Source organism: Janthinobacterium sp. UMAB-60, assembly GCF_900095235.1.
Lineage (GTDB): Bacteria > Pseudomonadota > Gammaproteobacteria > Burkholderiales > Burkholderiaceae_D > Janthinobacterium.
Genome location: NZ_LT607483.1, coordinates 497,751 through 554,603 on the forward strand (window position 1 = coordinate 497,751; position 56,853 = coordinate 554,603).

The 56,853-nt window shown below is 63.0% G+C and carries 52 protein-coding genes and 1 pseudogene (1 of these 53 cut by a window edge); 32 read left to right on the top strand and 21 right to left on the bottom strand.

Annotation, left to right across the window (positions count from 1 at the left end):
- The first annotated feature begins 194 nt into the window (after positions 1-194).
- Together K0F86_RS05575 and K0F86_RS05580 are read left to right on the top strand one after the other, a co-directional pair.
- Positions 195-1,613, top strand: coding sequence for a mannose-1-phosphate guanylyltransferase/mannose-6-phosphate isomerase (locus tag K0F86_RS05575; RefSeq protein WP_219133381.1), 1,419 nt, complete (start codon positions 195-197; stop codon positions 1,611-1,613).
- Positions 1,614-1,797: 184 nt separating this feature from the next.
- Positions 1,798-2,802, top strand: a complete 1,005-nt coding sequence (locus K0F86_RS05580; RefSeq protein WP_306823181.1) for a TIGR03790 family protein — start codon at positions 1,798-1,800, stop codon at positions 2,800-2,802.
- Positions 2,803-2,808: 6 nt separating this feature from the next.
- Here the strand turns inward: K0F86_RS05580 and K0F86_RS05585 are convergent, their stop codons facing one another.
- On the bottom strand, positions 2,809-3,459 hold the full coding sequence (locus K0F86_RS05585; protein WP_219133383.1) for a PEP-CTERM sorting domain-containing protein: 651 nt from the start codon (positions 3,457-3,459) through the stop codon (positions 2,809-2,811).
- A 543-nt stretch (positions 3,460-4,002) separates the two neighbouring features.
- Here K0F86_RS05585 and K0F86_RS05590 point away from each other — a divergent pair.
- Both K0F86_RS05590 and K0F86_RS05595 read left to right on the top strand, forming a co-directional pair.
- Positions 4,003-7,026 carry an ExeM/NucH family extracellular endonuclease gene (locus tag K0F86_RS05590; RefSeq protein ID WP_219133385.1) on the top strand — a complete coding sequence of 1,008 codons (3,024 nt, stop codon included), beginning with the start codon at positions 4,003-4,005 and terminating at the stop codon, positions 7,024-7,026.
- A 10-nt stretch (positions 7,027-7,036) separates the two neighbouring features.
- The gene (locus K0F86_RS05595; RefSeq protein WP_219133387.1) at positions 7,037-7,675 is read left to right on the top strand and encodes an NF038129 family PEP-CTERM protein; all 639 of its coding nucleotides are present in this window, start codon (positions 7,037-7,039) and stop codon (positions 7,673-7,675) included.
- Positions 7,676-7,704: 29 nt separating this feature from the next.
- Here the strand turns inward: K0F86_RS05595 and K0F86_RS05600 are convergent, their stop codons facing one another.
- On the bottom strand, positions 7,705-8,064 hold the full coding sequence (locus K0F86_RS05600; protein ID WP_219133389.1) for a protease inhibitor I9 family protein: 360 nt from the start codon (positions 8,062-8,064) through the stop codon (positions 7,705-7,707).
- Positions 8,065-8,331: 267 nt separating this feature from the next.
- On the opposite strand from K0F86_RS05600, the gene gspG reads away from it, so the two are divergent.
- The 12 genes from gspG to K0F86_RS05660 all read left to right on the top strand — a co-directional run bounded on the left by gspG (position 8,332) and on the right by K0F86_RS05660 (position 18,620).
- The gene (gene gspG, locus K0F86_RS05605; protein WP_219133391.1) at positions 8,332-8,775 is read left to right on the top strand and encodes a type II secretion system major pseudopilin GspG; all 444 of its coding nucleotides are present in this window, start codon (positions 8,332-8,334) and stop codon (positions 8,773-8,775) included.
- Positions 8,776-8,974: 199 nt separating this feature from the next.
- A complete protein-coding gene (locus K0F86_RS05610; protein ID WP_219133392.1) occupies positions 8,975-10,180 on the top strand; it encodes a type II secretion system F family protein in 1,206 nt (401 codons plus the stop codon).
- The gene (locus K0F86_RS05615) at positions 10,180-11,883 is read left to right on the top strand and encodes a GspE/PulE family protein (RefSeq protein WP_219133494.1); all 1,704 of its coding nucleotides are present in this window, start codon (positions 10,180-10,182) and stop codon (positions 11,881-11,883) included. Before K0F86_RS05610 ends, K0F86_RS05615 begins: the two co-directional genes overlap by 1 nt.
- A 19-nt stretch (positions 11,884-11,902) precedes the next feature.
- On the top strand, positions 11,903-12,715 hold the full coding sequence (locus K0F86_RS05620; protein WP_219133393.1) for a hypothetical protein: 813 nt from the start codon (positions 11,903-11,905) through the stop codon (positions 12,713-12,715).
- Positions 12,712-13,260 carry a hypothetical protein gene (locus tag K0F86_RS05625; protein ID WP_219133394.1) on the top strand — a complete coding sequence of 183 codons (549 nt, stop codon included), beginning with the start codon at positions 12,712-12,714 and terminating at the stop codon, positions 13,258-13,260. The genes K0F86_RS05620 and K0F86_RS05625 overlap by 4 nt, the downstream gene beginning before the upstream one ends.
- The gene (locus K0F86_RS05630) at positions 13,257-13,820 is read left to right on the top strand and encodes a DUF3352 domain-containing protein (RefSeq protein WP_219133395.1); all 564 of its coding nucleotides are present in this window, start codon (positions 13,257-13,259) and stop codon (positions 13,818-13,820) included. The genes K0F86_RS05625 and K0F86_RS05630 overlap by 4 nt, the downstream gene beginning before the upstream one ends.
- Positions 13,817-14,338 (top strand): hypothetical protein, encoded by a 522-nt coding sequence (locus K0F86_RS05635; RefSeq protein ID WP_219133396.1) that lies wholly within the window; start codon positions 13,817-13,819, stop codon positions 14,336-14,338. Before K0F86_RS05630 ends, K0F86_RS05635 begins: the two co-directional genes overlap by 4 nt.
- Positions 14,338-16,356, top strand: a complete 2,019-nt coding sequence (locus K0F86_RS05640; protein WP_219133496.1) for a secretin N-terminal domain-containing protein — start codon at positions 14,338-14,340, stop codon at positions 16,354-16,356. The genes K0F86_RS05635 and K0F86_RS05640 overlap by 1 nt, the downstream gene beginning before the upstream one ends.
- Positions 16,353-16,835 carry a type II secretion system protein gene (locus K0F86_RS05645; RefSeq protein ID WP_219133397.1) on the top strand — a complete coding sequence of 161 codons (483 nt, stop codon included), beginning with the start codon at positions 16,353-16,355 and terminating at the stop codon, positions 16,833-16,835. Before K0F86_RS05640 ends, K0F86_RS05645 begins: the two co-directional genes overlap by 4 nt.
- A gap of 3 nt (positions 16,836-16,838) precedes the next feature.
- Positions 16,839-17,231: a type II secretion system protein gene (locus K0F86_RS05650; protein WP_219133398.1), complete on the top strand. Its 393-nt coding sequence runs from the start codon at positions 16,839-16,841 to the stop codon at positions 17,229-17,231.
- A 5-nt stretch (positions 17,232-17,236) separates the two neighbouring features.
- Entirely contained in the window at positions 17,237-17,911 is a 675-nt protein-coding gene (locus tag K0F86_RS05655; RefSeq protein ID WP_219133399.1) for a type II secretion system protein, read from the top strand.
- A gap of 226 nt (positions 17,912-18,137) precedes the next feature.
- Positions 18,138-18,620: an FxDxF family PEP-CTERM protein gene (locus K0F86_RS05660; protein ID WP_219133400.1), complete on the top strand. Its 483-nt coding sequence runs from the start codon at positions 18,138-18,140 to the stop codon at positions 18,618-18,620.
- Between the two features lie 128 nt (positions 18,621-18,748).
- On the opposite strand, the gene murJ is transcribed toward K0F86_RS05660, so the two are convergent.
- Positions 18,749-20,296, bottom strand: a complete 1,548-nt coding sequence (gene murJ / locus K0F86_RS05665) for a murein biosynthesis integral membrane protein MurJ (protein WP_219133401.1) — start codon at positions 20,294-20,296, stop codon at positions 18,749-18,751.
- 308 nt (positions 20,297-20,604) lie between these two features.
- On the opposite strand from murJ, the gene rpsT reads away from it, so the two are divergent.
- Positions 20,605-20,871: a 30S ribosomal protein S20 gene (gene rpsT / locus K0F86_RS05670; protein ID WP_010395935.1), complete on the top strand. Its 267-nt coding sequence runs from the start codon at positions 20,605-20,607 to the stop codon at positions 20,869-20,871.
- A gap of 131 nt (positions 20,872-21,002) precedes the next feature.
- On the opposite strand, the gene K0F86_RS05675 is transcribed toward rpsT, so the two are convergent.
- From K0F86_RS05675 to K0F86_RS05685, 3 genes are all read right to left on the bottom strand, one after another.
- Entirely contained in the window at positions 21,003-21,455 is a 453-nt protein-coding gene (locus K0F86_RS05675) for a DUF192 domain-containing protein (protein ID WP_219133403.1), read from the bottom strand.
- A gap of 130 nt (positions 21,456-21,585) precedes the next feature.
- A complete protein-coding gene (locus K0F86_RS05680) occupies positions 21,586-21,855 on the bottom strand; it encodes a hypothetical protein (RefSeq protein ID WP_219133405.1) in 270 nt (89 codons plus the stop codon).
- A gap of 110 nt (positions 21,856-21,965) precedes the next feature.
- Positions 21,966-22,529, bottom strand: coding sequence for a pseudouridine synthase (locus K0F86_RS05685; protein ID WP_219133406.1), 564 nt, complete (start codon positions 22,527-22,529; stop codon positions 21,966-21,968).
- Positions 22,530-22,819: 290 nt separating this feature from the next.
- On the opposite strand from K0F86_RS05685, the gene icd reads away from it, so the two are divergent.
- On the top strand, positions 22,820-24,073 hold the full coding sequence (gene icd / locus K0F86_RS05690) for an NADP-dependent isocitrate dehydrogenase (protein WP_219133407.1): 1,254 nt from the start codon (positions 22,820-22,822) through the stop codon (positions 24,071-24,073).
- 95 nt (positions 24,074-24,168) lie between these two features.
- Here the strand turns inward: icd and K0F86_RS05695 are convergent, their stop codons facing one another.
- Positions 24,169-24,372, bottom strand: coding sequence for a cold-shock protein (locus K0F86_RS05695; RefSeq protein WP_010395943.1), 204 nt, complete (start codon positions 24,370-24,372; stop codon positions 24,169-24,171).
- Between the two features lie 321 nt (positions 24,373-24,693).
- Here K0F86_RS05695 and clpS point away from each other — a divergent pair, with 321 nt between their 5' ends.
- From clpS to K0F86_RS05710, 3 genes are all read left to right on the top strand, one after another.
- Positions 24,694-24,996, top strand: a complete 303-nt coding sequence (gene clpS, locus K0F86_RS05700) for an ATP-dependent Clp protease adapter ClpS (RefSeq protein WP_096234388.1) — start codon at positions 24,694-24,696, stop codon at positions 24,994-24,996.
- Positions 24,993-27,293, top strand: coding sequence for an ATP-dependent Clp protease ATP-binding subunit ClpA (gene clpA / locus K0F86_RS05705; protein WP_219133409.1), 2,301 nt, complete (start codon positions 24,993-24,995; stop codon positions 27,291-27,293). Before clpS ends, clpA begins: the two co-directional genes overlap by 4 nt.
- 161 nt (positions 27,294-27,454) lie before the next feature.
- Positions 27,455-30,805, top strand: coding sequence for a S41 family peptidase (locus K0F86_RS05710; RefSeq protein WP_257572000.1), 3,351 nt, complete (start codon positions 27,455-27,457; stop codon positions 30,803-30,805).
- 4 nt (positions 30,806-30,809) lie between these two features.
- On the opposite strand, the gene K0F86_RS05715 is transcribed toward K0F86_RS05710, so the two are convergent.
- From K0F86_RS05715 to prpR, 4 genes are all read right to left on the bottom strand, one after another.
- The gene (locus K0F86_RS05715) at positions 30,810-31,529 is read right to left on the bottom strand and encodes a LytTR family DNA-binding domain-containing protein (protein ID WP_219133411.1); all 720 of its coding nucleotides are present in this window, start codon (positions 31,527-31,529) and stop codon (positions 30,810-30,812) included.
- A complete protein-coding gene (locus tag K0F86_RS05720; protein WP_257572001.1) occupies positions 31,526-32,476 on the bottom strand; it encodes a sensor histidine kinase in 951 nt (316 codons plus the stop codon). Before K0F86_RS05720 ends, K0F86_RS05715 begins: the two co-directional genes overlap by 4 nt.
- Before the next feature lie 102 nt (positions 32,477-32,578).
- Positions 32,579-33,451: an alpha/beta fold hydrolase gene (locus K0F86_RS05725; protein ID WP_219133412.1), complete on the bottom strand. Its 873-nt coding sequence runs from the start codon at positions 33,449-33,451 to the stop codon at positions 32,579-32,581.
- A gap of 176 nt (positions 33,452-33,627) precedes the next feature.
- Positions 33,628-35,253: a propionate catabolism operon regulatory protein PrpR gene (gene prpR / locus K0F86_RS05730; RefSeq protein ID WP_219133414.1), complete on the bottom strand. Its 1,626-nt coding sequence runs from the start codon at positions 35,251-35,253 to the stop codon at positions 33,628-33,630.
- 209 nt (positions 35,254-35,462) lie between these two features.
- Between prpR and K0F86_RS05735 the strand changes: the two genes are divergently transcribed.
- The gene (locus K0F86_RS05735) at positions 35,463-39,122 is read left to right on the top strand and encodes a bifunctional diguanylate cyclase/phosphodiesterase (protein WP_219133416.1); all 3,660 of its coding nucleotides are present in this window, start codon (positions 35,463-35,465) and stop codon (positions 39,120-39,122) included.
- An 81-nt stretch (positions 39,123-39,203) separates the two neighbouring features.
- On the opposite strand, the gene xth is transcribed toward K0F86_RS05735, so the two are convergent.
- Positions 39,204-39,968 carry an exodeoxyribonuclease III gene (gene xth / locus K0F86_RS05740; RefSeq protein ID WP_219133418.1) on the bottom strand — a complete coding sequence of 255 codons (765 nt, stop codon included), beginning with the start codon at positions 39,966-39,968 and terminating at the stop codon, positions 39,204-39,206.
- Between the two features lie 570 nt (positions 39,969-40,538).
- Here xth and K0F86_RS05745 point away from each other — a divergent pair.
- Genes K0F86_RS05745 through K0F86_RS05760 form a run of 4 tightly spaced genes read left to right on the top strand, consistent with a single transcriptional unit; the run spans position 40,539 to position 42,152 of the window.
- Positions 40,539-40,910, top strand: coding sequence for a hypothetical protein (locus K0F86_RS05745; protein WP_096234395.1), 372 nt, complete (start codon positions 40,539-40,541; stop codon positions 40,908-40,910).
- Between the two features lie 10 nt (positions 40,911-40,920).
- Complete coding sequence (locus K0F86_RS05750; protein WP_034782199.1) at positions 40,921-41,109, top strand: DUF1653 domain-containing protein; 189 nt, start codon at positions 40,921-40,923, stop codon at positions 41,107-41,109.
- A gap of 33 nt (positions 41,110-41,142) precedes the next feature.
- Positions 41,143-41,613 (top strand): CreA family protein, encoded by a 471-nt coding sequence (locus tag K0F86_RS05755; protein ID WP_219133420.1) that lies wholly within the window; start codon positions 41,143-41,145, stop codon positions 41,611-41,613.
- 11 nt (positions 41,614-41,624) lie between these two features.
- Complete coding sequence (locus K0F86_RS05760; protein ID WP_219133421.1) at positions 41,625-42,152, top strand: hypothetical protein; 528 nt, start codon at positions 41,625-41,627, stop codon at positions 42,150-42,152.
- 92 nt (positions 42,153-42,244) lie between these two features.
- On the opposite strand, the gene K0F86_RS05765 is transcribed toward K0F86_RS05760, so the two are convergent.
- Positions 42,245-43,738: a leucyl aminopeptidase gene (locus K0F86_RS05765; RefSeq protein WP_219133423.1), complete on the bottom strand. Its 1,494-nt coding sequence runs from the start codon at positions 43,736-43,738 to the stop codon at positions 42,245-42,247.
- 67 nt (positions 43,739-43,805) lie between these two features.
- Here K0F86_RS05765 and lptF point away from each other — a divergent pair, with 67 nt between their 5' ends.
- From lptF to K0F86_RS05785, 4 genes are read left to right on the top strand one after another with little or no spacing between them, the layout of a single operon-like run.
- On the top strand, positions 43,806-44,951 hold the full coding sequence (gene lptF, locus K0F86_RS05770; protein WP_219133425.1) for an LPS export ABC transporter permease LptF: 1,146 nt from the start codon (positions 43,806-43,808) through the stop codon (positions 44,949-44,951).
- Positions 44,948-46,117, top strand: coding sequence for an LPS export ABC transporter permease LptG (gene lptG, locus K0F86_RS05775; RefSeq protein WP_219133427.1), 1,170 nt, complete (start codon positions 44,948-44,950; stop codon positions 46,115-46,117). The genes lptF and lptG overlap by 4 nt, the downstream gene beginning before the upstream one ends.
- Complete coding sequence (locus K0F86_RS05780; protein WP_219133429.1) at positions 46,117-46,524, top strand: sirohydrochlorin chelatase; 408 nt, start codon at positions 46,117-46,119, stop codon at positions 46,522-46,524. Before lptG ends, K0F86_RS05780 begins: the two co-directional genes overlap by 1 nt.
- Complete coding sequence (locus tag K0F86_RS05785) at positions 46,521-47,495, top strand: Stealth CR1 domain-containing protein (protein ID WP_219133431.1); 975 nt, start codon at positions 46,521-46,523, stop codon at positions 47,493-47,495. The genes K0F86_RS05780 and K0F86_RS05785 overlap by 4 nt, the downstream gene beginning before the upstream one ends.
- Here the strand turns inward: K0F86_RS05785 and K0F86_RS05790 are convergent.
- The 8 genes and pseudogenes from K0F86_RS05790 to K0F86_RS05825 form a co-directional block, all read right to left on the bottom strand.
- The gene (locus K0F86_RS05790; RefSeq protein ID WP_219133433.1) at positions 47,492-48,142 is read right to left on the bottom strand and encodes a hypothetical protein; all 651 of its coding nucleotides are present in this window, start codon (positions 48,140-48,142) and stop codon (positions 47,492-47,494) included. The two genes, K0F86_RS05785 and K0F86_RS05790, sit on opposite strands and share 4 nt — an antisense overlap.
- A 251-nt stretch (positions 48,143-48,393) precedes the next feature.
- On the bottom strand, positions 48,394-49,158 hold the full coding sequence (cobA, locus tag K0F86_RS05795; protein ID WP_219133435.1) for a uroporphyrinogen-III C-methyltransferase: 765 nt from the start codon (positions 49,156-49,158) through the stop codon (positions 48,394-48,396).
- 14 nt (positions 49,159-49,172) lie between these two features.
- Positions 49,173-50,492: a sulfate adenylyltransferase subunit 1 gene (locus K0F86_RS05800; protein ID WP_219133437.1), complete on the bottom strand. Its 1,320-nt coding sequence runs from the start codon at positions 50,490-50,492 to the stop codon at positions 49,173-49,175.
- Positions 50,492-51,406, bottom strand: a pseudogene (gene cysD / locus K0F86_RS05805) (sulfate adenylyltransferase subunit CysD); the annotation flags it as partial. The pseudogene cysD and the gene K0F86_RS05800, both read right to left, overlap by 1 nt.
- A 37-nt stretch (positions 51,407-51,443) precedes the next feature.
- The gene (locus K0F86_RS05810) at positions 51,444-52,160 is read right to left on the bottom strand and encodes a phosphoadenylyl-sulfate reductase (protein ID WP_219133439.1); all 717 of its coding nucleotides are present in this window, start codon (positions 52,158-52,160) and stop codon (positions 51,444-51,446) included.
- A gap of 9 nt (positions 52,161-52,169) precedes the next feature.
- Positions 52,170-52,730, bottom strand: coding sequence for a DUF934 domain-containing protein (locus K0F86_RS05815; protein WP_219133441.1), 561 nt, complete (start codon positions 52,728-52,730; stop codon positions 52,170-52,172).
- Positions 52,723-54,411, bottom strand: coding sequence for a nitrite/sulfite reductase (locus tag K0F86_RS05820; protein ID WP_219133443.1), 1,689 nt, complete (start codon positions 54,409-54,411; stop codon positions 52,723-52,725). Before K0F86_RS05820 ends, K0F86_RS05815 begins: the two co-directional genes overlap by 8 nt.
- Before the next feature lie 69 nt (positions 54,412-54,480).
- On the bottom strand, positions 54,481-55,254 hold the full coding sequence (locus tag K0F86_RS05825) for a sulfite exporter TauE/SafE family protein (protein ID WP_219133445.1): 774 nt from the start codon (positions 55,252-55,254) through the stop codon (positions 54,481-54,483).
- A gap of 160 nt (positions 55,255-55,414) precedes the next feature.
- Between K0F86_RS05825 and K0F86_RS05830 the strand changes: the two genes are divergently transcribed.
- Together K0F86_RS05830 and K0F86_RS05835 are read left to right on the top strand one after the other, a co-directional pair.
- A complete protein-coding gene (locus K0F86_RS05830; RefSeq protein ID WP_071078844.1) occupies positions 55,415-56,356 on the top strand; it encodes a CysB family HTH-type transcriptional regulator in 942 nt (313 codons plus the stop codon).
- 61 nt (positions 56,357-56,417) lie between these two features.
- Positions 56,418-56,853, top strand: the 5' portion of a protein-coding gene (locus K0F86_RS05835; protein WP_141172200.1) for a class I SAM-dependent methyltransferase. 215 nt of this gene lie beyond the right edge of the window; 436 of the gene's 651 nt are visible here — the first part of the coding sequence; it begins with the start codon at positions 56,418-56,420; its stop codon lies off the right edge, out of view.

Sequence of the window (56,853 nt, forward strand, 5' to 3'; positions counted from 1 at the left end):
ATATACGCGCGTGCTGCAGAACATTGCTCTGGAAGAAGTTATCGTCTTCAAGGAATACAGTGTCGACCGCAACGGAGACATGAAACACGTGTCCGAATGCCTGACCGATCAATGGTCGAACGCGCGCGACCGGCGCAGCAAGCGCCGCAGCCCCGTTGAACTTGCATTATTGAAATAAATAGAGGACGTCCACCATGAAGATTTATCCCGTCATCCTGTCCGGCGGCGCCGGCAGCCGCCTCTGGCCCCTGTCGCGCGCAGCGCTGCCCAAGCAGCTGTTGCCGCTGGTATCCGACAAAACCATGCTGCAGGAAACGGCGCTGCGCCTGGCTGGCTGGCCGGAGATGATGGCACCGCTGCTGATCTGTGGCGACGAGCACCGTTTCCTGGTGGCCGAGCAGATGCGCGATATCGCCATCGAACCGTTGGCCATCATGCTCGAATCGGTGGGCCGCAACACGGCGCCGGCCGTCGCCGCCGCCGCCTGGTATTTGCAAGCGCTCGACCCGCAAGCCATCATGCTGGTGTTGCCTGCCGATCACGTCATTGAAGACCGGGCGGCCTTTCATGCGGCCATCGACAATGCGCTCCAGGCCGCCTCGCAAGGCGCGCTGGCCACCTTCGGCATCGTGCCGACGGCGCCGGAAACAGGTTATGGCTACATCCGTCGCGGCGCAGCCATCGCGGGCAGCGAAGCGTGCTACCAGATCGACCGTTTCGTGGAAAAACCCGATGCGCCGACCGCGGCCGGTTTTGTTGCCAGCGGCGACTACTTCTGGAACAGCGGCATGTTTCTCTTCAGCGCCGCCAGCTATTTGCAGGAATTGACGCAATTCCAGCCCGCCATGGCCAGCGCCACCGAAGCGGCAGTGCGCCTGGCTTACCGCGACCTCGATTTCTGCCGCCTGAGCGAGAAGGAGTTCGCCGCCTGTCCCGCCGACTCCATCGATTATGCCGTGATGGAACACACGAGCCGCGCCGTGGTCGTGCCGGCCGATATCGGCTGGAGCGACGTGGGCTCCTGGTCCGCGCTGCGCGAGGTCTTGCCGCGCGATGCAGCCGGCAATGCCGTGCGCGGCGATGTGTACCTGGACGACGTGAGCAATTCGCTGGTGCGCGCCGAAAGCCGCATCGTGGCGCTGATCGGCGTGCAGGACGTGGTCGTGGTGGAAACGGCGGACGCCGTGCTGGTGGTGCACAAGGACCAGGTACAGCGCGTCAAGCAAGTGGTTTCCCACTTGCAAAGCACGGGCCGTACCGAGCATTTGCAGCACACCAAGGTGTATCGCCCATGGGGTTGCTACGAAGGCATCGACCTGGGCGACCGTTTCCAGGTCAAGCGCATTACGGTCAATCCTGGCGGCAAGCTGTCCCTGCAGATGCATCATCACCGCGCCGAACACTGGATCGTCGTCAGCGGCACGGCGCAGGTGACGTGCGGCGATGAAGTCAAGTTGCTGAGTGAAAACCAGTCGACCTACATTCCTATCGGCATGACGCATCGCCTGGAAAATCCCGGCCGCCTGCCGCTGCACCTGATCGAAGTGCAGTCCGGCAGCTACCTGGGCGAAGACGATATCGTGCGCTACGAAGATGTCTACAAACGCGTCTAGGCACGCATGCAGCGCCAGGACAACGGTTCTGGCGTTCGGAGGTCTTCATCGAGCGGCATTTTCCGGCAATATCGCTTGGTAAAGCAAAGTCTTTCAAGGTAGATTAGTAACATGCCGCAAGCGTTTCTTGCCCCTTCGACCAGTACAGGCCAGTCTCTCCGCTTTGAAATACCTGCTCTTACCCTTGCTCGCCAGCGTCCTGGTGCAGGCCGACGCCCGCGCCCAGTTTGTCGCCCCCGCCATGTCGCCGGCGCTATCGGCCGGGCAGCTGGCGCTGGTGGTCAACGACGATGAGCCCAATAGCGTGGCCATCGCCGACTATTATCGGCAGGCGCGCAATATACCGGCTGCCAATATCGTTCACGTGCGCATCGCCAATCGTCCGCACAAGCTCAGCGCCGTCGAGTTCGCTACTCTGAAAAAGCAGATCGACAGCCAGCTCAGCCCTGAAATCCAGGCCGTGCTGATGGTCTGGACGGCGCCGTACGCCGTCGAATGCAATTCCATCACTTCCGCCTACACCTTGGGCATCGATGCGGGACTGTGTGCACGCAGCTGCGGCGCGGGCCAGCCCAGTCCCTATTTCAATGCCGCGCACGGCCTGCCGTATGCGCAATACAAGATGCGCCTGAGCATGCTGTTGCCCACCGAATCGGTGGCGCAGGCGCGCGAGCTGATCGAGCGTGGCGTCAGCGCCGGTTTTCGCCTGCAGGAAGCGAATGCGTATTATTTGACGACCGGTGAAACGGCGCGCAACAGCCGTGCGCCGTTTTTCCCGCCGGCAGGACGTTTGCCGACAAAAAAACTGAACATCAAGCGCCTGCGCGCCGACGAGCTCGACGGCGCAACGGACATCATGGTCTACCAGACGGGCATGGCGCGCGTGGCCAAGCTCGACACGCTCAAGTTTGCAGCGGGCGCGCTGGCCGATCATTTGACGTCGTATGGCGGCGACTTGTTGGGAACGGGGCAGATGAGCAGCTTGCGCTGGCTCGAGGCGGGCGCCACGGCCAGTTATGGCAGCGTTAGCGAACCGTGTAATTACTGGCAGAAGTTTCCGCAACCGACGGTGCTGCTGCAGCGCTATCTGTCCGGCGATACGGCGATCGAGGCTTACTGGAAGAGCGTGGCCTGGCCGGCGCAGGGTATCTTCATCGGCGAACCGTTGAGTACGCCATACCGACGCTGACAGGTATTAGCTGCTGCGGCGGCGCAGCGCCAGGCTGACGAGGGCCAGTCCGGCCAGCAGCATGGCCCAGGTGGACGCTTCCGGGATGGCCGGGATATTCGGATCGACCGGCGTCACCACCGGTGGCGTCACTACCGGAGGTGTCACCACCGGAGGCGTCACGACGGGCGGCGTTACGCTCGCGACGGTCGGATTGGTGCCAAACACGCCAGGGTCGCCGGAAGCGCCGCCAGTGGCGTCGGGGCTGACGAAGCTGGCAGCTGCCAGGCGTTCGGTGCCGCCAGCACTCGCCGCAGGCCAGCCGACCAGGCCAGCCGGCGCGAATGGCTGCAACGTTGATGCCGCATTGAAACTGTCCGTGCCCGTGCTGGTCAAGGCGCCAAGTATGGAAGCGAGCGGACGGCTGCTCACGCTGCTGAACTCCAGCGCATCCGATGGCAAGCGTTTTACGCCGGTCTTGGCATCGTCGCTGGGCAGGCTGCGGTGATAGGCGGCATCGTCACCGATGCTGCTGACCGCGCCGGGACCGACGCCATCATTCTTGAATTCATCGTAATTGATATCGCCATTGGACAGGCTGCACGGGCTGCTCACGCCTTCCATGCTGACGCCGGATGCGCCCTGGCCCTGCGCTTCTTTCGTGTTTCCATCTTGCATGGACTGCGAGCAATTCGGTTTTTTGCCAGGCGGCACGGCTTGCGGATTGACATAATAACCAGCGTAGGTATTCGCCTGGGCCGGCAGCAGAGGCAGCAGCAGAGATCCTGCAAGCAACAGTGTTGAGTATGAAGGGTAACTATTTTTTCTCATGATCAATCTTTCCTATCCCTGCTGTTTGCCCGTTGCCGTGGCTGCTGGCGGCAACTGAGAGTCTGTTTGCCGCCAGATGTTTATCTAGCGCAAGCAAATGGTAGCATACTTGCACTCTACGCAATTTCCCATAGTTTATTTTTATTATCAATTCATACATTTATGCATACTTTTATGCAACAAAATATTGTGTGATAGTCCAGCTTGGCATTCCTGTACGTGCAAAGTGCATGCATTCCAGTCAACTTTTGTCATCAAGCGGTCACGCTTGAATATTACTATCATCTGATAGTAAAAAGACTATTTAGTTGGCTAATGTTGTTGCCTGAAATTCAGCGCCGCCTGCTTGTATTGGCAGACCGGAACTTTAAATTTCCACCAGGAATTTTCATGAAAAATACTTACACTCCGGCTCACCCTGCATCAGCCGGGCGGTCCCTGCGCGCCGCGCCGTGGCGCCTGTCCCTCATGGCGGGCTTGCTGTCGTCGCTGGGCATGCCGGCACTGGCCGCTTCCGATATCGTCATCAGCCAGGTGTATGGTGGTGGCGGCAATACGGGGGCGCTGTACCGCAACGATTTCATTGAATTGTTCAACCGTGGCGCCAGTCCCGTGAACCTGAGCAACTGGAGCGTGCAATATGCTTCCGCCACCGGCAGCAGCTGGGCAGTGACGGCCTTGCCGGCTATCGATTTGCAAGCGGGCCAGTATTTGCTGGTGCAACAAGCCAAGGGCGCGGGCGGCACGCAGGACTTGCCCACGCCCGATGCCGCGGGCAGCCTGGCCATGTCGGGCACGGCGGGCAAGGTGTTGTTGAGCAATAGCAAGACGGCGCAAACGGTGGTCAACCCGACGGGCGCAGCCGTCATCGACCTGGTCGGCTTCGGCACGGCCAACGGTTTCGAGGGCAATGTGGCGCCCGCACCATCGAACACCCTGTCGATTGCGCGCGCGAACGGCGGCTGCAGCGATACGGACGACAATGGCTTGGACTTCACCAGCGGCAGCGTGACGCCGCGCAATACGGCCTCGCCGCGCCATGCCTGCGGCGGCCCCGTGGTGCACCAGATCATCACCAGCTGCCCCGCCAGCCTGGCCTTGGCCGTGGGCAATGGCGGCAACGCCGTGCTGCGCGCTTCCGATGTCGATGGCGTCGTGAATGCCGCGATCTTGAGTTCGCCCGCCGTGGCTGGCATCAGCCTGGCCAGTTTCAGCGCTGCCGGCGTGCCTGGCGAAAGCGCCAGCGTGAGCCTGCTGGTGGCTGCTGGCGTGCCGGTGGGCAATTATCCCGTCATCGTCAGTTTCAGCAACGACCAGCAGCAGACAGCCTCGTGCAAGGTGGACGTGGCCGTGCAGGGCCTGGCGGTCATCAGCCACACGATTCCGCAAATTCAGGGCAGCGGCGCGGCCAGCCCGTACGCCAATTCCGTGCAGACAAGCGAAGGCGTGGTGACACTGAAAGTGGGCACCGGCTTCTTCATCCAGGATGCGGCCGGCGACGGCGACCCATCGACGTCGGACGGCATCTTTGTCTACACGGGCAATACCGGCACCACGGTGCAGCCAGGCGAACTGGTGCGCGTGACGGGCACGGTGTTTGAATACACGCCCACGGGCGCAAAAAATTCCTACACGGAATTGAAAGACGTGACGGCCATCCTCACGCAAAGCGCGGGCCACGCCGTCGTGCCGACGAATGTGACCTTGCCCAACGACAACCTGGCGGCCGTGGAAGGCATGCTGGTGCGCTTCACGCAACCGTTGACCGTGTCGCAGAACGCCTACCTGGGCGCGCGCGGCGAATTGACCCTGTCGGCCGGACGGCGCGAAGTGCCGACCAACCGTTACCCTGCCGGCTCCGCCGAAGCGCAAGCCTTGATCGCGGCCAATGCGAACAACCTGATCGTGCTCGATGATGGCATCTTCGTTACCCCGCCGACGATACCGTATATCGGCCAGGATGGGACCGTGCGCAGCGGCGATACGGTCGCCGACCTGACGGGCGTGGTCGACTTTGGCGCCATCGGCGGTGGCGGCGCCGCGTACAAACTGCAGCCGACGCAAGCGCCGCAGTTTTCGCGTGACAACCCGCGCGGCGGCGCGCCGGAATTGGCGGCAGGCAACGTCAAGGTGGCCAGCGCGAATGTGCTCAATTTCTTCACGACCTTTACGAATGGCAGCAACGTGTTTGGCCAGACGGGGCAGGGCTGTACCCTGGGCACGTCGACCAGCAAGAGCAATTGCCGCGGTGCCGACAACCTGGCGGAATTCGTGCGCCAGCGCGACAAGATTGTCGCCGAACTGAAAGCCATCGATGCGGACGTGGTGGGCTTGATGGAAATCCAGAACAATGGCGAAACGGCCGTCACCTATCTGGTCGAGCAGCTCAACGCTGCCATCGGCGGCGTCACCTACGCCGTGGTGCCGAAGCCGGCCGCGACCGGCACGGACGCCATCCGCGTGGCGATGATCTACAAGCCGGCCAGGCTGGGCCTGGTGGGCGGCGCCTTGTCGGACGCCAACGCCATCAACAACCGTCCGCCGATGGCGCAAACCTTCCGCGCCGGCAATGGCGAGAAATTCTCGCTGATCGTCAATCACTTGAAATCGAAGGGCAGCTGCCCGTCCGGCGGGCTGGACGCGGACCAGAACGATAGCCAGAGTTGCTGGAACGCCACGCGCGTGCAGCAGGCGCAGCGGCTGGTGGGCAGTTTCGTGCCGCAAGTGGCAGCCGCCGCCGGCGACGCGGACGTGCTCGTCATTGGTGACTTGAACTCGTATGGCGCGGAAGACCCGATCCAGGTCATCACGGGCGCCGGCTTCGTGAATGAACTCGAGCGTTTCGTGCGCCCATCCGGCATGCCGTATTCGTATGTGTTTGGCGGCCAGAGCGGCTACCTCGACCATGCGCTGGCCAGCGCCGCACTGAGCCCGCAAGTGGTCGGTGTTGCCGAGTGGCATGTCAATGCCGACGAGCCGGAAGTGATCGACTACAACATCGATGCGGCCAAGCCGCAAGACTTGTACAACGCCCTGCCGTACCGCGCCTCGGACCACGACCCCGTCGTCGTCAGCCTGGACTTGCAGCCCGGCTACCGCGACATCACGGCCGCCGTGGCGCAAGCCAGTTCGGGCCTGACGTTCAACCGCGCGACGCAAAAGTACACGGGCACGTTCTCGTTCACCAACACGGGCACGGCGGCCATCAGCGGCCCGTTTCAGGTGGTGTTTGGCGGCTTGCCGGCCGGCATCAGCCTGAGCAACGCCACGGGCAGCCATGCGGGCGCGTCCTACATCACGGTGAACGGGGCCAGCCTGGCGCCGGGCGCGACGGCTTCGGTTGCCGTCAGCTTCAGCAATCCGTCGAAAGTGACGATCCATTATTCCGCCAGCATCTACGCCGGCAACTTCTGAGGACACCATCATGTTGACAACGACACTCCACCGTACCTTGCGCCGCGCCGTGCTGGCCGCCTTGCTTGCTGGCAGCTCCAGCCTGGCGCTGGCGGACACGCTCAGTTACCACGTGGAAATCGACACGCGCCAGTTCTCGGGCGCCGGCTTCCTCGACTTTGCCTTTATCGCCGGCAACAGCTCCGCACCGGGCGCCAGTGCCACCTTGAGCAACTTCTCGGGCGCGTTCGGCGCGCTGGCGTCGCAGGAAGGCAATGTCAGCGGCAGCGTGCCGGGCACCTTAACCTTCGGCAATAGTGGCGCCTACAACGACTGGTTTCACAACGTGACCCTGGGCGGCAAGTTCGCATTCAACGTGGTCTTCGGCGGCGACTTCCTGAACACGGCCGGCAACGCGGGCACGACGTTTGGCGTGGGCATGCTCGACTACACCGGCATGTCCTACTTGGGCAACGCGAATGGCAACTTGCTGCAATTCGAACTGACGCCGGTCAATGGCGGCTTGCCCGCCAGCATCGCCGGCAGCACCTATGCCAGCATCGCGTCGATATCGGCCGTGCCGGAGGCGTCGGAATGGATGATGCTGACGGGCGGCCTGGCGCTGATCGGCTTTGCCTTGCGCCGCCGCCAGCGCCTGCCAGTGGCGTAAGCACCGGCTCTGCCGGCCCGGGCCAGGCTTCAGCGCTGCGCATCGGGCACGCTGCGCGCGCCCCTGTCATTGACATGCTCTTCGGTGCTGGGCGAGACGCGCGCGACGAGGGGGCTGGCGCGCAGGCGCTTGACCTCGGCTGGCGTCAGCAGGGCGGCAAAGCCGTTCAGCGCGGCCGTATATTGGTATTGCACCGTGGCGTCGGGTACCAGCGCCAGCACGGTGCGCCGTCCCGCTTCCCGTTGGGCTTCCCGCTGCGCCGCGTCGGGCAGCGGGGTCAATTGCACACACAGTTGCACAATATACGGTTGGCGCTGCGCCGCCGATACGCCCGCTGGCAGCACGCTGGCGGCGGCCAGGAGGGCAAGGCTCAAGCGGATTGTAGACATGCAATTCCTTCGGCAGATGGCGGCGGCAGGGCCGCTCATGCGCCGATTGTACGCCCGCGCCAGGTCCGGTGGCACGCGATTTGCGTTAGTGCAAACGCGATGGTTTCCCCAGGGTTTTTGTTGTTTTCAGTACAAATAAAAGATTGTATTAACCATAAGCGGCATGGTAGCCTGCTAGGCATCAGGCAGGCGCGCGCCGTCTGTGCGCAGCCACCAGCGGCGCACATGGCGGCAATGTATTGAAGGTAGGCAAGAAGGAGTTACCGGATGCATGCAGCACACAGGCAGAACTTTGCGGCAACGCGCCATGCGCGCGGCTTTACCTTGCTCGAATTGCTGGTCGTCATCGTGATCATCGGCTTGCTGGCGGCCTATGTCGGCCCCAAATATTTCGCCCAGCTGGGCAAATCCGAAGTGACGGTGGCCAAGGCGCAGATTGAGGCGTTTGAAAAATCGCTCGATACTTACCGCCTCGACGTGGGGCGCTACCCGAGCACGGAAGAAGGCCTGGCCGCGCTGCTGGTGGCGCCGCCGGCCGCCGGCACGCGCTGGAATGGCCCCTACCTGAAAAAGGCCGTGCCGCTCGACCCATGGGGCCATGCCTATCAATACCGCGCACCCGGCAGCAAGGGCGAATATGACATCGTATCGATGGGCAAGGATGGCCAGCCGGGCGGCAGCGGCGAGAATGCCGACATCAGCTCGCAATAAGAGCCTATCCCAGTAGATGAATACATCCCCTGCTGGCGCCCCTCAGAAGCGGGGACTGCGTTGATCGTCGTCGCGTGGCTCGCCACGCGTCCTCCTCACGCCTTGTCCGCGCTCCTGATGAACTGCCAGCAGAAGACGCTCCCTACTGGCATAGGCTCTAAGACCAGCGCGCCCACTCCTTCGTCACGGCCACGCCATCATGCAGTTTGAAGTGCGCGCGCTTTCCACGGACCAGGCCGTTGCTACCCTGACGACGTGCGTAATCGACGGCCGCGACGAAGCGGACGCGCGCCGCCAGGCCGAGGCGCGGGGACTGTTCGTCAGCGCCATCCGTCCGCTGCGCGCCACGCCGTTCAGCGCGGCCGGGCGCCAGCGCGCGCGGGCGCTGCCCTTGCTGCTGTTCAGCCAGGAATTGCTGGCGCTGCTCAATGCGGGCCTGGGCATCGTCGAAGCGCTGGAAGCCTTGCTGGAAAAGGAAGCCGCGCCCGCCACGCGCAGCGTGCTCACGCGTCTGCTGGAAGGCTTGCGAGAAGGCAAGCGTTTTTCCGCCGTGCTGGCAGAGCAGGCCGAACTGTTCCCCCCTTTGTACATCGGCATCGTCAAGGCGGCCGAAGGCACCAGCGACTTGCCGCGCGCGCTGTCGCGCTACATCGACTACCAGCAGCGCATCGATACGGTGCGCAGTAAAATCGTCAGCGCCGCCATCTATCCGGCCATCCTGCTGGCCGTGGGCGGCGGCGTCAGCGCCTTTCTGATCAGCTATGTCGTGCCGCGCTTTGCCGAGGTTTACCAGGGCGCGGGGCGCAACCTGCCGTGGATGTCGCAAGTCATGCTCAGCTGGGGCCAGTTCGTCACCGAACACGGCCTGCTGCTGTTGCTCGGCCTGGCGCTGGTCGGCAGCGTTGTATTTACGGCCGTGCGGCACCTGCTGCGCCACGGCGGCGTGGCGCGCCTGCTGGCGACACTGCCCGGCATCGGCGAGCGCGTGCGCATCTATGAACTGTCGCGCCTGTACCTGACCCTGGGCATGCTGGCAGAAGGCGGCATCACCATCGTGCAGGCAATTTCCACCGTGCAGGCGATGGTCTCGCCGCGCATGCAGGCGTCCCTGCAGGGCGCGCGCGGCGCCATCGAGGCGGGCCAGCCCCTGTCGTCCGCGTTTGAGCAGCATCAACTGACGACGCCGATTTCCCTGCGCATGCTGCGCGTGGGCGAGCGCACGGGCGACATGGGCCCCATGCTGACGCAGTCGGCGGCCTTTTACGACGGTGAAATCAGCCGCTGGATCGACCGCTTCACACGCACCTTCGAGCCGCTGCTGATGGCCGCCATCGGCCTGATCGTGGGCGCCATCGTGATCCTGCTGTACATGCCCATCTTTGACCTTGCCGGCGATATTTCATGATGCACACCAGTCCCGAACCCGGCGCGCCCGGCGTGATCATCGACGCCGCGCTGCTGCAGCGCGCGCGCGCCCTGTGCCGGCAATCGAAGCGCAGCCTGGTCGAAGAATTGCGGCACTTGAGCGGCATCGACGCGCGCGCCGTGGTGCGCGCACTGGCGCGCCCGTTCGGTCTGGCCGTGCTGGAAACGGCCGACATGCTGGCATACGTCCCTGCCTTCGACCTGCTGCCGCTGTCGCAGGCCTTGGCGCGCCACAGCGTGCTGCTGCGCGCCGATGATGGTCAGCTGCTGGGCGTGATTGCCGACCCGTTCGATCTCGACCTGCAAACCTGGCTCAGTGCGCGCGCGGGACAGGCCAGCTTGACTGTGCGCCTGGCGCTGCAGGCCGACATCGGCGCCTACCTGTCGAAGCAGGAAGAATCGGCGCGCGCCGTCGACAGCCTGCTGCCCGGTGCCGCCTCGGACGCGCGGCGCGACGGCAAGATGGCCGCCGTGCTGTCATTCGCCAGCGTCTCGGAAGCGGCCAGCCCCGCCGTCAAGCTGGTCAACTCGACCTTGTACGATGCGCTGAAGGCGGGCGCCTCGGACATCCACTTGGAAAGCACGGCCGGCGGCCTGGCCGTCAAGTACCGGATCGACGGCGTGCTCGATCACGCCACGGCCGTCAACGGCATCGAAGTGGCCGAACACATCATCTCGCGCCTGAAGGTGCTGGCCGAACTCGATATCGCCGAACGCCGCGTGCCGCAGGACGGCAGCTTCCGCGTCGAATCGGGCGGGCGCGAAATCGACTTGCGCGTCTCCATCATGCCCAGCATTCATGGCGAGGATGCCGTCATCCGCATCCTCGACAAGCGCGCCATGATCGAGGCCTATGGCGCGCTGACCCTCGAAGCGCTGGGCTTTGACGCCCAATCGCTCGAAGCGTTGCGCGCGCTGGCGCAGGAAGCCTACGGCATGTTGCTCGTCACCGGCCCCACGGGGTCGGGCAAGACCACGACTTTATATGCGGCGCTGACGGAAATCCACAACGGGCGCGAAAAGATCATCACCATCGAAGACCCCGTCGAATACCAGCTGCCCGGCATTTTGCAGATACCCGTGAATGAAAAGAAGGGGCTGACCTTTGCCAGGGGTTTGCGCTCGATCCTGCGCCACGACCCCGATAAAATCATGGTGGGCGAGATCCGCGACCGCGAGACGGCGGAAATCGCCGTGCAGTCGGCGCTTACCGGTCACCTGGTGCTCACCACCGTGCATGCGAATAATGTGTTTGACGTGTTCGGCCGTTTTACCCACATGGGCATCGACCCGTATGCGTTCGTCTCGGCCCTGAACGGCATCTGGGCACAGCGTCTGATCCGCACCAACTGCCCCCATTGCGCCACCGACTACACGCCCGATGACAGTGAACTGGCCAGCGTGGGCCTGGCGCGCGCCGACGTGGCGCAGTATCAATTCAAGCAGGGCAAGGGTTGCGGCGACTGCCGCGGCACGGGCTACAAGGGACGCCGCTCGATCGCCGAAATCCTCGTGCTGACCGATGAAATCCGCGAACTCATCGTCGATAAAAAACCGATCCGCCAGATCAAGGCGGCCGCGTATGCGAATGGCACGCGCAGCCTGCGTCTGGCGGCGCTGGAACTGGTCAAGCGGGGCGCCACCACCATCACGGAAATCAAGAGGGTCACCCTGCATGCGTAGAAGTTTCGCGAAGTTGAGATTGGGACAAGCATTGCGCCTGGGCGTGGCGGCGGGCCACATGAGCCTGTGGCGCGGCAGCCGCTGGCGCGCGCCCGCCTGGACCCTGCTGGGCGAAGCCGCGTATGTGCCGCACGCCGGTCTGGGCCTGCATGGCGACTTTGCCGCCCTGGGCCAGGCGCTGGAGCAGATTCTGCCGGCGGGGCAATACGCTGGCTGGCCCCTGGCCGTGGTGCTCGACGACGCGCTGGCGCGCCTGTGGCAAGTGGACATGCCGCAGGGCGCCGCGCGCCTGGCCGACATCGAGGCGGCCGCCGCGCTGCGCTTCCAGTCGCTGTATGGCGATGCGCCCGGCCTGTGGCACAGCAGCAGTGCCTGGGATGCGCGCGCACCGTTTTTCTGCGCCGTGCCGCGCGCGCTGCTGGCGCAGCTGACGCGCGTGGCGGCCGAACGCAAGCTGGCCCTGATCTTTATTACGCCGCAATTCGCGCGCCACTGGAACCGCTGGCACGGCGCGCTGAAACCGGGCGCCTGGTTTGGCCAGTTGCAGGAGAACACCTTGACCCTGGGCGTGCGTCATGATGGAGGCCTGCGCGCCGTGCGCGCGCTGCCCGTGCCGCAGGATGCAGGCCGCGACTGGCTGGAGCAGACGCTGGCGCGCGAAGCGCTGCTGCAAGGCGTGCCCGCACCGGCGCTGCTGCAGCTGTGCGGCGCGCCACCGCCCGCCTGGCTGGCGCAGGCGGAAGCGTTCCACTGCCAGGTTTTTTCCACGCCGGATGGGGAAGGTACCCTGTCGCCGGCCGCCCGCCTGGCCCGCAGCGGAGGCCTGGCATGACGCGCCTCGATATCGATTTCGCGCCACCAGGCTGGCGCCGCAGCCTGCAGCGCGTGCCCGCCTGGGCGTGGTGCGTGGGCGCGCTGGGCGTGGCCTTGATCGTCACGGCGGCGTGGGCCGGCAGCGCCGCTCGGCAGCGCCAGCAGGCCAGCGCTGCGCAATGGCAGCGCGCGCAGCAGCGCGTGGCGCAAGCCACGCAGGGGCCGGCACCCGTGGCGATCGTACCGATTGCGCCGGCGCAGGCGGCGGCCGTGAATGCGGCCATCCTGCAACTGAACCTGCCGTGGCGAGACCTGCAGGATGCGCTGATCAGCGCCACGCCGCCGGGCATCGCGCTGCTGGCGCTGGAACCGGATGCGCGCAAGCGCGTGCTGAAGATCACGGCCGAAACCACCAGCAGCGACGCCATGGTGGCCTACATCGCGCAATTGAAGCGGCAGGAACTGTTCGGCGTGCGCGTGCAGCTGCTGCGCCATGAAATCAACGCGCTCGATCCGAACCAGCCTTTGCGCTTCCAGCTCGAAGCGCGCTGGGGCACGCCATGATGGTTATCGACCTCGCGATGCTGCGCCTGCGCGCGCAACTGCTGCTGCGCCGCGCGGGCGCGCCTGCCTGCCTGGCCGTGGCCTTGCTCATGCTGGGCGTGGCCGCCTGGGCCTGGGCCTGGCAGCAGCGCGCCGTGGCGGCGCGGCTGGAAGCGAGAACCATGCCGCAGCCAGCGCTGGCCGTCGCCATCGTGGCGCCGCCGGCGACGGCCAGCGAGAACCTGGCGCGCTTCCATGCGACGCTGGGCCAGCAGCGCCACGTCGAGCAGCAAGTCAAGCAGCTGTTCGACCTGGCCGCGAAAAACGGCTTGCTGCTGGCGCAGGGCGAATACAAGAGCGGCTACGACAAGGCCGGCAGGGTCGCCACATACCAGGTGACCTTGCCGCTGAAGGGCAGTTATGCGGCCGTGTGGCAGTTCGCGCTGCAGGCGCTGCGCGCCATGCCGTTCGCCTCGCTCGACGAACTGAGTTTTCGCCGCGAGCAGATCGCCGATACGCAACTCGAAGCGCGCCTGCGCCTGACCTTTTATTTGACTGACAGCGCGGGAGAGGCACCATGACGCCGCGCCACTGGCTCATGCTGGCCGGCTTGCTGGGCGCGGGCGCCTTGCTGCTGTTCGGCGAGCGCCAGCCCGTGTCCGAGGTGGCCGAGGCGGTCGAGCGGGCCGTCGCGCCCGCGCGCCAGCGCGCTGCCAGGCCTGCCGTCGCGCAGCCAGCCATCCTGGCACTGCTGCCGCGCAGCGAGGTGGCGGGCGAGGAGGGCGACACCTTTGGCGGCGCCGATGGCGTCTTCCAGAGCCAGAACTGGAATCGGCCGCCGCCGAAGGTGGTAGCCGTCGCCCCACCGCCGCCCCCGCCGCCGATGGCGCCACCGCTGCCTTTCGTCTACCTGGGCAAGGCGGCCGCCGACGGCGCCTGGGAAGTGTTTTTGTCGCGCGCCGACAAGACGTATATCGTGCGCGCCCATACCGTCATCGATGGCACCTACAAGGTCGTGACGATCGCGCCGCCCGTCATGACGCTCACCTATCTGCCGTTGAACCAGCTTCAGCAGCTCAACATTGGAGTACTCGAGTGATGTCTCGTTCCTTTTCATCGGCGCCGTTGCTGGCGCTGCTGGTGCTGCTGTCCGGCTGCGCCGGGCAGCAGGCCTACCGCGACGGGCGCGAGCTGCTTGCGCAGAATCACATCCCGGCCGGCCTGCAAAAGCTGCAGGAAGCGCTGCAGCAAGACCCCGGCAACGCGCAATACCGCAGCGCGTATCTGCAGGCGCGCGAACGGGCCACCAGCACCCGCTTGCAGCAGGCCGAGCGCCAGGCGCAGGCGGGGCAGGGCGACCTGGCGCGCGCGGGCTTTCTGGGCGTGCTGGAAATCGATGCGCAGAACGAGCGCGCCAACAGCGGCTTGCGCGCGCTCGAACGCGCGCAGCGCCAGGAGAAATTGCTGGCCGATGCACGCGCGGCGTTGGAGGCAAAACAATACGACCCGGCGCGCCAGCGCCTGAACGCCATCCTGACGGAGCAGCCGAACCATGCGGGCGCGCGCGCGCTGCTGCGCGAAGTCGATGAAAAGACGGCGCCGCCTATCGTCGAATCGGGCCTGGCCAAATCGTACAAGCAGCCGATCACCATCGAGTTCCGCGACGCGCCGTTAAAACAGGTGTTCGAACTGATTGCGCGCCGCTCGGGTCTCAATTTCGTCTTCGACAAGGACGTCAAGGCGGACGCGAAAACCTCGATCTTCCTGAAAAACAGCACGGTGGAATCGGCCATCTACTTCCTGCTGGTGACGAACCAGCTGGAGCAGCAGGTGATGGATGCGAACACGATCCTGATCTACCCGAACGTGGCGGCGAAATTGAAGGAGTACCAGGAAGTGCTGGTGAAGACCTTCTTCCTGGCCAATGCGGACGCCAAACAGGTGGCCAACACGCTCAAGACGATTTTGAAGACGCGCGACGTGGTGGCCGATGAAAAACTCAACCTCGTCATCGTGCGCGACACGCCCGAGGCGATCCGTCTGGCCGAGCGCCTGATCGCGCTGCAGGACGTGCCCGAGGCGGAAGTGGTGCTGGAGCTGGAAATCCTCGAAGTCAAGCGCAGCCGCCTGCTGGAACTGGGCGTGGCCTGGCCAACGGGCCTGACCCTGACGCCGCTCTCCACCTCGGGCGGGATGGGCCTGACCATCAATGACCTGAATAACTTGAACCAGCGCAGCATCGGCGTGAGCGACCTGTCCGTGACAGCCAACATCAACAAGAAGGACGGCGATGCGAACATCCTGGCCAATCCGCGCATCCGCGTGCGCAACCGGGAAAAGGCGAAGTTCGTCATCGGTGACAGGGTGCCCGTGGTGACCACCACCATTTCGCCCGGCACGGGCGGCTTCGCTTCCGAATCCGTCAGCTACCTGGACGTGGGCCTGACGGTGAACGCCGAGCCGACCATCTACCTGAATAACGAGGTGGGCATCCGCATTTCGCTCGAAGTGAGCAACCTGGGCGCGGCCACCATCACCCGCAGCGGCTCGACCCTGTACCAGATCGGCACGCGCCAGGCGTCGACCATGCTGCAATTGAAAGATGGCGAAAACCAGGTGCTGGCGGGCCTGATCAACAACGAAGAGCGCAGCTCGGGCAACAAGGTGCCGGGCCTGGGAGATATCCCGGTGCTGGGACGGCTGTTCGGCAGCAGCAAGGACGACAGCCAGAAGACGGAAATCGTGCTGTCGATCACGCCCCGCCTGGTGCGCACGGTACAGCGTCCGGAAGCGCGGGAGTCGGAATTCTCGGCCGGCACGGAAGGCAGCTTTCGCCGCCGTCCCGACATGGCGGCCAAGGCGCCCACGCAGATGCCGGGCACGGTGAGCGTGCATTCCGGCCCGTCCGCCGTCGGCATGCAGCCGGCGCCGGCGCAGCCGATGATGACGCCGGGCCAGGTGCCATCGACCTTGCCGCAGAGCGTGCCCGCGCCGGAAGTGGCGCCGTCGCCCGAGCCGGCCGCGTCGCCTTTGCCGATATCGGCCGGCCAGCCCGTGCCGTTGCAGGCGGCGCCCTTGCCGTTCTCGTCGAGCCAGCCGGTGCCTGTCGCCAAATGAGACTGGCGCGCGCGCACGGCGGTTTTACGCTGATCGAACTGCTGGTGACCCTGGCCATCCTGGGCGTGCTGGCCACGCTGGTGGTGCCCGTCACGCAGGTGGCCATGCAGCGGCGCCAGGAGCAGGACTTGCGGCGCGCGCTGCGCGAGATCCGCCAGGGGCTCGACGCCTACAAACGCGCCGGCGACGAAGGGCGCATCCTGCGCGCACCCGACGCCAGCGGCTACCCGAAAAGCCTGGAAGTGCTGGTTGAGGGCGTGCCGGACCAGCGCAACCCGAAACGCAGCAAGCTGTTCTTCCTGCGCCGCGTGCCGCGCGACCCGTTCAATGCCGATGCCAGCCTCAGCGATGCGCAGACGTGGGGCCGGCGCAGCTACGCCAGCGAGGCGACCGAGCCGCGCGAGGGCGACGACGTGTACGATGTGTACTCGACTTCCAATAAGACCGGCCTGAACAACGTACCTTACCGTTTATGGTGAACCATGGCTGCCGATAACCATGCTGCGCGCGCGCGCGGCTTTACCCTGATCGAACTGCTGGTGGTGCTGGGCATCGTGGCGCTGCTGCTGACCCTGGCCGTGCCGCGCTATTTTCCCAGCCTGGACAAGGCCAAGGAAACCGTGCTGGCCGACAACTTGCGCAATCTGCGCATCACCATCGACCAGTACCACGGCGATACGGGCCGCTATCCCGATACCCTGGAGCAACTGGTGGACAAGAAATACCTGCGCGCCATGCCCATCGACCCCATCACGGAGAGCGAATCGACATGGCTGATCGTGGCGCCGCCCGACGATACGCCGGGCCAGGTGTATGACGTCAAGAGCGGCGCGCCTGGCAAGGACCGCAACGGTACGCCGTTTGCCGACTGGTAGCTGCGATGCATGCTCGTGCGCACCGCCAGCGCGGCTTCACCTACCTTGGGCTGATCATCCTGGTGGCCATCCTGGGCTTGGTGGGCGCCGCCGGCCTGAAGATGGGTTCCCTGCTGCAGCGCCAGGCGGCCGAGCAGGAGCTGCTCGACATCGGCGCGCAGTTTTCCGATGCCCTGCGCAGTTATGCCGCCGCCACGCCCCCGGGGCAGCCGCAACAGCCGCCGACGCTTTCCGCCTTGCTGCGCGACCCCCGCGTGCCGCAGCTGCGCCGCCATCTGCGCAAGCTGTATGTCGACCCGATCACGGGGCGTGCCGAGTGGGGCTTGCTGTACCAGCCCGGCGGCAATGGCATCATCGGCGTGCATAGCCTGTCGCCTGCCGCAGCGTTGAAAGTAGGGAACTTCGAGGCCCGGTTTGCCGGTTTCGACGGCAAGGCGCGGCTGTCGGAATGGCATTTCATGGTCGACGCACAAGCGCTCCAGCCGGCGGCGCAGGCTGGGGAAGCCGGTCTGGCAAATGAATCGGCCGCACCATCACCAGGCGGTGCCGCCGCACCGCCGTCATCGTTATTCCCCCAAACTATTTCTGCGCAGCAAGAAGACGCGCCGCCAGAAGCGCCCCAGATTCAGGCTCCGGCCGAGCTGCCAGCCGACGAAGCCGCGGTACCAGTGCCCCGATAGCGGGCGGCTGGCAGCGGGACGATGCGTGCGGAACTATTTACCTATGGAAAGTGCTCGATACAGGCAAATAGTTCACTCCGTAAACGGTTATCTCAGACGAAACTTAGATAAAATATTTGCAAGTAATTAGATGTATTTATGCTACCATTCTGTTCAGTACTTTCAGTACTAAAGCTTTTGCTGGCCTGCGCATCGCAGGCATAAATTACTTTTTAAGGGATAAACTATGAGATTGAAATTTATCGCTGCCGGTATTCTGGCTGCGGCGTCGTTCAGTGCTTCTGCAGGTGACCAAGTCATTAATGTTAGTGCTGATGGCAGCGCGCATGCCTTCAACGCCGTCGTCGGCAATGGCATTCTGTCCGGCGGCCTGGATGAAATCTTCCTCAACGGCTTGGGCGCTGGCAAGTACAACATCGGCTTGTCGATTACCGGCCAGCAACTTTCGTTTAATGCGCTGAAATCGAATTTGAACGGGAAGCTGGGTGAATCATTATCGATTGGCAGCCTGCGCTTCTTTGGCGTGGAATACACCGGTGTCGGTCCGTTCAAGCTGCAACTGTACGGTAACGCCTTGGCTGGCGGTAATTACTCGGGGACGTACAGCGTCAGCGCCGTGCCTGAACCAGCAACCTATGGCATGCTGCTGGGCGGTCTGGGCCTGTTGGGCTTCATGGCGCGTCGCCGTGCCGCAAAAAAAGCAGCCTGATCACGTCACGCTGTCTTGTCGTATCGCCAAACCCGCCCGCCTGTTCGGCGGGTTTTTTTTCGCCCCGCCACATTGCGCGGGGCATCCTGCCGACGGCAAGGTGCAGGCGGCGGGGCCTGCACTGCGTGTCAGGCGCTGCGCTTGAAGTCGCGGAAGCGGAAGCCAACTAAAAAGAGGGTGGCAAAGTACGCCACGCCGCACAGGCTCACCAGCAGGGCCAGCGCACCGGCCCGCAGCAGCGGATGGGCTTGCATAGCGATCCAGTCGATGCGCAGGGCGCCAGCATACGCCACGCCGCCCATCACGATGAGTGCCGGCAGCAGGCGCAGGAAGAACTTGGCCCAGCCCGGTTTCGGCTGGTAGATGCCGCGCTTGCGCAAGCCCCAGTAAAGAAAAGTGGCGTTCAGACAGGCGCCCAGGCCGATCGACAGGGCCAGGCCGGCCACGGCGATGTAGGGCACGAACAGCAGATTCATCAGCTGCGTGACGATCAGCACGCCGATGGCGATTTTCACGGGCGTGCGGATGTCCTGGCGCGCATAGAACGCGGGCGCCAGGGTTTTTACGAGGATGATGCCGATCAGGCCCAGGCTGTAGGCCACCAGAGGCTGCGTCGACATGGTCACCGATTCGGCCGTGAACTTGCCGTAGTGAAATAATGTCGCGATCAGCGGCGTGGCCAGGGTCGCCATGCCGACGGCGGCGGGCAGGGCCAGCAGGAAAGTCAGGCGCAAGCCCCAGTCCAGCAGGGCCGAGTATTCCGTCTTGTCGCCATCCACGTTGGCCTTCGACAGGCTGGGCAGCAAGATGGTGCCCAGGGCCACGCCCAGCATGGCGGTGGGGAACTCCATCAGACGGTCCGCATACGACAGCCAGGAAATGCTGCCTTCCGTCAGGCGCGAGGCGATGCTGGTGTTGATCATCAGGCTGATCTGGGCTGCCGAGACGGCGAACACGGCCGGTCCCATTTTTTTCAGCACGCGGCGCACGCCGCCGTCGGACAGGCCAATGGCGGGATTGAGTGACAGGCGCGGCAGCATGCCGATCTTGATCAGGGCGGGAATCTGGATGGCCACCTGCAGCAAGCCGCCGGCGAACACGGCAATGGCCATGGCGTAGATCGGCTGTTTCAGGTGCGGCGCCAGGAACAGCGAGGCGGCGATGAACGATACATTGAGCAGCACCGGCGTGAAGGCGGGAATCTTGAATTCGCGCCAGGTATTCAGAATGCCGCCGGCCAGGGCCACGAAGGACATGCAAGTAATATAAGGGAACATCAGTCGCGTCATCCACACGGCCGCGTCAAAAGCGCCCGCGTCCTTGGTCAGGCCCGTGGCGATCGCATACACGAACCACGGCGCGCCGACGATGCCGATGGCGGACACGAGCAACGTGGCCCAGACCAGGGTGGTGGCCACATGGTCGGCCAGTTGCTTGCTGGCTTCCTGGCCATGCTGGTTCTTGTATTCAGACAAGATCGGCACGAAGGCTTGCGAGAACGCGCCCTCGGCAAACAAGCGGCGCAACAGGTTGGGGATGCGGAAGGCAACAATGAAGGCGTCCGTGTAGGCGCCGGCGCCAAAGGCGCGCGCGAACAGGCTCTCGCGCAATAATCCGGTTACACGGGACAGCATGGTCATGCTGGAGATGGCGGCGAGGGTTTTAAGCAAGTTCATGGGGGCAGATTATAGCCGGGCGCGCTACCGTTAAACGCTTAAAATATGGTAACAATTGCTGCCGATTCGCTGCCGATTCGCCCTTGCCAGCCCCATTTTCAGGTGTTTTTGGTGTCACACATGGTTTTTTGATTTGCCCCCGCTTGAAAATATCGCTATAATCGAAGGCTGTACAGAATTCTGTTACGCAGACACTAATGTTTGACAGGCACTGGTTTGGCACACATGGTTCGGCAGACGCACAGAACGCACCGGTTGGCAAACACTAATGTTTGCAAACGCACTTTGACCCTGTTTTAGGAAATTCCATGGCAAATACCGCACAAGCGCGCAAACGCGCTCGTCAAGCAGTTAAGCAAAACGCACACAATTCGTCCCAACGTTCGACCTTGCGCACGGCTATCAAAGCTGCTCGCAAAGCGATCCAGGGCGGCGACAAGGCAGCTGCTGCTGCAATCTTCCAAGCATCCGTGTCGACCATCGACCGTATCGCTGACAAGAAGATTATCCACAAAAACAAGGCAGCTCGCCATAAGAGCCGTCTGGCAGCTGCCTTGAAAGCACTGTCCGCTTAATATTCGCCAGCAGGCAAGCCACCATGGTGGCTTGCCTGTGCCGGTACGCTGGCATTGGTTGAAAAGCAAAAACCCGCAGATTCGTTCTGGCGGGTTTTTTCGCGTCTCTTTGCGGCCGCAGCCGCCACTGCCTAGCGCGTCGCGGGCAGGTTGCCGATGCTCATGCCTGGCTTGATGTTTTTTTGCTTGAACCAGCCCAGGTTCATTTCCAGCGCATAGCGCACGGGTACGGTTTTGGTCGAGCAATGGCTGTCGAGCGTGTGCGCTTGCATATCTTCGATGTTGACGATCTTGCCGCTGGCATCGATAAAGGCCACGGACAGGGGCAGCGGCGTATTCTTCATCCACATGCATTGCGTGGACGGGTTGCCAAAGACGAACAGCATGCCTGCATTCGCCGGCATCTTTTCACGGTACATCAAGCCTTGTTCGCGCTGCGCTTCCGTAGCGGCCACTTCCGCCTGGATCAGATGCATGCCGGCCGAGAGCTGCAAGCTCTTGCCTTGCGGTGTTTGCGCGTACGCAATGCTGGCGCACGCGAGCAGGGCGATGGACAGGCTGAGACGGCGAAGGAAAGTTTTCATGGCGCGGGACGGTGGCTGCGAAGCGGCGATTAAGCCATGCCGGCGGCTGCCTGGTCAAGCATGCTGCCTGGCCGCGCCGAAAGCGTGGGGTGACAGCAACAGGGCTGCTGCCGTCACCCCGGGGTCACACTTATTTCACGGGCTTGCCTGCTTCAGCGGCCGGCTGCTTCGTCTTGCGCGGCTGCGGAATCAGGCGCGGTGCATCGGTCGCGGCCGAGGCGTTGACCGAGGCCGCTGCCGGCTTGACGGCGTCGGTGGCGGCCGAGGCATGGCTGGCTGCCGAGGCGGGTGGCGGCTTGACGGCATCGGTCGCTGCGGAAGCGTGCACCTGGGCGCCCGATTGCGCCAGTGCGGCGCCGGCAAACAGGGAGGCGGCCAACATCAGTATTACTTTTGTCATCATCTTTCCTTTTCCGTCATGTTAAGGTCAGATGATTTTAATGCATTATCTAAAAATAAATAGTGCTTATTGGCAAAATTTTAGTGCCGAAGCCACTTTTCTTGTCCTGCTCACGCTTTTCCAATGTTCTCGGCTGGCACTTCACACCATTCGCCGGGCAGCAGAGGGTGGCTGGCCAGCGAGAACGGCCCGATGGCGCTGCGCACCAGGCGCAGGGTGGGCAGGCCGACGGCCGCCGTCATGCGCCGCACTTGCCGGTTTTTACCTTCTTTCAACGTGATCGCCAGCCACGAGGTCGGCTTGTCGGCGCGCGCGCGGATCGGTGGGTTGCGCGGCCACAGCCAGTCCGGCTCGGCGATGCGCACGGCCTTGCACGGCTTGGTGATGAAGTCGCCCAGGTCCAGCGGCGCCTGCAGGCGCGCCAGGCTGGCCGCATCGGGCACGCCGTCGACCTGCACCAAATAGGTTTTCGCTTCCTTGCGGTCGGGGTGGCTGATCTCGTGCTGCAGGCGGCCGTCGTCCGTCAGCAGCAGCAAGCCTTCGCTGTCGGCGTCGAGCCGGCCGGCCGGGTAGATGCCGGGAATCGTGATGTGGTCGGCCAGGGTGAGGCGGCCGTCCTGCGGCGAAAACTGGCACAGGACCTGGAATGGTTTATTGAAGAGGATGAGTGGCATGCTGGTAGAGGAATTGATGTAAGCGATGGTGGCTGCTGGTTGGCGCCGCAAAAGCGTGGCGCCCTGTAAGATAGTGGTGCATAATGTGAAACACAGTCTTATGTCTTATAGAAGACATGGGCGATAGGGCAACGAGGTTCTTTGGCGCCGCGGATGGTCCGGGGTTTCTTTCCCTGCTAAAGTGCGTTGTTGCCGCCATATTCGGACTTGTTTTTGTAAACTCTGCAACCGCAGAGCGCGTCGCCGGCCTGTGTTGCCCGCCAGCGGTGTGTCCCACTTCGGAGATCACGATGTATCAACATATCACTGTACCTGCTGACGGCCAAAAAATCACCGTCAACGCCGATTTTTCGCTGAATGTACCAGATAATCCCATCATTCCCTTCATTGAAGGCGATGGCACGGGCATCGATATCAGCCCGGTCATGATCAAGGTGATCGACGCTGCCGTGGCCAAGGCCTACGGCGGCGCGCGCAAGATCAGCTGGATGGAAATCTACGCGGGCGAAAAATCGACGAATGTGTACGGTCCCGACGTGTGGCTGCCGGAAGAAACCCTGGCCGTACTGAAAGATTACGTGGTCTCCATCAAGGGCCCGCTGACCACGCCCGTCGGTGGCGGCATCCGCTCGCTGAACGTGGCCCTGCGCCAGCAGCTCGATCTGTACGTCTGCCTGCGTCCCGTGCGCTACTTCACGGGCGTGCCATCGCCCGTGAAAGAGCCGGAAAAGACGGATATGGTGATTTTCCGCGAAAACTCGGAAGACATCTACGCCGGCATCGAATACCAGCAAGGCTCGCCTGAAGCCAAAAAATTGATGGATTTCCTGATCAATGAAATGGGCGTGACGAAGATCCGCTTCCCGGCCACGTCCGGCCTGGGCATCAAGCCCGTCTCCATCGAAGGCACGCAGCGCCTGGTGCGCAAGGCCATCCAGTACGCGATCGACAATGACAAGCCCTCCGTGACGATCGTGCACAAAGGCAACATCATGAAGTACACGGAAGGCGGTTTCCGCGACTGGGCGTATGCGCTGGCGCAAAAGGAATTCGGCGCCGAGCTGATCGATGGCGGCCCATGGTGCAAGTTCAAGAATCCGAAGACGGGCCGCGACATCATCGTCAAGGATTCCATCGCTGACGCGTTCCTGCAACAGATTTTGTTGCGTCCGGCCGAATACAGCGTCATCGCCACCCTGAATCTGAACGGCGATTACATTTCCGACGCGCTGGCGGCGCAAGTGGGCGGCATCGGCATCGCGCCGGGCGCCAACTTGTCCGACTCCGTCGCCATGTTCGAAGCGACGCATGGCACGGCGCCGAAGTATGCGGGCAAGGATTACGTGAACCCCGGCTCCCTGATCCTGTCGGCGGAAATGATGCTGCGCCACATGGGCTGGCTGGAGGCGGCCGACCTGATCATTTCGTCGATGCAAAAGTCGATCGCCTCGAAGCGCGTCACCTACGATTTCGCCCGCCTGATGGAAGGCGCGACGCAAGTGTCGTGCTCCGGTTTCGGCGACGTGATGATCGAGCACATGTAACACGCGGGGCAAGGCAGGGTGCAGCGCACCCTGCGGATGAAAAAAAACCCCGCTTCAAGGAAACGGGGTTTTTCACATCTGAGGGCCGGCGATGCTTAGGCTGCTTGGATGTTGGAAGCTTGCTTGCCTTTAGGGCCTTGCGTGACTTCGAATTGAACTTTTTGACCTTCTTTGAGGGTCTTGAAACCGTTCATGTTGATTGCGGAGAAGTGAGCAAACAAATCTTCGCCGCCGTCATCTGGAGTGATGAAGCCAAAACCTTTGGAATCATTGAACCACTTAACTGTACCTGTTGCCATAAAAAGAACTTTCAAAATTAAAACAAATCACACGAGCCATAAAAGCAAGAAGCTTCTTGCCCCCTCCTCGACGTCTCACTTCTTATCAAGCTGTACATTACTGCAACAGTCGATACAGCATTGTTGGCGGAATAAATAATGAAGTCAAGCGCTTTTCCATCGATATTGCCAAATTCTTCACGGCAACCAAAAAAGCAACTCTTGATTTTGACAGCAAGGTCGCCATCTGCGCACTATTAAGAAAACGCGTAAGATTGAAAACAATTGGAAAGGCGTAGATATTGCGCATGACAACCACTGTGAAAGCATTAGAATAAGCGTATGGCAACCAAGCACGACACAGAAACCCTGCTGGAGCGGCAAGTGCTGAAGCCGCCACCGCTCTACCAGGTGGCCTTGCTCAATGACGACTACACCCCGATGGAATTCGTGGTGGCCATCATTGAGGAGTATTTCAACAAGGACCGTGAAACGGCGACGCAAATCATGCTCAGTGTTCATCGCTACGGCAAAGGAGTGTGCGGCGTGTTCTCTAAAGATATAGCGTGTACCAAAGTGGAGTTCGTTTTAACGCATGCGCGCAAGGCGGGGCACCCCCTGCAGTGCGTGATGGAGGAAGTATGATTGCGCAGGAATTAGAAGTTAGTTTGCACATGGCGTTTGTCGAAGCTCGGCAGGCACGGCATGAATTCATCACGGTTGAGCATTTACTGCTGGCACTGCTGGACAATCCCTCCGCTGCCGAGGTGTTGCGTGCCTGCGCGGTCAATATTGAGGACCTGCGCAAGACCCTCACCAATTTCATCGGCGATAACACGCCGACCGTGCCTGGCACGGGCGAAGTCGACACCCAGCCGACGCTTGGTTTCCAGCGCGTGATCCAGCGCGCCATCATGCACGTCCAGTCCGCCTCGAATGGCAAGAAGGAAGTCACGGGCGCCAATGTGCTGGTGGCCATCTTCGGCGAAAAGGATTCGCATGCGGTCTACTACCTGCACCAGCAGGGCGTGACGCGCCTGGATGTGGTCAATTTCATATCGCACGGCGTGCGCAAGGACCAGTCGACGGAAAGCGCGAAAGCCTCCGAAGGCGTGGAAGACGCGCCCGTCGAGGGCCAGCCGAAGGAAAGCCCGCTCGACCAGTTCACGCAAAACCTGAACAAGGCCGCTGCCGAAGGCAAGATCGACCCGCTGATCGGCCGCGAGGAAGAAGTCGACCGCGTGATCCAGATCCTGTGCCGCCGCCGCAAGAACAATCCGCTGCTGGTCGGCGAGGCGGGCGTGGGCAAGACGGCCATCGCCGAAGGCCTTGCTTACCGCATCACGCAAAGCGATGTGCCGGAAATCCTGCAAAATGCCGTCGTGTACTCGCTGGACATGGGCGCCTTGCTGGCCGGGACCAAATACCGCGGTGACTTCGAACAGCGCCTGAAAGCCGTGCTGAAACAGCTGAAGGACAATCCGAACGGCATCCTGTTCATCGACGAGATCCACACCATCATCGGTGCGGGCTCGGCCTCGGGCGGCACCCTGGATGCGTCGAACCTGCTGAAACCGGCATTGGCGAATGGCCAGCTGAAATGCATCGGCGCCACCACGTACACGGAATTCCGCGGCGTGTTCGAGAAGGATCATGCTTTGAGCCGCCGCTTCCAGAAAGTGGACGTCAACGAGCCGACCGTCGAGCAAACCATCCAGATTCTGCGCGGCCTCAAGTCGCGCTTCGAAGAGCACCATGGCGTGAAATACTCGGCATCGGCGCTGTCGACGGCGGCCGAACTGGCGGCGCGTTTCATCAACGACCGCCATCTGCCCGACAAGGCGATCGACGTTATCGATGAAGCGGGCGCGGCGCAGCGCATCCTGCCGAAGTCGAAGCAAAAGAAAACCATCGGCAAGGCCGAGATCGAGGACATCATCGCCAAGATCGCGCGCATTCCGCCGCAAACGGTCAACCAGGACGACCGCAGCAAGCTGCAGACGATCGACCGCGACTTGCGCAATGTCGTGTTCGGGCAAGATCCCGCCATCGACGCGCTGGCCTCGGCCATCAAGATGGCGCGTGCCGGCCTGGGCAAGACGGACAAGCCGATCGGCTCCTTCCTGTTTTCCGGTCCGACCGGTGTCGGCAAGACCGAGGTGGCCAAGCAACTGGCTTTCATCCTCGGCATCGAGCTGATCCGTTTCGATATGTCGGAATACATGGAACGCCACGCCGTCAGTCGCTTGATCGGCGCGCCGCCGGGCTACGTCGGTTTCGACCAGGGCGGCTTGCTGACGGAAGCGATCACCAAGAAGCCGCATTCGGTCTTGCTGCTCGATGAAATTGAAAAAGCCCATCCGGACATTTTCAATATCCTGCTGCAAGTGATGGACCATGGCACCTTGACGGATAACAATGGCCGCAAAGCCGATTTCCGCAACGTGATCATCATCATGACCACCAATGCGGGCGCGGAAAGCTTGCAGAAAGCTTCGATCGGTTTCACCAACTCCAAGCAGGCAGGCGACGAGATGGCCGACATCAAGCGCATGTTCACGCCGGAATTCCGCAACCGCATCGACGCGACCATCAGCTTCCGCGCACTGGATCAGGACATCATCCTGCGCGTGGTCGACAAGTTCCTGATGCAGCTGGAAGAGCAGTTGCACGAGAAAAAGGTCGAAGCCGTGTTTACCGAGAAGCTGCGTGCTTTCCTCGGCAAGAAAGGCTTCGATCCGCTGATGGGCGCGCGGCCGATGGCACGCCTGATCCAGGATCTGATCCGCAAGGCCCTGGCCGACGAGCTGCTGTTCGGCCGCCTGGTCACGGGCGGACGGGTCACCGTCGACCTCGACGACAAGGACCAGGTCTTGCTGGAATTCCCGGAACCGCCAGACGCGGCACCGACGGCTGCGCCGGAAACGGTGGAAGTGGAATAAACTTCCTGCCGTCAACAAAAAACCCGCCCCACGCAAGTGGCGCGGGTTTTTTTCGCTTTTGTGGGCAATAAAGAAGGTTTTCTTTGGTCGTGCTTATGCCAGAATTGCTGTCCGGTATCGACATGATGTCCATGCCACCTGACCGCTATCTGGATGCTCACATGAAAATTTCCCGCACTCTCGCCTCCCTCCTGTTTTCCGCCGGCCTGCTGGCTAACGCTGCGGCCGCCGCTGCCGCGCCTGCCGGCAGCTATTTCCGTTTTCCCGCCGTACGCGGCGACACCGTCGTCTTCACGGCCGAAGGCGACTTGTGGAAAAGCAGCGTGCGCGGCGGCGCGGCGCAGCGCCTGACCACGCATCCCGGCTATGAAACGAACGCGGCGATTTCGCGCGACGGCCAGTGGCTGGCGTTTTCCGCAGCCTATGAAGGGGCACAGGAAGCGTATGTGATGCCGCTGGCGGGCGGCTTGCCGCGCCGTATTTCCTTTGATAATGGCGGCGTGCTGGTACTGGGCTGGACGGCGCAGGGCGAAGTGCTGGTCAGCACGCAAAATACGGACGGTCCCGCTTCGCGCCGTATCGTCGCCGCCATCGATCCCGTGAAACAGACGCGGCGCGTGTTTCCCGTGGCTGACGCCAATGACGCCGTGCTCGACGATGCGGGCAAGACGCTGTTCTTCACGCGTTTCGGCCTGGCCATGACGAACGACAATGTGCGCAACTACCGGGGCGGTGCGCATGCCACCCTGTGGCGCTATGACCTCGATGGCAAGGGCGAGGCCGTGCGCATGCATACGCTGCCTGCCGTGTTGGAGGGTAACAACAAGCGCCCCATGTGGTGGCAGGGCCGCGTCTATTACATCAGCGACGAGGGCGGCAGCGATAATTTGTGGAGCATGCTGCCCGACGGCTCCGACCGCCGCGCGTTGACCAGCCACACGCAGTGGGACGTGCGCAACGCGGCGCTGGGCGATGGCAAGATTGTGTATCAATTGGGCGCAGATCTGCGGCTACTGGACCTGGCCGCAGGGACGGATTCATCGCCATTGCCGATCAGCCTCGTGTCCGACTTCGACCAGCAGCGCGCGCGCCAGATCCGCTCGCCGCTCGATACCTTGAGCAATGTGCAGCTGTCGGGCAAGGATGAGCGCATCATCTTGACTGCACGGGGCCGCGTCAGCATCGCCGGCACGGGCAGCCTGCGCCGCGTCGATATCGCCATTCCCGAAGGAGCACGGGCGCGCGATGCCGTCTTTTCCAGCGATGAAAAGTCCGTGTTCGCCATCGTCGACACGAGCGGTGAAAATGAAATCTGGAAGTACGCCGCCGATGGTTCGGGCAAGGGCGAGCAGCTGACGACGCAGGGCGACAATCACCGCTGGAAACTGTATCCGTCGCCGGACGGACGCTGGCTGGCGCACACGGACAAGAAGGGCCGCTTCTGGCTGCTGGATCTGGCCAGCAAGGGCAACCAGCTGATCGACGACGCGGGCAAGGCGGGCGTGGACAAGCACGACGAAGTGCAATGGTCGCCCGACAGCCGCAACCTGGCCATCGTGCGCGTGGCCAGCAATGAGCAGCGCGAGCAGATCGGCCTGTACAACCTCGCCTCGAAGCAGTTGCAGTTCGTCACCAGCGACCGCTATACCTCCGCTTCGCCCGTGTTTTCGCCGGACGGCAAGTGGTTGTACTTCATGTCGGCACGCAATTTCCAGCTGGCCAACGGGTCGCCGTGGGGCGACCGCAACATGGGTCCCGTGTTCGACAAGCGCATCGGCGTGTATGCGCTGGCGCTGCAGCCGGGCAACCGCTTCCCGTTCCAGCCCGACGATGAGCTGAGCCGCCCGGGAGTGAAACCGGCCGAGACGGACGATGAAAAGGCGGCCGAACAGGCGGCGGAAAAAGCGCTGGAGAAAGCCGGCGGCAAGACGGCCGTCAGGAAGACGCCCGCCGCGCTGCCGGATGTCGTCTTCAAGGGACTGGCCGAGCGCCTGTATGAAGTACCGCTGGCGGCGGGCAATTACAGTGCGCTGGCCATGGATGACAAGCGCCTGTATTTCCTTGAGCGCGACAGCGGCGAGAACAAGTCCAGCCTGAAAACGCTCGCCATCGGCAACACCGGCTCCAAGCCGGAACTGCTGGTGGCCAATGTGCGCGAATTCGACCTGGCGCAGGATAAAAAGCATTTGTACTACAGGACAGCCGCAGCTACTGGGCCGGGCGAGATGCTGGTGATCGAGGCGGGCGCCAAGCTGCCGTCCGACCTGTCGAAGGCGAAAGTAAAAGTCGACGACTGGACGTTTGTGTCGAATCCGCGCCTGGAATGGAAGCAGATGTTCAACGACGCCTGGCGCTTGCACCGCGACTTCCTGTACGACGCGAAGATGCGCGGCGTGAACTGGAAGGCGGCGCGCGACAAATATGCGCCGCTGGTCGAGCGGGTCACGGACCGCGCCGAACTCAATGATTTACTCGGCATGATGGTGGCCGAAGTGGGCGCCCTGCATTCGCAGATCCGTCCCGGCGAATTGCGCCGCACGGAGCAGGAAGGCACGCCGGCCGGCCTGGGCGCCGTGCTGGCGCGCACCAGCGAGGGTTACCTGGTCGAACACGTCTACCGCAGCGAGGCGGAATTGCCGTCGGCGCGCGCCCCGTTGTCGCGCCCCGAAGTGGATGTGAAGGCGGGCGACGTGATCACGGCCGTCAACGGCAAGGACGTCTTGGGCGCGCGCGACATCAGCGACCTGCTGCTGAACCAGGCCGACAAGCAGGTGCTGCTGCAGGTCCAGCGAGGTAAAGGCGCGCCGCGCGCCGTCATCGTCACGCCCGTCAACATGGCGAAACAGACGGCGCTGCGCTATGGCGACTGGGAATTGAGCCGCGCCGAGCAGGTGGCTGCCGCCTCGCAGGGGCGCATCGGCTACCTGCATTTGCGCGCCATGGGCGCGAACGACATCGCATCGTTTGCGCGCGACTTTTACGCCAACATCAACCGCGAAGGCCTGATCATCGATGTGCGGCGCAATAACGGCGGCAATATCGACAGCTGGATCATCGAAAAACTGCTGCGCAAGGCCTGGGCCTACTGGGCGCCGCCGGGCGTGCAGCCCTCGTCGAACATGCAGAACACCTTCCGCGGCCACCTGGTGGTGCTGGTCGATGAACTCACGTATTCGGATGGCGAGACCTTCGCCGCCGGCATCAAGGCATTGAAACTGGCGCCGCTGGTGGGCAAGCGCACGGCCGGCGCGGGCGTCTGGCTCAGCGACAATACGCGCCTGGCCGACAATGGCATGGCGCGTGTGGCGGAAAACGGCCAGTTCGGCGTCGATGGCCAGTGGCTGATCGAAGGCGTGGGCGTGGTGCCGGATGTCGAGGTGGAAAATCCGCCGCACGCCACCTTCGTCGGCGCCGACCGCCAGCTGGAAGTGGCGCTCGACATGCTGGCGAAAAAACTCCAGGAGCAGCCGCGCCCCGCCTTCCAGGCGCAGCCTATCCCCGCGCTGAAGTAGGGGGCTACAGGCCGGTGACGGCCTTGAACTGCTGCGCGCGGCGGCGTGATACTTCCACCACGCTGCCGTCCAGCAGGTGCAGGTCGAGGCCATCGGCCGCATTCGGCGCCACTTGCGCCACCTGCGCCAGGTTGACGATCTGGCGCCGGTTGGCGCGCAAGAACAGGGCGGGGTCGAGCTTTTCTTCCAGCTGGTTCAGGGTGCGCAGCATCAGCGGCTGGTACGCGCCGAAATGCACGCGCGTGTAGTTGCCTTCCGATTCCAGCAGGCGGATATCGTCAAACGCGACAAACCAGCAGCGTTCCCCATCCTTGATGAAAACCTTGCGCGGCGCGGGCGGCGGCGATGCTTGCGCCCCCGCGCCGGCACGCGCCAGGGCCGTGGCCAGGCGTGCCGCCTGCACGGGTTTTTGCAGGTAGTCGAGGGCGCTCACTTCAAACGCCTGCAGCGCGTACTGGTCGAAGGCCGTGCAAAAGATGACGTCGGGCGCATCATCCAAGGCGGCCAGCAGGTCGAAACCGGAGCCGCCCGGCATCTGCACGTCGAGCAGCAGCAGGTCCGGGCGCAGCTTGCCAATCTGCGCGATGGCGTCGGCCGCGCTGGCCGCCTCGCCGACGATCTCCACGGCGCCGCGCTGCACATGCGGCGCCAGCAGGCGGCGCAACTCGGCGCGCGCCAGGCGCTCGTCATCGACCAGCAGTATCTTGAGCGGCTGACCGTTCATGCCAGCTCCGGCAAATGGATGGTGGCATATACCCAGCCCGCCTGCTGGCGCAGTTCCAGGCTGGCGTGCTCGCCGCAGGCCAGCTGCAAACGCTGGCGCGCATTGCGCAGGCCGATGCCGGTGGAGCCGGACGCGCCGCGCAGTTCGCCCGTGTTGGCCACCTCGATCTGCAGCGCGTCCATGCCTGCGCCACGCCGCGCCGCGATGCGGATGTCGCCGCCATCGGCGCTTGTCTCCACGCCGTATTTGACGGCGTTTTCCACCAGCGTTTGCAGGGCCATGGGCGGCACGCGCACGTGATCGATGCCGGGGGGGATGTCGAAGCTGACGCGCAGGCGCTCCTCGAAGCGTATTTGTTCGATCGCCAGGTAGGCGCGCACGGCGTCCAGTTCGGCCGCCAGCGGCACCGTCGCATGCTGGCTGGACTGCAGCGCGTGGCGCATCAGGTTGGCCAGCTGGTCGATCATGTGCGCGGCCGCCTCGCGGTCTTCGAAGATCAGGGCGCGCACGCTATTGAGGCTGTTGAAGAAAAAATGCGGATTGACTTGCGCCTGCAGGGCGCGCAGTTCCGCTTCCCGTCCATGCAGCTGCAGGCGCAGGGTTTCCGCTTCCAGGTGGGCGGCGCGGCGCAGCGACAGCGTGGTGAAGTAAAACACCGTCCAGGTCAGAAATACCCCGAACCAGAACAGCAGCGCGCCGGGCAGCCATGCCAGGCCGCGCAGCACATCGGGCGGATACATGACGTGGAAGGCGGCCGTCACGCTGGCCGTCTGGATGGCGGCCAGCAAGGCCAGCGAGGGCAGGATGCGTTTCCAGCGCAAGCCGTTCGCCGCCCAGTCGCGCCGGCGCAGGATGCCATGCCACAGGTGCGACAGCAGCAGCCCGCCCAAGGACCCCCAGCAGGAAATCGTCACGACGATGCGCAGCTGCGAGGAGCCGCCATACACGCTGTTGAACAGGGTGAGTGCGCTCCAGCCGGCCAGCTGGAAGGTCCAGTATCAGTTGATCCTGGCCAGCAGCGGCGGCCGGTGCAAGGGCGCGTTCACGGTCTAGTCCAGGAACTGTTCGATGCGCGCATACATCCAGTCCGGCTGGTCGTACATGATGAAATGGCGCGCCGTGTCGGCCAGCGCGATTTTTACGCCCGGCAGCTGTGCATACTGCTGCTGGAAGGTCGCTTCGATGGCGGCGCGCGGCGCATAATCCTTGTAGGCGATCCAGGTGCCCAGCACCAGCGTGGGCGACTGCACTTTCGCCACGTCCTGGCGCAGGTCGCTGGCCATCAGCGTGCCCATGGCGCGGATGACCGTTTCGCGGTCCGAGCGCTGGCCCCAGCCGACGATGCGCTCCACGTCGGCCGGCGCCGTCGCCATGCCGGCAACCGTTCGGCGCTGGCTGGCGCTGGCGGTCGCTGCATCCTGGGTCCGCATGGCCGATTGCATCTGGCTTGACATGGCTTGCAGCTGTTCCGGCGTGATGGAGGGCATTTGCACCGCGCCCAGCGCCGGCAGCGAGTCGACGATCAGCAGCTTGCCCGTTTGGGCCGGATGGTCGATGGCCATTTTCAACGCCAGGAAGCCGCCCAGGCTATGCCCGATAATGGCTGGCCGGCCCAGTTTCTGGATGCTGATGTAGTCGGCCAGTTGCTGCTCCGCCTGCGCCAGCAGGTCGCCTTCGATGGGCGCCACGCCGGCAAAGCCGGCCAGGGTCAGCACATGGCAGGCGCGTCCTGTCTTCGGTCCGCACAGGCGCGCCACCGTGCCTTGCCAGACTTCGCCCGAGGATGCCAGGCCGGGAATCAGGATCAGCGGGCGGCCCTGGCCCGTGACCTCGATCGTGAAGGCCGTGGGGGCGGCGGCCCGGCTGGCGCCCGCCAGCAGCACGGTACTGAGCAAGATCAAAGTTTGCAATGTTCGTTTCATGATGTGTTCCTCCTTGACGACGATGCTAGCGGGCCAGGCGCCGCACCGCCAGTACCGCGGGATGAGCGGCGGCAGGCAGGGATGAACGGTGCAAAAGATGCGGGTGCCGCTGCCGTACCAGTGCTGGCAGGCGCGGCGCATCGTTTTGAGTCATGGTCGTTTCCGTGCTTGAACATTCAGCCGGCGCGCAGGCGGCGCCACAGCGTGGTGCGGCTGATGCCGAGGTAATGGGCGGCCGCGTCGCGTCGCCCGCCGAAGCGCGCCAGTACGGCGCTGGCGCTTTCGTCTTCCGGGCGCGGCGGTGCGGCGGCAGCCGGTGCCGCCAGCACGCTGGGCGCGGTGGCGCCGTGATCCAGTTCCGGCGCCACGCCCAGCACGAAGGCGGGGGTGAGCGCCTGCAGCGGTTCGGCGGCCAGGAACAGCGCCAGCCGCTCGGCCAGGTTGCGCAGTTCGCGCACGTTGCCGGGCCAGTCGTAGCGGCGCAGCAGCGGCGCGCAGGCGATGATTTCCGCGTGCAGATTGGGGTGCGGACGGGCGCCCAGCGCGGCCAGCGCGTTTTTCAGCGACCATTCGGCCAGGCCTGGAATATCGCTGGCGCGTTCGCGCAAGGCGGGCAAATGCAGGCGCAGCACGGCCAGGCGGTAGAACAGGTCGGCGCGGAAGCGGCCTTCGCGGATGCGCTGTTCCAGGTCGCAGTGCGTGGCGCTGATGATGCGCACGTTGATGGCGATGGGCCGCGTGCCGCCCACGCGCACCACTTCGCGCTCTTCCAGCACGCGCAGCAAGCGCGTTTGCAGGGCCAGCGGCATTTCGCCGATTTCGTCGAGGAACAGGGTGCCGTGGTTGGCCGCTTCGAACAGGCCCGCATGGCCGCCCCGGCGCGCTCCCGTAAACGCCCCGTCCTCGTGGCCGAACAGTTCCGATTCCAGCAGGGACTCGGCGATGGCACCGCAATTGATGGCGATGAAGGGCCGGTTCGCGCCCAGGCTGCGCGGGCTTTCGCGGTGGATGGCCTGCGCCACCAGCTCCTTGCCGCTGCCCGTTTCGCCCTGGATCAGCACCGTCGCCGGCGAGCGCGCATACAGCACCACCGACTGGCGCAGCGCTTCCATCGCTTCCGATTCGCCGCGCAGGTCGTGCAGGCCGTGGCGCGCGCGCAGGGTGTCGGCCACCACCGCGCGCCGTCCCCGGTTCGATTCGATCTGGGTCAGGCGCGCCAGTTCCAGCGCGTCGTCGAAGGCGCGCCGGATGGCCGTGGCCGAATACACGAAGACGGCGGCCAGCCCGGCTTCCTCGGCCAGGTCGGTGACGAGGCCCGCGCCGACGACGGCTTTGACGCCCGCCGCCTTCAGTTCATTGATCTGCGCGCGCGCGTCTTCCTCGGTGGCATAGGTGCGCTGGGCGATCTGGAAGCCGAAGGTGGCGGCAAATTCGGCCAGTTCCGGCATCGGATCCTGGTAGGTGACGACGCCGATGTCCGGCGAGATGCGCCGCGCGCGCGCCAGCGCCTGCATCACGTCGTAGCCGCTGGCCTTGGCGATGATGACGGGCACCGACAGCCGGCCTTTCAGGTAGGCGCCGTTCGAGCCGGCCGCGATGACCGCGTCGCAGCGCTCGGTGGCCATGCGTTCGCGGATGTGGCGCACGGCGTCGTCGAAGCCCAGGTTGATCGGTTCGATCGTCGCCAGGTCGTCGTATTCGAGCGTGATGTCGCGGAACAGGTCGAACAACCGTGAGACGGAGACGGTCCAGATGACGGGTTTGTCGCGGTGGTCGAGCGGAGGTTGGGGCGGGCGGCGCATGCTTTATTCTAAACGATTTGTTTCATTTTCTTGCCATGCAACGGCATTGCAACGAGCGTGTTGCAACTGGTCTGTGGCGTTTCAGATATTGCCAATAAGGAATATGAAAAAACCCCGGGAAACTGGTTTATGATCTAACAGCACTATGATGCCTGACAAATATATTGTTCAAGTGCATTCCGACCGCTAACAACCGACCCATGGTGTCCATGAACCGCGTACCGACCAGTCCCGATTTCATCGCCGATGCCTTGCAGCTGATCGCCTTGCCCGCCTGCGCCTGCGATGCCTGCGGCATGGTGGTCGCGGTGAATGGCGCCTTGAGCGCCTTGCTGGGCAGGGATGTGTCGGGCCGCCTGCTGGCCGACTGTTTTACGGACGCCTACCGCGCGTCGAGCACCAGCATGCTGCGTGGCGCGCTGGGTGCGGCCGGGCGCGAGCGGCACTGGGACAGCAGTCTGGAGGGAATCGATGCGGCCATCGCCGTGCAGGTATGGGCCAAGCCGCTGCCGGTGGGCGATGGCTTGCCGGGCGCGACCCTGGTGTTTGCCGACATCAGCGTGCAGCAGCGCGACCAGCAAGCCTTGCGCAAGACCTTGCTGGAACAGCAGGCCATCCTGGAAAGCGCGGCCGTCGGCATCGTGTTTTCCAGGGGCGGCTTCATCGAGGAGTGCAATATCCGCGCCGCCGAGATGCTCGGCTATGCGCGCCACCAGTTGACGGGCATGCCGGGCGCGGTGCTGTATCGCTCCGCCGAGCATTGCCGCAACCTGGGGCTGGAAGCGGCGCCGCTGCTTTCCAAGGGCAAGCCGTACCGCACCGAACTGGAATTGCGGCGCCAGGATGGCACGCTGTTCTGGAGCCGGCTGCACGGGCGCGCCGTCGATCCCTTGAATACCCATGACGGCACCGTATGGATCATCGAAGATATCAGCGACCACCGGCGCGATGAAGACCAGCTGCGTCGCGCCATGCTGGAAATGCAGGCCGTGATGGACAACGCGCCGCTGGCCATCGGCTTCCAGCGCGACAAGGGCGTGCTGCGCTACAACCGCCGCTTCGCCGAATGCTTCGGCTTCGATGGCGACAGCGGCGTGGGCCTGGCCGTCGCCGACCTGTACCCGTCGCGCGCGGCCTACGAGAACGTGGTGCGGCAAGCGTCGCCTCTGCTGCGGCGCGGCCAGCCGTTCCAGGGCGAGATGGAGATGCGCCGCCGCGACGGCTCCACGTTCTGGGCGCTGGCGTATGGCTACGTGCTGAACCCGGAGAGCCAGACCGACCGCGGCTTGCGCGACACGATCTGGCTGTTCGACGACCGCAGCGCGCAAAAGGCGGCCGAGGAGGCCACGCGCCAGCTGATGCTGGAGCAGCAGGCCATCCTCGACAATGCATCCGTCGGCATCCTGTTTTCGCGTTCGCGCCTGGTCCTGCGCTGCAATCCCCGCTTCGCCGAAATGTTCGGCTACGCGCAGGAGGAGATGACGGGCCTGCCCGCCGCCGAGTTGTTTCCCTCGCCCGCCGCCTACGCAGCGTTTGGCGTGCAAGCCACGCCGCTGCTGGGGCAGGGCTTGCCGTACGAGCAGGATGAGACGCTGTTCCGCCGCCGCGATGGCAGCCTGTTCTGGTGCCGCATCCGCGCCAAGGCCGTCGACCAGGCGCACAGCGAGCAGGGCACCATCTGGATACTCGAAGACGTCACGGACAGCCGCCAGGCGCAGATGGAGGTGGCGGCCATCATGACGAATGCCTCGGTGAGCATCCTGTATACCAAGAACCGCCAGATCACGCGCTACAACCTGGGCTTTGCCGCGATGTTCGGCTACAGCGGCGACGAGGCGCTGGGCCTGCCCGGGCGCGCGCTGTACGTGTCGCAGCAATCCTACGAGTTGCTGGGCGCGGCGGCCTTCCCTTTCCTGTCGGTGGCCAAGCCGTTCCAGACGGAAGTGGAAATGATGCGCCGCGACGGCACGACCTTGTGGGCGCAGCTGATCGCCTATGTGGTCAATCCGGACGATCCGGCCGCCGGCACCATCTGGATCATCGAGGACCGCACGGAAGCGAAGCGCGCCGAAGAATCCTTGCGCAATGCGCTGCTGGAAAACCAGGCCATCCTCGACAGCGCCGTGCTGGGCATCTCGGTGGTGGAGGGCGGCTACAATTTGCGTGCCAACAGCAAGATGGAAGAGCTGTTCGGCTATGGCCCCGGCGAGATCAACGGCCTGTCGGTGCAGGCCCTGTATCCGGACGTGGCCGCGTGGAAGACGGCACGCGGCGAGACGGCGCGCGACTTCGAGGCCGGCAGGGTGCACATGTCGGAATACCAGCTGGTGCGCAAGGATGGCAGCCGCTTCTGGGCGCGCCTGTCCGGCCGGCCGTTCGACCTGGCGCATGCGCATGGCCGTTCCGTGTGGCTGGTCGACGACGTGACGGCGCGCCGCGAGGCGGCCGAGGCGGTGCGCCGCGCGCGCGACGAACTGGAGCTGCGCGTGCACGAACGCACGGCTGAACTGGCCGGCGCCAATCTGCTGCTGCAGGGCGAGATCGCCGAGCGGCGCCAAGCCGAGGCGCGCGTGCACCACATGGCCTACCACGACAACCTGACGGGCTTGCCGAACCGCGCGTTGCTGTCGGACCGCCTGGAGCGGGCCATGCTGTCCTCGCAGCGTTCCGGGCGCAAGCTGGCCGTGATGTTCATCGACCTGGACCGCTTCAAGACCATCAACGATTCGCTGGGCCACATGACGGGCGATTTGCTGCTCAAGGAAGTGGCTGCCCGGCTGTGCCGCGCGGTGCGCGCCAGCGACACGGTGGCGCGCCTGGGCGGCGATGAATTCGTCGTGCTGGTGCCGGGCATCCGCGACACCGACGAGGCGGCGCGCGTGGCCGAGAAGGTCATCGAGGCGCTGACGCCCGCTTTTCCGCTTGATGGCCATGTGCTGCACGTGACGCCGTCGATCGGCATCTGCGTGTATCCGGACGATGGCGGCGATGTCGACGCCCTGATGCGCCATGCCGATGCGGCCATGTACCACGCCAAGGGCAATGGCCGCAATAATTACCAGTTCTTCACGCAGACGATGAACCAGGCGGCGGCCCTGCACTTCGACCTGGAAAGCAGCTTGCGTACGGCGCTGGCGCTGCAGCAGTTCGAACTGTTTTACCAGCCCATCATCGATATCGCCACGCGCCGCCTGCATGGCATGGAAGTGCTGCTGCGCTGGCGCCGTCCCGGCCATGGCCTGGTGCTGCCTGACCGCTTCATTCCCATCATGGAGGAAAACGGCTTGATCGTGCCGGTGGGCGAATGGGTCATGCGCCAGGCCTGCGAGCAAAGCATGGCCTGGCAGCGCCAGGGCTTGCAGCCCGTGCCGCTGGCGGTGAATTTGTCGCCGCGCCAGTTCATGCACAAGGGCCTGGTGGCGGCCATCGGCGACGTGGTGCGGGAAACGGGCATCGATCCGGCGCTGCTGGAATTCGAGATCACCGAGACGGCGCTGATGCAGCACGGCGAGCATACGCTGGAGATTTTGCGGCAGATCAATGGCATGGGCCTGCGCCTGTCGATCGACGATTTCGGCACCGGCTATTCCAGCCTGGCCTATCTGAAACGCTTCCCCGTGAAAAAGGTCAAGATCGACCGTGCCTTCATCAAGGACCTCGAGCACAGCGCGGAAGACCGCGCCATCGTGGCGGCCATTATCGCGCTGGCCGACAGCCTGCAATTGTCGACCGTGGCCGAGGGCGTGGAGACGGAAGAACAGTTCGCCCTGCTGCAGGCGAACGGCTGCCGCTATGCGCAGGGCTATCTGTTTTCCGCGCCCGTGCCGGCAGCGAATGCGCAGGTGTTATTGGAACGCGTATCTGGTTAGTCGATGGTGGCGACGACGGGCGCATGGTCGGACGGCTGTTGCCAGTTGCAAGTGGTCCCCTGTCGATGATGCCCGCATCGGTCAGTCGATAGTGGCCACGACCGGCGCGTGGTCGGACGGCTGTTCCCATTTGCGGGGCACGCGGTCGATCACGCAGGCCGTGCAGCGAGCGCTCAGAGCAGGCGAGAGCAGGATATGGTCGATGCGCAGGCCCTTGTTCAGGCGGAAGCCCAACTGGCGGTAGTCCCACCAGCTGAACGATTTTTCCGCCTGCTCGAACAGGCGGAAGGCGTCCGTCAGGCCGATGTCGAACAGGCGTTGCAGGGCGGCGCGTTCCTTGTCCGAGACCAGCACCTGGCCGGCCCAGGCGACGGGGTCGTGCACGTCGCGGTCGTCGGGCGCGATATTGTAGTCGCCCACGACGGCCAGCTGCGGGTGCTGCAGCGCTTCTTCGGCCAGCCAGTCGTGCAGGGCGGCCAGCCAGCCCAGCTTGTACTCGTACTTGTCCGAGTCGACGCTCTGGCCATTCGGCACGTAGGCGCAGACGACGCGCACGCCACCGATGGTGGCGGCCAGGATGCGCTGCTGCGCATCTTCATAGCGGGGATTGTTCTTCACCACGTCGGTGATCGGCAGCTTCGACAGGATGGCCACGCCGTTGTAGGTTTTCTGGCCGCTGAAGACCACCTGGTAACCAGCCGCCTCGATCTCGGCGACGGGGAACTTGTCATCCGTGAGCTTGGTCTCTTGCAAGCAGAGTATGTCGACCGGATTGTCGGTCAGCCACTGCAGCACTTGCGGCAGGCGCACTTTGAGTGAGTTGACATTCCAGGTGGCGAGTTTCATGGTAAAAATCCTTGCTTGAATAGGTATCGATAAGCGCGAATCTTACCGCATGCGTGTCGCCGGCGTGCTGCCCGCCGCTGGTCGCGCAAGCACCTTATTTTCCTACAGGGAAAAAGAGTGTTAATAAAGTATTTATATTTAGCCAATCGTGGCGCATGAATATTATGTTTTTGTGTATGATTGATCAACCCCTATGTTTGATTTGGCATAAGTGGCTGGCGTGGCAGGCTGCGTCTCGCCGTTTAACGCGACAATGGTGTAAAGTTTCTCGCTGAAACGCGATAAAAACTACTAAAATGGCACAATGTAACAACTGTGTCACACCGCTTTGTTACAGCCAAGTTGAGAACCGAACAGGAAGCAGTTGTAATTAGTTGTAATTGCTATTCCGATTACATGACCACTGTGCCGGGGCGGAGCGTCAATTCCGTTCCTGGCGCCGCCAGACTTGTTATATAAATTGCAGTACTATATCTATGAGACTGTTTTGCGACATCAATAGATGGTACTATTTTGAAATGTTGCAGTTTTAATAGTGAGACTTGCGCGTAGCATTTGCAAAGGAAGAAAATGCGAACTGCATTTGAAGCGTGGGCGCAGCGTGACGGCCACATTGTGCGGCGAAGAGAAGACAAACCGGATGAGTACCTGATTTTCGAGACCCAGCGTCGCTGGGTTATCTGGCAGGCAGCTCTGACGCATGGCAAGACGGCGGCCAAGCCGCGCGTGAGCGCGGCCGAAAAGGCGGCGAAAGCCCAGCGCGCGCTGGAAATGTCCTCCGATGAGGCGACCGTGCGCAACAAGGTGCTCAATGAAGTGCTCGATGCCTTCAGCGGCGCCGATGGCGCTGCCGGCATGGAAGGCATACTGAAAGTGATCCAGGGCCTGAAGATGAAGCAGAAGGCACTGGCCGACGACAAGAGCGAAGATTCAACGGCTTGAGGGGACGGCGATGCGTTATCGACACTACAAGGGTGGCATTTATGAACTGGTGTGCGAAGCCACGCTGGAAGCGGACCTGACGCCGATGATCGTGTATCGCGCCGCGGACGGTTCCATCTGGACCCGGCCGAAAGACGTGTTTTTTCAACTGATCGAAGTCGAAGGCGTGATGGTCCAGCGTTTCGCTCCCATCAACTGATGGCCGCCTGCGTGCGTGCCCGGGATTATCTTCATGCGTAAATTGCTGTCTGCCGCTTTGGTGCTGGGCTTTGCCTGCACCGCGGCACATGCCGAAACCATCGGTTCGGTCGACACGGTGTTCAAACTGATCGGCCCTGACCACAAGATCGTCGTCGAAGCCTACGACGATCCCCGTGTCGCTGGCGTCAGCTGCTATCTGTCGCGCGCCAAGACCGGTGGCATCAAGGGCGCCGTCGGCCTGGCCGAGGACAAGGCCGATGCGGCCGTCGCCTGCCGCCAGGTGGGGCCGCTGCAATTCAAGGGCAAGCTGCCGCGCCAGGAAGAAGTGTTTACCGAGCGTGCCTCGATCTTCTTCAAGCACGTGCGCGTGGTGCGCATGGTCGACAGCAAGCGCAATGCGCTGGTCTATCTCGTGTATTCCGACCGCCTGATCGAGGGCAGCCCGAAAAACAGCGTCACCGCCGTCGCCGTGCCCGGCGACCAGCCGATTCCCGTCCGTTAAGCGAGCTTCCCATGCGCGTGCCATCGTCTGTCGCCCTTGTAGCCAGGACGCTGCTGCTGTTTGGCCTGGGCGGCTGCGCCACCTTGACGGGCAATACCGAGCAGATGGTGCTGGTGCAAACCATCCAGGACAACCGCGAGCTCAATGGCGCCGGCTGTATCCTCAGCAACGACGTGGGCAAGTGGTTCGTCACCACGCCCGGGCGCATCACTATCCGCAAGAGCCAGGAACCGTTGAAGGTCGATTGCCGCAAGCACGGTTCGCCCGCCATCGCCACGGACGACCACATCGACCCCAAGCTCAATGGCAGCGTCTGGGGCAATGTCATCCTGACCCTGGGCGTCGGTTATTTCGTCGACCGCAATACGGGCGCGGGCTTCGACTATCCATCGGTCCTGACCATCGTCATGCAAGACCCCGCGCGTCTGGCACCGCCGCCCGCGCCGGTTTCCGCGCCGCCGCCGCCGGCCGCCGTGCCGGAAACGGTGGTGCAGCCGAAGGTGGCGCCATCGCCTTTGCCCAATCCCGTCGTCTACTGATTCACTTACACATAAAAAAGCCGCCAGGGTCAGTGACCGTGGCGGCTGCTTCGCGACGCCGATAGCGCAGGGCGCTATCGGCAGGCGTCAACTTAGACGCGGTTGATCAGGAACGTGGTCAAGAGTGGTACTGGACGGCCGGTCGCGCCCTTCGATCCGCCCGATTTCCATGCCGTACCGGCGATGTCCAGATGCGCCCAGGTGTACTTCTTGGTGAAGTTTTCCAGGAAGGCCGCTGCCGTCACCGAACCGCCGCCTGGCGTGCCGATGTTGGCCAGGTCGGCGAAGTTCGACTTCAACTGCTCGTTGTAGGCCTCTTCGATCGGCATGCGCCATGCCGTGTCGCTCGACTGCTTGCCTGCTGCCAGCAGTTCATTGGCCAGCTGGTCATGCGCCGCATCGCTGCGCGTAAACAGGCCGCTGTTGTGGTGGCCCAGGGCGACGACGCAAGCGCCCGTCAGGGTGGCGATATCGACCACGGCTGCCGGCTTGAAACGTTCGGCGTAGGTCAGCGCGTCGCACAGCACCAGACGGCCTTCGGCATCGGTGTTCAGCACTTCGATGGTCAGTCCGTTCATCGAGGTGACGATGTCGCCCGGCTTGGTGGCGCGGCCCGACGGCATGTTTTCGCACGCGGCGATGACGCCGATGACGTTCAGCTTCAGGTTCATTTCGCCGATGGCGCGGAAGGTGCCCAGCACCGAGGCGGCGCCGCACATGTCGTACTTCATTTCATCCATGCCAGGACCGGCCTTGATCGAAATGCCGCCCGTGTCGAAGGTGATGCCCTTGCCGACCAGGACCACCGGCGCATCCTTGGCTTTGCCGCCCATGTGCTTCAGGACGATGAATTTCGGCGGCTGTTCGCTGCCGTTGGTGACGGACAGGAAGCTGCCCATTTTCAGCGCTTCGAGCTGTTTGCGGTCCAGTACTTCGACTTCAAACTTGTAATCCTTGGCCAGCTGCTTGGCCGTGTTGGCCAGGTAGGTCGGATTGGCGACGTTCGCCGGCAGGTCGCCCAGGTTGCGCGTCAGGTCGGAACCGTTGGCGATGGCGATGGCTTGCGCCAGCGCGCCGCGCGTGGCTGCCGTTGCTGGTGCCGACAGGACGATCTTGCGCACGCCTGCTGGTGCCGGATCTTTTTTGCTTTTTTGCGAGTCGCAGCGGTATTCGCTGTCGTGGGCGGCTTGCACCACGCAACGGATTGCCCAATTTACGTCGCGCTCTTTCACTTCCGTCAGCGGTAATGCGATAATGGCGTCCGCAGCACCCAGCGAGCCGAAAGCCTTGAGGGCCGCTTGTACACCGGTAGCGAAGCTTTTTTCGCTGACAGTTTCATCGCTGCCCATGCCTACCAGCAGAACACGTTCGGCGGCGACGCCATCGACTGCGCGCAGCAGCAAGGTGCTGCCTGGCTTGCCGCTGATGTCGCCGGACTTCAGCGCAGCCGAAATCGCACCCTTGCTGTCCAGCGATTTTGCCGCTGGCGACAGTTTTTTGTTTTCGAATACCGCAACCGCGATGCATCCGCTTTTGGCCGTGCCGAGGGTGCTCTTGGTATCGAATGCTTTTATGCTAAAGTCCATTTGGTTCTCCGTTTTCATTTACTAGTAACGTGTTACTCAACTAACTGACCCGAATTATAAACTCCGAATGATCTTTCAACGCGCCCTTCGACGTGAATTGGCTAGTGCCGCCGGGGCCACCTTCACTGTTTTGTTCAGCATCCTGCTCACCTGGATGCTGATCGGTATTCTCGGCAAGGCGGCGGGCGGCAAGATTGCGTCGTCCGACGTCATGTCGCTGATGGTTTTTTCCGCCCTGATGCAGCTGCCCACCATCATCATCCTTACCGGTTTCATTTCGGTGCTGATGGTCGTCACGCGCAGCTACAAGGAGTCGGAGATGGTGGTGTGGTTCGCCTCGGGCCTGAGCCTGTCGCGCTGGATCTGGCCCGTGCTCAGCTTCGGCCTGCCGCTGGTGCTGGCCACCGGCATCCTGAGCCTGTATGCCACGCCGTGGGCGCAAAAGAAAAGCGATGAATATGTGGCGCGCTTTGAAAAGCGCGAAGACCTGCAGAAAGTCACGCCGGGCCAGTTCCGCGAATCGGCCGGCAGCAACCGCATCTTTTTCGTCGAGGGCGTCAGCGGCGAGAAGAACGTGGTGCAGAACGTCTTCGTCAATACCGTCGATGAAAAAGGCAGCGCCGTCGTCGTCGTCGCCAAGGAAGGCGTGATCAATACCGACGCCAAGGGCGAACGCTTCCTGGTGCTCAAGAGCGGCCGCCGCTACCAGGGCGTGCCGACGCAGGCGGACTTCCAGACCATGGAATTCGAGCAGTACATCATGCGCATCGAGAGCAAGCAGCAGGAACCGGGCGCGGAACTGGGCGTGCGCGCCATGAGCACCATGGCGCTCATCGCCGATCCGAATCCCTACACCATGGCCGAATTGCTGTGGCGCGTCAGTGCGCCCATGATCGGCCTGATGCTGATCCTGCTGGCCATTCCGCTGGGCTTTGTCAATCCGCGCGCCGGCAGTTCGGCCAACCTGATCGTGGCCCTGCTGATTTTCTTTACGTATAGCAACCTTATCAAGGTCGTCGAAGCGAGCGTGAAACAGGGGCGCCTGACATTCGGTCTGGCCTGGTGGCCGCTGCACCTGCTGGCGGCACTGGCCGTGGTGGCGCTGTTTGCATGGCGTTTGAATGTGAATCACCGCTATCATCCGCTGGTCCTGCTGGCGTCCTTCAAGCGTGCGCGCCGCGCCGGCAAACCAAGTAAAGCGGCATCGAAATGAAGATTTTACAGCGCTATTTTGCGGTCTCGATATTCCAGGCGGTGCTGTTCGTGCTGCTGGCCTTCCTGGCACTGCAAGCCTTCATCGACTTGACGGGCGAACTGCCCAAGGTGGGCCGCAACGGCTACACCATCCAGTATGCCTTCCTGTATGTGCTGGTGCTGGTGCCGGGGCATGTGTACGAGGTGATGCCGATTGCGGCACTGATCGGCACGATCTACACGATGGCGCAGTTTGCGGCCAGCTCCGAATTTACCATCATGCGCGCTTCGAGCATGTCGACGGCGATGGCGGCCGGTTTCCTGTTCCGCATCGGTATCGTCTTCGTCGTCATTACCTTCATCTTTGGTGAGCTGATCACGCCGCGCACCGAGCCGCTGGCCGAACGCCTCAAGCTCACTTCGCGCGGCGCGGCCGTGTCGAGCGAGTTTCGCTCGGGCCTGTGGACCAAGGACATGGTCAAGAGCGACGGCCTGACGGGCACCGTCACCGGTTCGCGCTTTTTCAATGTGGGCGAAGCGCGTCCCGACGGCCAGCTGAAAAACGTCAAGCTGTATGAATTTGATACCGATATGCGTTTGCGCACCCTGACCGTGGCCAAGGGGGCGACGTATCAGGGCAATAACATCTGGCGCCTGACCGATGTGACGGAAACCTCGTTCTCGAACAGCGCGGCGACCTCGCCCGGCTTCGAACCGAAGCTGACGAACTACTATGGGCAGGAAACGAGCCTGGTGCGCACGGTGCAGAGCGCCAGCAAGGACATGACGTCGGAAGTGACGCCGAAGATTCTGACGGTGTCGGCTTCCGATCCCGAGCGCATGTCGGCCAGCGAACTGGCCGTGTACACGCGCCACCTGGCCGAGAACAAGCAGGAAACGGAACGCTTCCGCATCGCCTTCTGGAAAAAGCTGATCGATCCGCTGGCCATCTTCGTGTTGATGGCGCTGGCGCTGCCGTTCGCCTACATGCACACGCGCAGCGGCGGCATCAGCCTGAAGATCTTCATCGGCATCATGATCGGCGTGAGCTTCATGCTGGTCAACACCCTGTTTTCGCATCTTGGGCTGCTCAGCACCTGGCCGGCCTTCCTGACGGCGGTGGCGCCGAGCACCCTGTATCTGCTGCTGGCGCTGGGCGCCCTGTGGTGGGTGGAGCGGCACTGATGGAGACGAACGTGCAACAGGCACTGATCTTGTTTGCCCATGGCGCGCGCGCCGCATCGTGGGCCGCCCCATTCGAGCGCCTGCGCGACCTGAGCCAGGCGCGCATGCCCGGCACCAGCGTGCATCTGGCCTTCCTGGAGCTGATGACGCCGCGCCTGCCCGAACTGGTGGCGACCCTGCTGTCCGAACTGCCCGCCGGTGCCATCCTCGATGTCACGGTGGTGCCCGTGTTCCTGGGGCAGGGCGGGCATGTGCTGCGCGACTTGCCGCTGTTGCTGGAAGAGCTGCGTCAGCGGCATCCGGCACTGCGCCTGAAGGTGGTCGAGGCGGTGGGCGAGAACGCCAGCGTACTGGCCGCCATCGCCGATTACTGCGTGGCGGCGCCAGGCTCCAGCGCCCTGCCTTGAACGGCATCGACATCGACATCGTCTACCTGTGGGTTGACGGCGCCGATCCCGCATGGCGCACGCGCCGGCGGCACGCCTATGCCGCCTGGGCGCAGGCGCATCCCGGCCAGCTGGCCTTGCACGGCAACGTGGCGGGGCGCTACCGCGACAACGGCGAACTGCGCTACAACCTGCGCGCGCTCGAGCGCTTCTTCCCCGGCCACGGACACATCTACCTGCTGACGGACCGGCAAGTGCCCCACTGGCTGCGCGCCTCACCGCGCCTGACGGTGATCGACCATGCCAGCCTGATGCCCGATGCATCCCTGCCCGTGTTCGATTCCGGCCATATCGAATCGTACCTGCACCATATTCCTGGTTTGTCCGAACGCTTCCTGTACTTGAACGACGACGTTTTTTTTGGCGCGCCGTTCGAGCCCGCATTCTGGTTTGGCGATGAAGGGGAGGGGCGTCTGAGCGTGTTTACGGAGAGCGCGCTGCAGCCCGATTTGCAGGGCTTGCGCGCCGACGTGGCGGCACCCGTCAATTGCGCCACCCTGTCGCGGCAATGGCTGTCGGCGCAGTACGCCGATTACCGGCATGAACCGCGCCTGTATGCGCATGCGCCGCGGCCCATGCTGAAAAGCGCGCTGCATGCACTGGAAGGGCTGGCACCGGCCATGTTTGCCGGCGTGCGCGCGACGGTGTTTCGCTCGTGGCAGGTGCCGGCATTGCTGCCCGACCTGGTGCCGCGCTGGATGGTGCATCAGGGGCTGGCGCGGTCGCACATGCTCGACCCGCTGCATATCGCCAGCGGCGATGTGGAGGCGCCGCAGCAGCTGGAGGAGCTGGCGGCGCGTTTCGGCAGCTTGCCGTTTTTCTGCATCAACGATACCTGCGACGAGGCCGAGGACGACGACCCGCGCCTGCTGCGCGTGGCCGCGACCTTGCAGCGGCTGCTGCCGCTGCCATCCTCATTCGAAGGCGTTTAAGCCGCTTTTTTGTTTGGCGCCAGGCTGATGCGGGCGGCGGCCGTGGTGTCGGACAGCGACGCGAGGAACAGCAGCAAATAGGCGCCCAGTTCGAGTACTTCCTCGCCCAGCAGCGCGTAAGCGTCCGGCATGCCGTGAAATACCTTCTTGTCGAAAGGCCAGCCAGCGACCATCAGCAAGCCGCCGATGGCTGTCAGGATGGTGATGCGCATGCTGAAAATCCGCGGCGCCGCGGCAAACACCTTGCGCGCGCGCGGCGCGAAGAAAATCAGCAGGCGTATCAGGATCAGTAATTCCATCACGCGCAAGGCTTTTTCAAGCTGTGCCCAGGCGGGGGCCGTGCCGAACTGGTCGATATCGAGTTCGCGCAGCAGGAAGCCGAACAGCAGGGCCGACAAGCCCGCATGCATGAGGAAACGCAAGGACTGGCGGTCAGGCTCTTGCCATGCGCGCACGCCGTGCACGGTGCAGGCCAGGGCCAGGAACAGCGCCTGCAGCCATTCCAATAAATGGTTTTCATCGTCGATATTCGGAAACACCGTCCACAGGGCGATGGAGGCTGCCATGCTCAGGAGTACTGCGCTGGCGACGCCGGCATTGCTGCGGCTGAGCGAAGTCAGGGCTTCGCGCATGGAAGTGAAATTCATGGTTGGATCGTAACGGCTAAAGTTGCGCGGCGGCGGTATTGCAGCCTGCGGGCGCAGCTTTTTTCGGGGAGACTGCTGCGCGGTTCCCGTTAACGGGGAGGCCGCACAGCAAGCGCTATGGCGGGGTGTAGCGGGAATTTCATTGCTGTTACGCAATAACTTCTCGAGAAAAGATGCGTGAGCATCGTATCATGTTTCTTTTGAAGACGTCGGTTACTGACTTTAAAGTCGGTAAAATACGGTGTATTTATTCAGGCATGGCGCGCCAGAACAGCAGCCTCATCTTCGATGGCCTGGTGCGCGCGCGTGGCCATGGCGTCGCCCAGCATCACCAGCACGGGACCGTGCGTGTCGCCCAGGCCATGCGCCAGGGCGCTCAGCGTCAGGCGCACGATGCGCTGGTCCGGGCGGCTGCAGTTTTCAATCACCACCACGGGCGTGTCGGCCCGGCGGCCCAGGGCCAGCAGGCGCTGCGCCGTGGCGATGGCTTCGCGTCCGCCCATGTATTGCACCAAGGTGTCGCAGTCGGGAATGCGCGTCTGCTCCGGTTCGCCCGGCGCCGTGCTGGAGGTAAAGAAGGCCACGCTGCGCGACACGCCCCGCTTGGTCAGCGGTTGCAAGGTGGCGGCGGCCGCCGCCAGGGCCGTGGTAATGCCGGGCACCACTTCGACGGCGATGCCCGCTTCTTCCAGCGCCCGCAGCTCTTCGTCGGCACGGCCGAACAGCATGGGGTCGCCCCCTTTCAGGCGCACCACGACGGCATGCTTGCGCGCGTTGTCGACCAGTTGCTTGTTGATGAAGGCTTGTGCCGTCGACAACTGGCCGCAGCGCTTGCCGACCAGGATCTTTTGCGCCTGCGGGCACAACTCCAGCATCTCGCTTGTCACCAGCGCGTCGTGCAGCACGACGTCGGCCTGCGCCAGCAGGCGCGCGCCGCGCAAGGTCATCAGGTCTTGCGCGCCGGGGCCGGCACCGATCAGGTAGACCTTGCCAGGAAGAGATGTGGAGTTGTTCATGGTGCTTGCCTTCCTTAGTCGAAACGGATCATGCCCGCGGCGACCGTCTGGTGGGTCACTTCATCGATCAGGATAAACGCCCCGGTGGCGCGGATATCGGCATACGCGTCAGCCGCCAGCGCCTGCTGCACGTTCAGGCTGATGCGCGCGATGTCGTTCAGCTTCAAGCCTTCGGCAGGATGGCGCTGCTGCGTATTGATGTCGAGGATCGAGTCGATCGCCGTCACTTTGGCCGCCGTCTGCCTGGTGCCGTGCTTGATCCAGTATTTGCGGCGCAGATCCAGCGCGTCTTCCGACAGCCAGCATACGTCGGCCACCACCTGTTTCAGCAGGGTGGCGGGGCGGTCTGCTCCAGCCAGCAAGTCGCCGCGCGAGATATCGAGGTATTCATTCAGCAGCAAGGTGACGGACTGGCCTACCACGGCCGTCGGCAGCGAGCCGTCCAGTGTGACGATATCCTTGACTGTTGCCGTCTGGCCAGACGGCTGCACCACGAGGGTGTCGCCGATGCTGACCTTGCCCGCCTCGATGCGGCCCATGTAGCCGCGGAAATCGTTTGCTTCATGGCCATTGTGGCGCGCCACCAGTTGCACCGGGAAGCGGAATGGCGTGTCGTGCGATTCGTCGTACACGGACAAGGATTCAAGCAGCTCGATCAGGGTCGGGCCCGTGTACCAGCCCAGCTTGTCGCCGCGTTCGACGACGTTGTCGCCCGTCAAGGCCGACAATGGAATCGGCGTGATGTCCTTCAGACCCAGCGACTGGGCGAACTCGCGGTAGGCGGCGACGATGCGGTTATAGACCGTTTCATCGTAGTCGACCAGGTCCATCTTGTTGACGGCGACGACCACGTGCTCGATCTGCAGCAAATGGGCAATCGTCGAATGGCGCTTGGTCTGGATCAGCAATTCCACGCTGCCATCGTCACCGAGTTTGACTTTCGACACGTCGATCAGGATGATGACGGCGTCGGCCGTCGAGGCGCCCGTGACCATGTTGCGCGTGTACTGTTCATGGCCCGGCGTGTCGGCGATGATGAACTTGCGTTTCGGCGTGGCGAAATAACGGTAGGCCACGTCGATGGTGATGCCTTGTTCGCGTTCCGCTTCCAGGCCGTCCGTCAGCAGCGACAGGTCGACCGTGTCGCCCACCGTGCGCTTGTGCTTGGAGCGCGACATGGCGTCGAGCTGGTCGGCGAAGATGCCCTTGCTGTCGAACAGCAAACGGCCGATCAGGGTGCTCTTGCCGTCATCGACGGAACCGGCCGTGATAAAGCGCAACATGCCGCGTTCAACGCTGTCGGTGAGAGTGGTGCTGGAGATTGCTGCGTTCATTAGAAATACCCTGCTTTCTTGCGTTTTTCCATCGAGGCTTCGGAAGTCTGGTCATCCATGCGGGTGGCGCCCCGTTCCGTGATTTGCGTGATTGCCGTTTCGGCGATGATGGCGTCGACCGTCGCCGCATCGGACGAGACGGGGCAGGTGCACGAAATGTCGCCCACCGTGCGGAAGCGCACGACTTGCGTTTCCACCGTTTCGCCTTCGCGCGGCGGCGTCAGGTCCGTCAGCGGCACCAATAAACCGTTGCGCGGGATCACCTGACGCTCGTGGGCAAAGTAGATCGGCGGCAATTCCAGCTTTTCGCGGGCAATGTATTGCCACACGTCCAGTTCCGTCCAGTTCGAGATGGGGAAGACGCGCATGTTTTCACCGGGATGCACGCGCGTGTTATACAGGTCCCACAGTTCCGGGCGCTGGGCTTTCGGGTCCCAGGCGCCGAATTCGTCGCGGAAGGAAAAGATGCGTTCCTTGGCGCGGGCCTTTTCTTCATCGCGGCGCGCGCCGCCGATGCAGGCGTCAAATTTATGTTCGGCGATCGTTTCCAGCAAGGTCACGGCTTGCGCCGCATTGCGCGAATCCGTGGCCGGGTTGCGCAGGCGCACGGTGCCGCGCTGGATCGAGTCTTCCACGGAGCCGACGATCAGGCGTTCGCCCAGTTCGGCCACTTTCTTGTCGCGGAACGTGATGACTTCCGGGAAGTTGTGGCCCGTGTCGATATGCACGAGCGGGAATGGAAATTTGCCTGGACGGAAGGCTTTTTCGGCCAAACGCAGCAGGACGACGGAATCCTTGCCGCCGGAAAACAGCAGCGCGGGATTGGCCGATTCGGCCGCCACTTCGCGCAGGATGTGGATGGCTTCCGATTCAAGGCTGTCGAGGTGACGCTGGTTCAAAATATTGCTCATATAGGATGCTTTCTTGTTCTGCTGAGTCTGTTGTGTCTGTTCAGGCTGCCACGGATTTGATGCGTATCAACTTACCGTCCACCATGTGCAGGCCGCATTCCTTGGAATCCGGATTTTCCCACCACCAGCGTCCGGCGCGCACATCTTCGCCCGGCTGGACGGCCCGCGTGCACGGTTCGCAGCCGATGGACGGGTAGCCCTGGTCGTGCAGCGCGTTGTAGGGCACGTCGTTGGCACGGATATAGTCCCACACATCCTGCTCGGACCAGTCGGCCAGCGGATTAAATTTCGTCATCGCGTGCGCCGGATCGTCTTCCTGCACATGCAGTTCGGCGCGCGTGGTGGACTGCGCGCGGCGCTGGCCCGTGACCCAGGCCTTGTTGCCGGCCAGGGCGCGGCCCAGCGGCTCGACCTTGCGGATGCGGCAGCATTCGCGGCGCATCTCGACGCTGTCATAAAACGCGTTGAGACCGTTCTGTTCCACGTAGGCGGCCACCGCTGCGGGCTGCGGGCGGTACAGGGTGATGTCGTGGTCGTAGCGGGCCTTGACCTTGTCGAGCACGGCCAGGGTTTCCTGGTGCAGCCGGCCCGTTTCCAGGGAAAAGATGCCGATGGGCAGCTTTGCCTTGAGAATCATGTCGGTCAGCACCATGTCTTCGGCTGCCAGGCTGGAGGCGAACACGGCCGGCGAAAATTCCGCCGCGATGCGTGTCAGCGTTTGCCCGGTGGCGTCAATCAAAGAAGTCAAATTGCTCATGCTTGGTCCTCAGATGCCGGCCGCGTTGTCGAGGTCAGGATTCTGGCCTTCGCGCTGGTGGCGGCGGAACAGCGGCGATTTTTGATCCCACGACGCCTGGTAGGTTTCCGAAAAGACGGACAAACCTTTTAAAGCGTCATGGATGCTGCGGTCGGGCCGGGTGGCATAGGCGTCAAAGCCTACCCTGTGCATGGAGAACAGCTGGTCGCGCAGCACATCGCCGATGGCGCGCAATTCACCCTGGAAACCCAGGCGGGCGCGCAGGTTGAAGGCGATGGAATAGCCGCGGCCATCCGTGAATTTCGGAAAGTCCACGCCGATGACGGGCAGTTGCGCCACGTCGGCGGCCAGTTCTTCCGGGCGCTCGTCGCTGGCCAGCCAGACGCCGATGTCGGGCAGGCGCGCCAGCAGGGTGTCGCGCTGGGCTTGCCACACGGTCAGCGGCACGATGACCTTGCCTGCAGGCACGACCACCGTTTCCGGCGTCTCGCCCTCATCGAGGCGCAGCAAGCCCCAGGTATTTGGCACCACGGCGGCGTTCTTGATGATTTCTTCGCGTACTTCAAACATATTCGTCTTCTCCCACCAGGTTGCCGACCGTGATCGGCGTTGCATATACGTGTTCCTTGAACGGCGCCAGGCCCAGGCGCTGGGCCGTATCGACGAAGCGCTCGCCTTCGTGGCGGTCGCGCACGTAGACGTGCAGCAGGCGGCCGATGACTTCAGGCATCTGCAGGGAAGAGAACGATGGTCCGATGATCTTGCCGATGGCGGCGTTGTTGCCTTGCGCGCCGCCGATCGACACTTGATACCATTCGCTGCCATCCTTGTCGACGCCGAGGATGCCGATGCTGCCCACGTGATGGTGGCCGCAGGCATTGATGCAGCCGGAAATATTCAGTTCGATCTCGCCGATGTCGTGCTGGAAGTCGATGCTGTCGAAGCGTTCCGCGATGGCGGCCGCGATCGGCAGCGACTTGGCGTTCGCCAGCGAGCAGAAATCGCCACCGGGGCAGCAGATCATGTCCGTCAGCAAGCCGATGTTCGGCGTGGCCAGGCCGTGCGCCTTGGCTTCCTGCCACAGCTTGAACAGTTTCGATTGCTCCACGTCGGCCAGCACCAGGTTTTGCTCATGCGTCACGCGCAGTTCGCCAAAGCTGTAGCGGTCGGAGAGATCCGCCGCGAAGTCGATCTGCTCGGCCGTCGCGTCGCCCGGTGGCACGCCCGTTTTTTTGAGCGACAGCACCACGGCCACATAGCCGGGGCGCTGGTGTGGCTTGACGTTGCGCGCCAGCCAGTTCACATACGCCTTGTTGTCCGCATGTTCGGCCTTGTAGTCGAGTTCCGGCAGGGCAAGGTAGGCGGGCGGATTGAAAAAGTCCGCCACGCGCTGCATTTCCTCGGTCGTCAATGTTTCCGGGCCATCCTTCAAATCGACCCATTCCGCTTCCACCTGGCGCGTGAATTCTTCCACGCCGATGGCTTTCAACAGAATCTTGATGCGCGCCTTGTATTTGTTGTCGCGGCGGCCGTGCAGGTTGTACACGCGCATGATGGCCTGGATGTACGTCAGCAAATGCTGCCATGGCAGGAAGTCGCGTACGACGCTGCCCAGGATCGGCGTGCGGCCCATGCCGCCGCCCGCCATCACCTTGAAGCCCACCTCGCCAGCGGCGTTGCGCACGGCCGTCAAGCCGATGTCGTGCACGGCGATGGCGGCGCGGTCTTGCTCGGCGCCATTGATGGCGACCTTGAATTTGCGCGGCAGGGCGATGAACTCGGGGTGGAAGGTGCTCCACTGGCGCAACACTTCCGCGTACGGGCGCGGATCGATGATTTCATCGGCGGCGACACCGGCGTACGGGTCCGATGTTGTATTACGGATACAGTTGCCGGACGTCTGGATCGCGTGCATTTCCACGGAAGCCAGGTCGGTCAGGATATCGGGCGTCTGTTCCAGCTCGATCCAGTTGAACTGGATGTTCTGGCGCGTGGTGAAATGGCCATAGCCGCGGTCATACTTGCGCGCGATGTGCGCGAACATGCGCATCTGTGTCGACGACAGCAAGCCGTACGGCACGGCGATGCGCAGCATGTAGGCGTGACGTTGCATGTACAGGCCGTTTTGCAGGCGCAGCGGGATGAATTCCTCTTCCGTCAGTTCATTGGCGATACGGCGCGCAACCTGGTCTCGGTACTGGGCGATGCGCTCTTTGATGATGAGGTGGTCGTACTGATCGTAATGGTACATATCAATTCCTAAAAAAGCCGGGGTACTGGAAGACTGCCTGGGATGATGTTCTGGATACTGCTCTTGTCTTTAATAGATTAGCTTTATTGCCACGCCGGTCAAGGTCATCGCCAGCAGCACTCTTAAAAACTTTTCCGGCACGGAGCGCGCGACCCAGGAACCGAGCGTGATGCCGGGCAGGGAGCCGACCAGCAGCGAGGCCAGCAATTCCCAGTGGATGGAACCGAGCCACCAGTGGCCCAGGGCGGCGATGGCCGTCAGGGGCACGGCGTAGGCGATATCGGTGCCCGCCACTTCGGCCGAGCTCATGCGTGGATACAGCATCACCAGCAAGGTGGCGCCGATGGCGCCGGCGCCGATCGACGAGATCGTGACCAGCGTGCCCAGCACGACGCCTGAAATGATGGTCGCGGCGGCAAGCTTGTTGCCTTGTAATTGTTTCTCAGGGTGGGCGTTGATCCACGTCAGCATGCGGCCCTTGAAGACCAGCGCGACCACGGTCAGCAGCACGGAGCCGGCGATCGAGTAACGGATGATCTGGCCGATTTCCGGCGACAGCGTGCCAAATGATTTGAGCGCCAGGGTCGACACGACGGCGGCAGGCAGGGCGCCGATGCACAGGCGCTTGACGATATCCCAGCGGATGGTGCCACGCAGGCGGTGTGTCAGGGTGCCGGCGCTCTTGGTGATCGAGGCGAACGCCAGGTCGGTGCCCACGGCCACGGAGGGCGGCACGCCAAACAGCAGGGTTAACAGCGGCGTCATCAGCGAGCCGCCGCCCACGCCGGTCATTCCTACGAGTAATCCTACGGCAAATCCTGAGACTATATAAGACAAAGTCATGCTTGCACCCCCAAAGTACCCGCAATAGTAATAAACTTAGTGTTTATTCCAAACTACTTAGTACGCATTTGCTTATATGCGATATGCGTATATGCATGAACGCAAAATCATGGGTGGGGCGGAAACTCGGCAAATTACGGCAATCTAGGGCAAACCAGCAATGAATCTCCATCAACTGCGCTTCGTGCGCGAAGCGGTCCGTCAGAACTATAACCTGACGGACGCCGCCAAGGCCTTGTTTACGTCGCAACCTGGCGTATCGAAAGCCATCATCGAGCTGGAGGAAGAGTTGGGTGTGGATATTTTTACACGCCACGGCAAGCGCATCCGCGGCTTGACGGAGCCGGGCCGCCTGGTGCTGGAATCGGTCGAGCTGATCATGCAGGAAATCGACAGCATGAAGCGCATCGGCAAGGAGTTCGCGGCGCAGGACAGCGGCAGCTTTACCATTGCCACCACGCATACGCAGGCGCGCTACACCTTGCCCAAGGTGGTGCAAGCCTTCATGCTGAAGTTCCCCAAGGTACGCTTGTCTTTGCTGCAAGGCAACCCACGCCAGATCGCCGAGATGGTGCAGCGCGACCAGGCCGATCTTGCCATCGCCACGGAATCGATCGCCGCCATCGATGGCCTGATTACCTTGCCCTGCTATCAATGGGAGCACGTGGTGGTGGTGCCGGTCGACCATCCGCTGCTCAAATCGAAGTCCGTGACCCTGGAAGAAATCGCCGCTTTCCCCCTGATTACCTATGACAGCGCGTTTGCCGGACGCAACAAGATCGACCACGCTTTCGTGCTGCGCGGCCTGAAACCGGACATCTTGCTGGAAGCCATTGATGCTGACGTCATCAAGACTTATGTCGAGTTGGGCATGGGGATTGGTATCATAGCGGGTATGGCCTTTGATGCCGAACGCGACAAAGGCTTGCGCTCCATCCCTGTCGGCCACCTGTTCGGCATGAATGTGTCGCGCGTGGCCGTCAAGCAGGGCGCGTATTTGCGCAGCTATATTTATACCTTTATCGAGTTGCTGACGCCGACCCTGAACCGCAAGCTCATTGAGCAGGCGATGAGCGGTGATAAAGAGCACTACGAACTATAACAATGCATGAAGTCGGCCGGGCGATGTGTCTGGCCAAGATTATTTAAGAAGAGAAGAAACAATGATTACCGATCAGCTTGCCAAATATTACGCCACCATCGCGCAGCAGTACGAGCGCGTCTATGACAAGCCCGAACGCCAGGAAGACCTGGAAGTGTTGCGCGACAAGGTTGCCGACGTGCTGGAAGGCCACACCGTGCTGGAACTGGCCTGTGGTACCGGCTACTGGACGGAAGTGGTCGCCGAGTCGGCCGAGTCCGTGCTGGCCACCGATATCAACGATGAAATGCTGGCGCTGGCCCAGGCCCGCGGCTTGCCCGACAACGTCACCTTCGCCAAGCTCGACGCATTCAACTTGCCCGATGATCTGCTGGGCAAGTTCACGGCCGTGTTCGCCGGTTTCTGGTGGTCGCACGTCAAGCGCGAAGACCAGGACAAATACCTGAAGCAATTGCGCAACAAGCTGGGCAAGGACATCCTGCTGGTGCTGATCGACA

Coding starts and splice junctions, on each gene's coding strand:
- K0F86_RS05575 (WP_219133381.1), top strand. CDS start 195: ATGAAGATTTATCCCGTCATCCTGTCCGGCGGCGCCGGCAGCCGCCTC.
- K0F86_RS05585 (WP_219133383.1), bottom strand. CDS start 3,459: ATGCAAGATGGAAACACGAAAGAAGCGCAGGGCCAGGGCGCATCCGGC.
- K0F86_RS05590 (WP_219133385.1), top strand. CDS start 4,003: ATGAAAAATACTTACACTCCGGCTCACCCTGCATCAGCCGGGCGGTCC.
- K0F86_RS05595 (WP_219133387.1), top strand. CDS start 7,037: ATGTTGACAACGACACTCCACCGTACCTTGCGCCGCGCCGTGCTGGCC.
- K0F86_RS05600 (WP_219133389.1), bottom strand. CDS start 8,064: ATGTCTACAATCCGCTTGAGCCTTGCCCTCCTGGCCGCCGCCAGCGTG.
- gspG (WP_219133391.1), top strand. CDS start 8,332: ATGCATGCAGCACACAGGCAGAACTTTGCGGCAACGCGCCATGCGCGC.
- K0F86_RS05610 (WP_219133392.1), top strand. CDS start 8,975: ATGCAGTTTGAAGTGCGCGCGCTTTCCACGGACCAGGCCGTTGCTACC.
- K0F86_RS05615 (WP_219133494.1), top strand. CDS start 10,180: ATGCACACCAGTCCCGAACCCGGCGCGCCCGGCGTGATCATCGACGCC.
- K0F86_RS05625 (WP_219133394.1), top strand. CDS start 12,712: ATGACGCGCCTCGATATCGATTTCGCGCCACCAGGCTGGCGCCGCAGC.
- K0F86_RS05630 (WP_219133395.1), top strand. CDS start 13,257: ATGATGGTTATCGACCTCGCGATGCTGCGCCTGCGCGCGCAACTGCTG.
- K0F86_RS05635 (WP_219133396.1), top strand. CDS start 13,817: ATGACGCCGCGCCACTGGCTCATGCTGGCCGGCTTGCTGGGCGCGGGC.
- K0F86_RS05640 (WP_219133496.1), top strand. CDS start 14,338: ATGTCTCGTTCCTTTTCATCGGCGCCGTTGCTGGCGCTGCTGGTGCTG.
- K0F86_RS05645 (WP_219133397.1), top strand. CDS start 16,353: ATGAGACTGGCGCGCGCGCACGGCGGTTTTACGCTGATCGAACTGCTG.
- K0F86_RS05650 (WP_219133398.1), top strand. CDS start 16,839: ATGGCTGCCGATAACCATGCTGCGCGCGCGCGCGGCTTTACCCTGATC.
- K0F86_RS05655 (WP_219133399.1), top strand. CDS start 17,237: ATGCATGCTCGTGCGCACCGCCAGCGCGGCTTCACCTACCTTGGGCTG.
- K0F86_RS05660 (WP_219133400.1), top strand. CDS start 18,138: ATGAGATTGAAATTTATCGCTGCCGGTATTCTGGCTGCGGCGTCGTTC.
- murJ (WP_219133401.1), bottom strand. CDS start 20,296: ATGAACTTGCTTAAAACCCTCGCCGCCATCTCCAGCATGACCATGCTG.
- rpsT (WP_010395935.1), top strand. CDS start 20,605: ATGGCAAATACCGCACAAGCGCGCAAACGCGCTCGTCAAGCAGTTAAG.
- K0F86_RS05675 (WP_219133403.1), bottom strand. CDS start 21,455: ATGAAAACTTTCCTTCGCCGTCTCAGCCTGTCCATCGCCCTGCTCGCG.
- K0F86_RS05680 (WP_219133405.1), bottom strand. CDS start 21,855: ATGACAAAAGTAATACTGATGTTGGCCGCCTCCCTGTTTGCCGGCGCC.
- K0F86_RS05685 (WP_219133406.1), bottom strand. CDS start 22,529: ATGCCACTCATCCTCTTCAATAAACCATTCCAGGTCCTGTGCCAGTTT.
- icd (WP_219133407.1), top strand. CDS start 22,820: ATGTATCAACATATCACTGTACCTGCTGACGGCCAAAAAATCACCGTC.
- K0F86_RS05695 (WP_010395943.1), bottom strand. CDS start 24,372: ATGGCAACAGGTACAGTTAAGTGGTTCAATGATTCCAAAGGTTTTGGC.
- clpS (WP_096234388.1), top strand. CDS start 24,694: ATGGCAACCAAGCACGACACAGAAACCCTGCTGGAGCGGCAAGTGCTG.
- clpA (WP_219133409.1), top strand. CDS start 24,993: ATGATTGCGCAGGAATTAGAAGTTAGTTTGCACATGGCGTTTGTCGAA.
- K0F86_RS05710 (WP_257572000.1), top strand. CDS start 27,455: ATGAAAATTTCCCGCACTCTCGCCTCCCTCCTGTTTTCCGCCGGCCTG.
- K0F86_RS05715 (WP_219133411.1), bottom strand. CDS start 31,529: ATGAACGGTCAGCCGCTCAAGATACTGCTGGTCGATGACGAGCGCCTG.
- K0F86_RS05725 (WP_219133412.1), bottom strand. CDS start 33,451: ATGAAACGAACATTGCAAACTTTGATCTTGCTCAGTACCGTGCTGCTG.
- prpR (WP_219133414.1), bottom strand. CDS start 35,253: ATGCGCCGCCCGCCCCAACCTCCGCTCGACCACCGCGACAAACCCGTC.
- K0F86_RS05735 (WP_219133416.1), top strand. CDS start 35,463: ATGAACCGCGTACCGACCAGTCCCGATTTCATCGCCGATGCCTTGCAG.
- xth (WP_219133418.1), bottom strand. CDS start 39,968: ATGAAACTCGCCACCTGGAATGTCAACTCACTCAAAGTGCGCCTGCCG.
- K0F86_RS05745 (WP_096234395.1), top strand. CDS start 40,539: ATGCGAACTGCATTTGAAGCGTGGGCGCAGCGTGACGGCCACATTGTG.
- K0F86_RS05750 (WP_034782199.1), top strand. CDS start 40,921: ATGCGTTATCGACACTACAAGGGTGGCATTTATGAACTGGTGTGCGAA.
- K0F86_RS05755 (WP_219133420.1), top strand. CDS start 41,143: ATGCGTAAATTGCTGTCTGCCGCTTTGGTGCTGGGCTTTGCCTGCACC.
- K0F86_RS05760 (WP_219133421.1), top strand. CDS start 41,625: ATGCGCGTGCCATCGTCTGTCGCCCTTGTAGCCAGGACGCTGCTGCTG.
- K0F86_RS05765 (WP_219133423.1), bottom strand. CDS start 43,738: ATGGACTTTAGCATAAAAGCATTCGATACCAAGAGCACCCTCGGCACG.
- lptF (WP_219133425.1), top strand. CDS start 43,806: ATGATCTTTCAACGCGCCCTTCGACGTGAATTGGCTAGTGCCGCCGGG.
- lptG (WP_219133427.1), top strand. CDS start 44,948: ATGAAGATTTTACAGCGCTATTTTGCGGTCTCGATATTCCAGGCGGTG.
- K0F86_RS05780 (WP_219133429.1), top strand. CDS start 46,117: ATGGAGACGAACGTGCAACAGGCACTGATCTTGTTTGCCCATGGCGCG.
- K0F86_RS05790 (WP_219133433.1), bottom strand. CDS start 48,142: ATGAATTTCACTTCCATGCGCGAAGCCCTGACTTCGCTCAGCCGCAGC.
- cobA (WP_219133435.1), bottom strand. CDS start 49,158: ATGAACAACTCCACATCTCTTCCTGGCAAGGTCTACCTGATCGGTGCC.
- K0F86_RS05800 (WP_219133437.1), bottom strand. CDS start 50,492: ATGAACGCAGCAATCTCCAGCACCACTCTCACCGACAGCGTTGAACGC.
- K0F86_RS05810 (WP_219133439.1), bottom strand. CDS start 52,160: ATGAGCAATTTGACTTCTTTGATTGACGCCACCGGGCAAACGCTGACA.
- K0F86_RS05815 (WP_219133441.1), bottom strand. CDS start 52,730: ATGTTTGAAGTACGCGAAGAAATCATCAAGAACGCCGCCGTGGTGCCA.
- K0F86_RS05820 (WP_219133443.1), bottom strand. CDS start 54,411: ATGTACCATTACGATCAGTACGACCACCTCATCATCAAAGAGCGCATC.
- K0F86_RS05825 (WP_219133445.1), bottom strand. CDS start 55,254: ATGACTTTGTCTTATATAGTCTCAGGATTTGCCGTAGGATTACTCGTA.
- K0F86_RS05830 (WP_071078844.1), top strand. CDS start 55,415: ATGAATCTCCATCAACTGCGCTTCGTGCGCGAAGCGGTCCGTCAGAAC.